Source organism: Phenylobacterium sp., assembly GCF_965284355.1.
In the GTDB taxonomy this organism is placed as follows: Bacteria; Pseudomonadota; Alphaproteobacteria; order Caulobacterales; family Caulobacteraceae; genus Phenylobacterium.
On sequence record NZ_OZ260078.1, the window covers coordinates 3,483,382 to 3,536,810 of the forward strand.

The window sequence follows — 53,429 nt, forward strand, 5'->3', positions numbered from 1 at the left end:
ATCACGATACCGAGTGGGGCGTGCCCGAGTATGACTCTCGGGCGCTGTGGGAAAAGCTGGTGCTGGACGGGTTCCAGGCGGGACTGGCGTGGATCACGATCCTGCGGAAACGCGACGCCTTCCGCGCGGCTTTCGACAACTTCGACCCTGAGAAAGTGGCGCGCTATGGCGAGGCCGACCGGGCGCGGCTGATGGCCGACGCCGGCATCGTGCGATCGAACGCGAAGATCGACGCGGCGATCGAAAGCGCGAAGATCTATCTGCAGATGAAGGCGCGCGGCGAGGACTTCTCGGAGTTCTGCTGGGGCTTCGTGGGCGGCAAGCCGGTGCAGAACAGCTGGACGTCGAAGTCGCACGTGCCGGCCCAGACCGACCTCGCCGTCGAGGTCTCCAAAGCGCTGAAGGCGAAGGGGTTCAAGTTCGTGGGCCCGGTGATCGTCTACGCCTGGATGCAGGCCACAGGCCTGGTCAACGACCACCTGACCTGCTGCGAGCGGCACGATGCGGTGAAGAGGCTGGCCCGATGAGGGCCGCGCTGACTATCGCCGTCGCGCTGGCCCTCGCGGGATGCGAGCACATGTACGGCGGAATGGATCGGGGTCGATTGGTATCGACAGCCGTCCACTATGCAGAGGCCCGGCAACTCCAGGTTCAGGATCCTTCGTCGGCGGTGATTCTCGATGGCGGCGACACATGGGACGTGAACCTGGATCCGCCATGCGACACCTGCGTCGGCGGTCCCATCATCGTTTGGATCAGCAAGATCACCGGCCGGGCGACCGGCCTCCTGGTAATGCAGTAGTGCCCCGCGGGCCCACCTTATCCCTGGAACGCGCCTTCGTCGGCGGTCCTGTCTGCGGCGTCGATGAGGCCGGACGCGGCCCGTGGGCCGGGCCGGTGTCGGCCGGGGCGGTGATCCTGTCCGACAACCCGCGCAAGGTTCCCAAGGGCCTGGACGACTCCAAGAAGCTGACCGCCAAGGCGCGCGAAGAGCTGGAGCTCGAGATCAAGGACCGCGCCGTGGCCTGGGGCGTGGGCTTCGCCACCGTGGAGGAAATCCACGAGCTCAACATCCTGCACGCCACGGGGCTGGCCATGTGCCGGGCGATCGAGGCGCTGTCGGTCCAGCCGGCCTTCGCCCTGGTGGACGGCAACTACCCCTTCAAGCTGCCCTGCGAGGTGAAGACGGTAGTTGGCGGCGACGGCAAGTCGAAGTCGATCGCCGCGGCCTCGATCCTGGCCAAGGTGGCCCGCGACCGCCTGATGGTCGAGATGGATGCGCGCTACCCGGGCTACGGCTTCGCCCGCCACAAGGGCTACAACGCTCCGAGCCACCTCGAAGCCCTGGTCAACATGGGTCCCTGCGAAATCCACCGCCGCGCCTGGCGGCCGGTGAAGCTGGTCCTGGCGGGCATCGACCCCCGACAGGTCGAGCCCGAGCAGGGCGAGCTGGCGCTGTGATTGACCGAATGAATCAAGATTGACCCTGGCGAGCGTCCGCCGCCGCATGGGCGGATGACCGCTGATCACGATCTGGTCCATGCGCTGCGCCTACAGGCCGAGGTCTGCCGCGAGTTTGGTTCGGCCTTCAACGGCGCGATGCTGGCGCATATGGCAGCCGACCTCGAGGCGGGGGGACCCGTGGCGGAGCTGCTGGCGCCCTGGCGGGGCGTCTCTCGCCAGAAGATACTCCACGACGCGGCGCCCCTCCGACTGGTGAATGCCTTCACCCATCTGGCGATGGGCGAGGAGACTCCGGAACTGGCGCGGGCCTACCCGCGCGACGGCGCGCCCGGCGATCCGGCGACAGCTTGGCGCCTGGCGCGCGCGCTGGTTCCCGAGCATCGCGCCGCCCTGACGGCTTTCATGGCGCACGAGCCGCAGACGAACGAGGTGCGACGCTCGGGCGTGCTGCTCGGCGGCTTCCTGACGGTGGCGCAGGCGACGGGCCTGCCGCTGCGCACCTTCGAGCTCGGAGCGAGCGCAGGGCTGAATCTGCTCTGGGATCGATTCCGCTACCGTCTGGGGGAGGCCTCCTGGGGCGATCCCGCCGCCGCCGTGGTTATCCCGGTCGATTGGAGCGGACCTCTGCCGCCCCTGGACATCCAGCCCCGCGTGATCGCACGCGCGGCTTGCGACCGGCGGCCGACGGACCTGGCTGACCTTGCCCAGCGCCGTCGCCTGCTGGCCTGCGTTTGGCCCGACCAGTTCGATAGACTGGCCCGCAGCCGCGCCGCCATCGATCTTGCGCTGGCCGAAGGCGTCGTGATCGAGTCTGCGGACGCCCTGGATTGGGTGCGGACGCGCGTGCGTCTCCAGGACGGCGCGGCGACAGTGCTCTACCACTCGATCTTCTGGCAGTACCCGCCCCAACCGACGCGTGACGGACTGGAGCTGGCTATCGCGGAGCTCGCGGCCCAGGCGACCGTCCGCTCGCCCTTCGCCTGGCTGCGCATGGAGCCGCCCGCCGACAACCTGGCGATGGTCCGCCTGGACCTGACGATCTGGCCTGGCGGCGAAAGCCGACGGCTGGCCGAGGTCCACCCGCATGGCGCCTGGGTTCGATGGTTGTGACACGGCAGGCCGATTGACGCCTTAAGACCTCATTCACCATGGCCGGTAACGGCCCCTTCACCATGTTGGGCCCAGGATTCTAAGGTGTTTTGTGGATTTCAGGGGTAAGCCGCCATGGCGCTGCCGGTCGACGCCATTCTCAGAGGTGACTGTATCGAGGAGCTGAAGAAGCTTCCCGACCGCTCGGTCGACCTTGTCTTCGCCGATCCCCCGTACAACCTGCAGCTGGGCGGCGATCTGCTGCGGCCCGACAACTCCAAGGTCGACGCCGTCGACGACCACTGGGACCAGTTCGAGAGCTTCGCCGCCTACGACGCCTTCACCAAGGCCTGGATGGCCGAGTGCCAGCGGATACTGAAGGACGACGGCGCGCTGTGGGTGATCGGCAGCTACCACAACATCTTCCGCGTGGGCTCGGTGCTGCAGGACCTGGGCTTCTGGATCCTGAACGACATCGTCTGGCGCAAGTCGAACCCGATGCCGAACTTCAAGGGCACGCGCTTCACCAACGCGCACGAGACCCTGATCTGGGCGGCCAAGAGCCGGGGCGGACGGCGCTACACCTTCAACTACGACGCCATGAAGATGGCCAACGACGAGCTGCAGATGCGCTCGGACTGGACGCTGCCGTTGTGCACGGGCGAAGAGCGCCTGAAGGACGCCAACGGCGACAAGGCCCACCCGACCCAGAAGCCCGAGGCCCTGCTGCACCGCCTGATCATGGCGTCCACCCGGCCCGGCGACGTGATCCTCGACCCCTTCTTCGGCACCGGCACGACCGGAGCTGTGGCCCGCCGGCTGGGCCGCAAGTTCATCGGCATCGAGCGCGAGGAGAGCTACGCGAAGATCGCGGAGGCGCGCATCGCCAAGGTCGTGCCGGCCACCGCCGAAGAGATGGTGGTGACCACCTCGAAGAAGGCCGAGCCGCGCGTGCCGTTCGGCCAACTGGTGGAAGCCGGCCTCGTGCGGCCGGGCGACATCCTCTACTGCTCGCGCGGACAGAACGCGGCCCGCGTGCGCGCCGACGGCAGCCTGGTGGTGGGGGAAGTCTCGGGCTCGATCCACAAGGTGGGCGCGATGGTCCAGTCAGCCCCGGCCTGCAACGGCTGGACCTACTGGCACTACAAGACGGAAAAGGGCCTGGCCCCCATCGACGTGCTGCGCGCCCGGGTGCGGGCGGCGATGCCGGCCTAGGCGCACGGCCCCGACGCCCCCTCCACCACTTCGTGGTCCCCCTCCCCCGCAAGCGGGTGAGGAACTGGGGGCGATCGATCCGTCAGTTCCTCCCCCATGCCAATGGGGGAGGGGGACCGCGAAGCGGTGGAGGGGGCGCTGATCGCCACGATCGCTCGCCGATTGGGGCTCGACGGCATACCGCGTCTTCGGCCACCCTGGACGTCAAACAAGCGTTCGGGGGTGACGGCATGAACTGGCGGCGGCGATGAATCCGCGCGTGTTCGTGCTCACCATGTGCACGTTCGCCTTCGGCTCGGCGGCGTTCATCTTCGCCGGGATGCTGGAGCCGATGGCCGCCGACCTTGGCGTCTCCACGGCGGTCGCCGGACAGCTTCAGACCGCCTATGTGCTGACCTCGGCGGTCCTTGGGCCGGTGGTCGCCTGGCTCATGGGACGGATGGATCGCCGGATCGTGGTGATCCTCGGGCTGGTGATCGGCCTGGTGCTGCACCTGGCCTGCGCGATCGCGCCCAACTTCGAGACCCTGCTGGTGGCGCGCGCCCTGGCCGGCGTGGCGGGCGCCATGTCGGGCCCGGCGGCCAGCGTGGCGGCGGCCTCCCTGGTGCCGCCCGAGCGGCGCGGCTCGGCGCTGGCTCTCGTGTCGGGCGGCATGACCCTGGCCTTCGTGGTCGGCATCCCGATCGGCAGCGTGGCCGGGGCGATGTTCGGCTGGCGAGCCACCTTCGTGGTGGCGGCGATCCTGGCGGCGGTGGCGCTGACGGCCGTGGCGCTCTTCCTGCCCAGCGTTCCGGCGCCGGCCAAGCGCGAGGGGGGTAACCTCGACCTCTCGGCCATCTGGCCGCTGTACCTGACCAGCTTCCTGACCTTCGCGGCCAACATGACGCTGAACCTCTACATCGCCCCCATCGTGCGGGTGGGCACGGGGATCACGGGCGCCGGCGTCGCGGTGTTCCAGTCGATGATCGGCTTCGGGGCGGCGATGGGGCTTTGGCTGGGCGGGCGAGCCGCCGACCGGGGCGCGGGCAAGGCCTGGGTGCTGCAGTGTATCGCCCTGCAGTCCGTGGCCATGACGCTGCACTTCTCGGCCACGCACGGCGTGCTTCCGCACGGTCTCGCCGTGGACGGGCTGGTTCTCGCGGCGGTGTTCCTGGCGGCCACGGCGCTGTTCTCGATCTCGCCGGTCACCCAGTCGCGGCTGATCCAGATGACCGGCGGGGCGCCGGTCGCGCTGGCCCTGAACGGCTCGGTGTTCGCCATGGGCCAGGCCCTGGGCTCGACCATGGGCGGCGCGGCCCTGGCGGCCTTCGGCGTGCCCGCGATCCCGGCGACCGCGCTCGCGGCCTCGCTGGTGGCGCTTGTGACCCTCAGCTTCGTCTTCCCGCGCAACCCAAAGCCGGCCTGAGCCTTCAGAGCAGCGTCGCCAGCCCGGCCCGCGCCGCCTTCAGGAACACGCTGGGCAGGGCGTCGAGGTCGCGGCGGGGACTCCAGATCACGCCGTGGCCATCTCCTTCGGCCCGTAGCAGGCGCAGCGTCAGGGTGAAGTGCGTGAAGCCGTGCTCCACCTCGCCCACGGCCCGCCAGTCGGCGGCTACGGGGGCGTGCCGGATCGCCTCGTCGTCGGTCCACCGCTCGGCCCGCCAGTCGGTCGTGGGCAGCGCCAGCATGCCGCCCAGCAGGCCCTTGGGCGGGCGGCGCACCAGGGCGACCTGGTCGCCGCGGGTCAGCACATAGGCCACGCCGTGCCGATGAGGGCGGACCGCCTTGGGCGTCTTGCGCGGGTAGGACTCGGGCGCACCGGTCGCTAGGCCTGCGCAATGCGCCGAGATCGGGCAGCGGTCGCAGAGCGGCGCCTTCGGTCGGCAAACCGTCGCACCCAGGTCCATCAAGGCCTGCGCCCAGTCGCCGGGCCGCTGGTCGCGGACCAGGCCGGCCGCCAGCCGCTTCAGCTCGGGCTTGGCGTCGGGTAGCGGCGTCTCCACCGCGAACAGCCGCGACATCACCCGCTCGACATTGCCGTCGACGACGTTGGTGGGAAGATCGAAGGCGATCGCGCCCACCGCCGCCGCCGTATAGGGCCCGAGACCGGGCAGGGCGCGTAGGCCTTTCTCCGTGTCCGGGAAGACGCCGCCGTGGCGACCAGCCACCGCCCGGGCGCAGGCCAGAAGGTTGCGGGCGCGGGCGTAGTAGCCGAGCCCCGCCCAGGCGGCCATCACCTCGCCATCGGGCGCCGCGGCGAGATCCGAGACCGTCGGCCAGAGGGACAGGAACTTCAGGAAGTAGGGCGCGGCGTGCGGCACGGTGGTCTGCTGCAGCATCACCTCGGACAGCCAGACGCGATAGGGGTCGGCGCGCACACCTACGGCATGATCCGCGGGCCCAACGCGCCAGGGCAGGTCGCGGGCGTTGGCGTCATACCAGGCGAGAAGCTGGGCGCGTAGGGTGTCGTGCGTCACCGCACCCGCCTACCACCCGTCGCCCCGTCGCGGTAGGGTGGCCCGTGTCCCGCCGTCGACCCCTGCCGACCCTCGAGGAAGCCCGCCTGATCCTCGCGACCAAGCGGACGAGGCCGCAGCATCGCCCGCCGCCGCCGGCCGGCCGCGGGCTGGGCCGTTTCGTGAAGGAGCTGGACGCCAAGTACGGCCAGGGCGCGGGCGCGCTGACGGCCCGCTGGCGCGAGGTGGTGGGCGAGGAGATCGCGCGCCGGACCGAGCCGGTGAAGTTGGTGCGGGGCCGCAACGGGGCGCCTTCGTCGCTGGAGATCCGTGTGGCGGGGCCCGCCGCGGCGATCATCCAGCACAAGGCCCATGAGATCCTGGCGCGGGTGAACCTGTTCCTGGGCGCAGAGGCGGTTCAGAAGTTGCGCATCGTGCAGGGCCCGCCGCTGCAGCGGGTCGAGCCGCCGGCCCCGACGCGCCGCCGATCCATGCCGCTGGACGCGGCTCTGGAGGCCCAGCTAAGGGACGGTCTCGCCGAAGCCCCCGACGGCAAGCTCAAGGACGCGCTGCTGGCGCTGGGGCGCGGCGTTCTGAAACGCCATGGCCAAGGTTGACACACAACCGCCGCGGTCGCATCGGCATGTGCCCGCCGCCTCTCTCGGAGAGGGAGTCTCGCAGGGGGCGGGAATCGCGCTTTAATCCTTTGTTCAGAACCTCCGGAAGGTCCTCGATGTCGAATCTCAGCCGTCGCCTCCTGATGGTCGCCGCCGTTGCCGGCGCGGCCCTGACGCTGGCCAGCTGCAACCAGGGCGGCGGCGCCGGCGGCGCTTCGCCCGACGCCATGACCATGGGCAGGGCCGATGCGCCCGTGCACATGGAGGAATACGCCTCCACCACCTGCAGCCATTGCGGCCGCTTCGCCGTCGATGTCTTCCCGGCGTTCAAGGCCAAGTACATCGACACGGGCAAGGTGAAGTACACCTTCCATGAGTTCCTCACCCCTCCCGAAGCGATCGCCGCCGCCGGCTTCCTGACCGCCCGCTGCGCCGGCAAGGACAAGTACTTCAGCGTCATCGACGCCCTCTTCCACAGCCAGGAGGAGATGTTCCGCACGGGCGATGCGCGCGGCACGCTGCTGAAGGTGGCGCAGTCTGCTGGCATGACCGAGGCCCAGTTCAACGCCTGCGTTTCCGACGAGAAGGCCGCCACCGCCCTGAACGCCCGCGTCGAGAAGGCGATCAAGTCGGCCAACATCAGTTCCACGCCCACCTTCATCTTCAATGGCAAGAAGGTGAAAGAGGGCGAGATGACCATGGAAGAGCTCGACGCCGCCGTGGCCGCTGCGTCCAAGAAATGACCCGGCTGACCCGACGCGACGCGATTGCGGGCGCCGCCGCCGGCGCAGCGCTCGTCGTCGCGCCTGGGGCGGGGGCGGCTATCAAGGCTGCGCCCGGCGACATGAACCTGGGCAAGCCCACCGCGCCGGTGCACGTGGTCGAGTACCTCTCGCTCACCTGCCCGCATTGCGCGCACTTCCATGACGAGGTCTTCCCGGCGTTCAAGGCCAAGTACATCGACACGGGCCAAGTCTACTTCACGATCCGCGAACTGCTGACGGCTCCGGCCAATGTGGCGGCGGCCGGCTTCCTGATGGCGCGCTGCAACGGCGGGACGCGCTACTTCCAGGTCGTCGACCAGGTGTTCAAGAGCCAGTCGCGCTGGAAGCCCGGTGCGCCGATCAAGCCGATCTTCCTCGAGATCGCCCAGGCCAACGGCATCACCGAGCCGCAGTTCGAGGCCTGCCTCGTGGATGAGAAGGCCTCGGCCGCGCTGGAGGCCCGCCTCGAGTATGCCACCAAGGTCGACAAGGTCAGCGGCACGCCCGCGTTCTTCATCAACGGCGTGCCGATCTCCACCCCGGGAACACCGACCCTGCCCCAATTGGACGCCGCCATCGCCCAGGCGTTGAAAGCCGCTCCTGCGGGCAAGACGGGCGGGAGGCGCTAGCCGGCCGTGCACTTCCAGCGCCTCAGGCTCGCGGGCTTCAAGTCCTTCGTCGATCCGACCGAGTTCCGGATCGAACCTGGACTCACGGGCATCGTCGGGCCGAACGGCTGCGGGAAATCAAACCTGCTCGAGGCGCTGCGCTGGGTGATGGGCGCCAACTCCGCCAAGGCGATGCGCGCGGGCGGCATGGACGACGTGATCTTCGCCGGATCGGGCAACCGGCCTGGGCGCAACCACGCGGAGGTCTCGCTCACCATCGACAACGCCGACCGCCGCGCGCCGGCGGCATTCAACGACCACCCGGTGATCGAGGTGGTCCGGCGCATCGATCGCGGGGCCGGCTCGACCTACAAGATCAACGGCCGCGAGGTCCGCGCCCGCGACGTCCAGTTGCTGTTCGCCGACGCCTCGACCGGTTCGAACTCGCCGGCCCTGGTCCGCCAGGGCCAGATCTCCGAGCTGATCGCCGCCAAGCCGCAGAACCGCCGGTTGATCCTGGAAGAGGCGGCGGGCGTCTCGGGCCTGCACTCGCGTCGGCACGAGGCCGAACTGCGGCTACGCGCCGCCGAGACCAACCTCACCCGCCTGGACGACGTGGCCCAGGAGCTGGAAGCCAATCTCGGCCGGTTGAAGCGCGAGGCGCGCCAGGCTGAGCGCTACAGGAAGCTGTCGGCCGAGATCCGCGCGCTGCAGGGCGCGGTGCTGGTCGCCAAGTGGAACGAGGCGAAGGCCGCGGCCGAGCGCCTGCGCGCCGAGGCCAACGCCGCGATCCGGGCGGTCGAAGAGACGGCGCGCGCCGCCGCGGCGGCCACCACGCGGGCGGCCGAGGCCGAGGCGGCCTTGAAGCCGCTGCGCGAGGCCGAGACCGTCGCCGCCGCCATCCTGCACAAGCTCGCCATCGACAAGGACCGCCTCGACCGCGAGGAAGAGGCCTACGCCGCCGAACTCGCCCGGCTGACCGGCGACGTCGAGCGGATCGACGCCGACCGCGCCCGCGAGGCCCACATCACCGAGGACGCCGAGGTCGCCCTGAAGCGCCTGGCCGACGACCTCGAGGCGCTGCAGGGCCAGATCGCCGCGGCGCCCGAGCGGGGACCGGAACTGGAAGCCGCCGCCCGCGCCGCCGAGGCCGCCCGCGCCGCCGCCGACGCCGAGGTCGAGCGTCTGGCCGGCGAGCTGGCGGCGCAAGAAGCCCAGCGTCGCGCCGCACAGGCCCGGGTCGAAGAGGCCCAGACCCGCGTCGCCCGCACTCGCCGCGCGCTGGACCAGGCCAAGCACGAGCGCGAGGCCCTAGGCCCGGCGCTGAACCCGCAGGCCCACGCCGCCAGGGCCGCCCTGGACGAGGCCGAGGCCGCGCTGGCCGCCGCCCGTGCGGCGCTTGACGCCGCCGAAGACGAACGGACCAAGGCCACCGAGGCCGAGGTCGCTGCCCGTGAGATCGCGCGCAAACAGGAAGAGCAGCTGGGTCGCCTGACCGCCGAGGCGCGCGCGCTGGCCGGACTGGTGGCCCAGGCCAAGCGGGGCGGTTTCGCTCCGGCCCTGGATTCGGTCGCGCCCGACCGGGGCTACGAAGCCGCCCTGGCCGCCGCGTTTGGCGACGACCTGGACGCGTCGCTCGACCCGGCGGCGCCGGCGCACTGGGGCGGCCGGGAGGCGCCGGCGCCCAAGTGGCCGGATGGCGTGACCCCGCTGGGCGGGCTGGTGAAGGTTCCGGGCGCCCTGGCCGCGCGGCTGGCCTATGTCGGGCTGGTGGACCGCGCCGACGGCGACCGGCTTCAGACGCAGCTGACTCCCGGGGCTCGCCTGGTGTCCAAGGAGGGCGACCTGTGGCGCTGGGACGGTTTCACGGCGCGGGCCGAGGCGCCGAAGCCGGCCGCGATCCGGCTGGAACAGAAGACCCGCCTGGCCGAGGTTGAAACCGAGATCGAGGGCCTGGAGCCCAAGGCGAAGAGCGCCCGCGAGGCCGCCACCGCCGCGATGGCCCGCGTCCGCGCCGCCGACGAGACCCTGCGCGCCGCCCGGCGCGAGCCGCCGGCGCTGGAGCAGCGCGCGGCCCAGGCCCGCACCGCGCTGGAGCGGCTCGACCGCGAGGCCGCCCTCAAGGAGGCCCGCGCGGCGTCTCTGGACGACCTGATCGGTCGGTTCGAGACCGAGCTCGCCGAGCATGAGGGCCAGCTGGCGGCGGTGATGGCGGAGGCGGTTGGCGAGACCCAGGGCGGCGACCTGGCCGAACGCCTGTCCGCCGCGCGCGCCGCCGCCGGGCCCGCGCGCGAGGCCGCCGCCCAGGCGCGCTCGGCCTATGAAATGGAGATCCGTGAACGCGACGGCCGCGCCCGCCGGCTCGAGACCCTGGCCCGCGAGCACGAGGATTGGACGCGCCGCGCCGGCGCCGCGCTGAAGCGTGTGAGCCAACTGGACGACGCCCGAGCCAAGGCCCACGCCGCGCTGGCCGCCGCCCAGGACGCGCCGTCCACCCTGGAGACCCGCAAGGTCGCGCTGCTGGACGAGCTCGCCGCCGCCGAGGCCCGCCGCGCCAAGACCTCCGACGCCCTGGCCGCCGCCGAGCGCGAGCGGGCCGACGCCGACCGCGGCCTGCGCGCCACCGAGGCCGCGGCGTCCGAAGCCCGCGAGCTGCGGGCCAGTTTCGCAGCCCACTCCGAGGCGGCCGCCCAGCGTCTCCAGGAGGTCTCGGCCAACATCCGCGAGGCCGCCCGGGTCGAGCCCGAAGCGTTGGCGAAGCAGCTCGCCGACGAGGCCGTGGCGATTCCCGCCGACGCCGACGGCATGGAGGCCCACCTCTTCAACCTGGAGCGCCAGCGCGAGGGAATCGGCCCGGTGAATCTGCGCGCCGAGGAAGAGGCCGGGGAGCTGGCCGGACGCCTCGAAGCGATGAATGTCGAGCGCACCGACCTGTCCGGCGCCATCGCGCGCCTGCGCCAGGGTATCGACGAACTGAACCACGAGGGCCGCGAGCGGCTGACCGCCGCGTTCGGCGTCATCAACGAGCACTTCAAGACGCTGTTCGAGACCCTGTTCCAGGGCGGCCAGGCCGAACTGCGGCTGGTCGAATCGGACGATCCCCTCGAGGCCGGTCTCGAGATCTACGCGTGCCCGCCCGGCAAGCGCATGGCCACCATGAGCCTGATGAGCGGCGGCGAGCAGGCGCTGACCGCCTCGGCGCTGATCTTCGCGGTCTTCCTGGCCCAGCCGGCTCCCATCTGCGTGCTGGACGAAGTGGACGCCCCTCTCGACGACGCCAACGTCGACCGCTTCTGCAACATGGTTGACGAGATGTGCCGCCGCACCGAGACCCGCTTCATCGTCATCACCCACAACCCGGTGACCATGGCGCGGACCGACCGGCTGTTCGGCGTCACCATGGCCGAGCGCGGTGTCTCGCAACTTGTGTCGGTGGATCTGCGGCAAGCCGAGGCTATGGCGGCTCAATAGGTCGCGACGCCTCGCCGCTTTTGGCGGCATCTTATCGTAAGGTCAGTTTTATGAATTAAAACAATCGGATAGACCGTGCGTGCACAGCCTTGACGCTTGCACCCACCGCCTATAGGTTCCGCCGCGATCAAGCCGGGGCGGGCTAACGCTTCCCCGAAACCCGTATTGCACGTTGATGGCTCCTGATAACGACGCGCGCGAAGAGGCGATCAAGCGCCTCGATGAACGAGCGGCCGCTCTAGGGGCCCGGACCCAGCGTCCGACGACGTCGCATGCCGGTGAGCAGGCTGTAAGCCAAGCGTACCGCATCATTGCCGAATTGATCGGCGGTGTGCTGGTGGGGTTGGCTGCGGGGTTCATCGTGGATCGGGTGCTCAACACCACGCCGTGGGGGTTGATCGGGGGAGTCCTTCTTGGATTTGCCCTGTCGATCTGGATGGCGCGGAGAACGGCCAACCGCCTCATGGCGCTGGCGAAGCAGGGATCGGAACCGCTACCGTCGGTTCCGTTCGACGACGACGAGGAGCCTTAGGGCCGATGGCCGATCCGATCCATCAGTTCCAGATCGAAAAGCTCGTCGACTTCGGCGTCGTGAACCTTCCGCTGTTCGGGCGCTCCGAACTGGCGTTCACCAATTCGCATCTGGCCATGACCATCGCGTTCGCGGGCGTGGTGGGCTTTATGACGCTGGCCACCTCGCGCATGCAGGTCGTCCCGGGTCGCCTTCAGTCCGTGGGCGAGACCCTGTTCGGGATGATCGACAATCTGTCGGAATCCATCATCGGACACGAAGGTCGCAAGTTCTTCCCGTTCGTGTTTACCCTGTTCATGTTCATCCTGGCGATGAACGTGCTGGGCCTGATGCTCACCTTCACGGTGACGTCGCAGTTGGCGGTCACGGCGACCCTGGGCCTGATGACTATCGCTCTGGTGATCGGCATCGGCTTCCTTCGCCATGGCCTCGGCTTCTTCAAGCTCTTCGTGCCGTCAGGCGTACCGATCGTGCTGCTGCCGGTCATCGTGCTGATCGAGTTTGTCTCGTTCCTGCTGCGTCCGGTCACGTTGGCCCTTCGTCTCTTCGGCAACATGCTGGGCGGCCACGTCGCCCTGAAGGTCTTCGCCGGGTTTGTTGTCACGCTCGGCGCGCTTGCCGCCGGTGGTGGCCTGGGCTTCCTCGGCATCCCTGGCGCGGCGCTGGCGCTCAGCATGGTGGTCGCCCTGACGGCGCTGGAATGCCTGGTGGCGTTCCTGCAGGCTTTCGTCTTCGCGGTGCTGACCTGCATCTACCTCAACGACGTGGTCAACCTCGGCCACGGTCACTGATCCGCCCTTCAAACTCACTCTAGGACGAGAACACATCCATGGAACTCGATGCGGCTAAGCAAATCGGCGCCGGCCTTGCGACCCTCGGCATGATTGGCGCCGGTATCGGCGTCGGCAACATCTTCGGCAACTTCCTGTCGGGCGCTCTGCGCAACCCGTCGGCGGCGGCCAGCCAGATCGGCAACCTCTTCGTCGGCGCCGCGCTGGCCGAAGCGCTCGGCATTCTGGCGTTCGTGCTGGGCATCCTGCTGAAGTACGGCTGATCCACCGAGACGCCGGCGCGGGCCTCGCCCGCGCATACTTCTGACTTCGGAGCCCTCGAATGGCCGTAGAATCCGATTCCGCGACCCACGTGGTCGCTCCAGACGCCAATGCGGCCCACGCGGCCGGTGAGGCTCATGGGGCCGCCACCGGAGCGGAACACAGCGCGGGTCTGCCGCAGTTCCAGTTCGAACACTGGGCCGGGCAGATCGCGTACCTGTTGATCCTGTTCGTCGCGCTCTACGTGTTGATGTCCAAGGTCTTTGCGCCCCGCATGCGCCGCGTGCTGGACGAGCGGACCGCGACGATCCAGGGCGCCATCACCAGCGCCAAGGCCGTGCAGGCCGAGGCCGACGCCCAGGCCTCCGCCGCCAGGCGCGGCCTGGACGACGCCCGCGCCGAGGCCCGCCGTCTGGCGACCGAAGCCGTGGCGAAGGCCGCCGCCGAGACCGCCGCCCGCAAGGCCGAACTGGATTCCCAGTTGTCGGCCAAGCAGGCGGAGGCGGACGCCCGCATTCGGGCCGCTCGCGACGCTGCAATGGAACAGCTGACTACGGTCGCCACCGAGGCGGCCGAAGCCATGCTCGAGAAACTGACCGGCTTCCCCCCTCCGCGCGACATGATCGCCGGCGCGGTGAAGAGCCAGGGGTAAACGATGCCTGCGTTTTTTGAAGCCGAGCTTTGGAATCTGGCCAACCCGGAACTCTGGGTCGGCGTAGGCCTGGTCATCTTCCTCCTCATCCTGATGATGGCTGGCGCCTTCCGCATGGCCGCGGCGTCCCTCGATTCCAAGGCTGACAAGATCCGCGCCGACCTCGACGAGGCCGCGCGTATCCGTGCCGAGGCTGAAGCCCTGCTGGCCGACATCCAGCGTCAGAGCGCCGAGGCCGAGGCGCAGTCCAAGGCGGTCATGGAAGCCGCTGTGGATCAGGCGCGTCGCGTCGCGGAAGACGCCCGGGCCAAGCTTGAAGAAGAACTTGCGTTGCGCACGCGGCTGGCCGAGCGGCGGATTGAGGCCGCCGAGGCTGAGGCGGCGGCCCAGGTCCGCACCGCGGCTATCGACCTTGCCGCTCGCGCAACCGAACACGTGCTGGCCCAAAGGCTGGCCAGCGCCAAGTCGGATCCGCTGATCGACTCGGCGATCGCCCAACTCGCGGGGAAACTGCAATAGCCTGAAGAGAGTCCGGTTCAGACCGACGGTTCTGAACCGGGCGGGTCGACCTGTTTGATGTGCCACGTGGTTCCGGGGCGGACCCGGTGTCCCTTTCGTTCAGGCACGCTATCGAGATCGGGTCGTCGCGTACTCCTGCACCCGGAGATGGCGACCCAAAGGTCGGACGCGCGGCGTTGGGGAATGTCCGCGCGTCAGTGACCTGTCCACGGACCCCACAATCGCCTGATCATCCGCGGCGCTCGACCTGGGGAAGATGCGCCACTCCGGACTGTTCCCGGCCGTTGTGGGGTTCGTGGACGTTTCCCCGTTTGTGCCATGACCCATCCGCCGTCACGCCGCAGGGGACACCCTGCCTGATCCCGCGTGGCATTGTCCTGGCGCGCCCTTCTGGACGCGGCGGCGACGAACCACGCTGCCTCGCCAAGGAGCGAAGCCGGTGAGAATCAAGCAGGACCGGCGTGAACCGGGGTCCGTCGCGCGGATGGCTACCGGCGGCGGAACGAGCGGCGGACGTTCTTCACGAACCGGATGCGGCGCGGCAGCAGGATCCGCTCCACCCGCAGGGTCTGGTGATAGAAGATCGGCATGAACTCGGGGTCGCGGCGCAGCAGGCGGCGGATCGGCGACAGCATCCGGGGATGCGCCCGATGCAGCTTCACGAACTGGCGGCGCGCCTTGAACGAGTTGCGCAGGACGATCATCAGGCCGACCACGATCACGGGGATCCCACCGGGACCCGGCAGGGGCGCGATCAGGACGCCGGCGGCGATGATGGCGAACCCAAGCAGCACCATGCCCGTCCGCTTGATGCGGATGGCAACTTCGCGCGCGAAGTCGTCCGTGGCGCGGTAGACGCGCAAAGAGGGCATGGCGAAAGACACTTGGATAGTCCTGGGGGGCGTGCGGCAGAGCGGGGAGGTCCCGCCGTCACAAACCCCATATGCGTACGTAGCCGGGAATCGTAAAGACGCCGTGCCGTTAAATTTTGCTCACGCGCTGGTATTCGCCCGCTGATGGCAAAGGCGCCACACCTGCGCGGCCCATGCGCCACGCGATCGTCACACGGCCGTCGTCAAAGTACCGCGCTTTCGAAGCTTGGCCGTACGAGCCGGCGTCGGTTTCCTATTGATTCGCCGGGAATTCCGGGCGCCAGGTGAGCTTGGGCTTGCGGGCCGCCAGGGTCTCATCCAGCCGGCGCAGCGGGGCCAGGTGCGGCGCGTTCTTGAACCGCTCCACGTCGCCAAGCTTGGCCGTTGCGGCCAAAGACCGCAGCGCGTGGCAGAAGCGATCCAGCTCGCGCTTGGACTCGGTCTCGGTCGGCTCGATCAGCATCGCGCCATGCACGACCAGCGGGAAGTACATGGTCATCGGGTGGAAGCCCTCGTCGATCATCGCCTTGGCGAAGTCGAGCGTGGTGACCCCCGTACCGTCCAACCAGCTGTCGTCGAACAGGGCTTCGTGCATGCACGGACCGTCGGGGAAGGCCGGCGTCATGACGTCCGACAGGCTGGCCTTGATATAGTTGGCGTTCAGCACCGCGTCCTCGGCGACCTGGCGCAGGCCGTCCGCGCCGTGGCTGCGCATGTAGGCGTAGGCGCGGACGAACATGCCCATCTGGCCGTGGAAGGCGCTCATGCGGCCGAAGGCGCTGGCGGCCTCGTCCACGGCCTCCTCGACCAGGCGCAGGCCGTCGGGTCCGGAGACCACCCAGGGGGCCGGCGCGAAGGCCGCCAGGGCCTGCGACAGGACCACCGGCCCCGCACCCGGCCCGCCGCCGCCGTGGGGCGTGGAGAAGGTCTTGTGCAGGTTGATGTGCATCGCGTCGACGCCCAGGTCGCCCGGCCGCACGCGGCCGACGATGGCGTTGAAGTTGGCCCCGTCGCAGTAGAAATACGCGCCGGCGGCGTGGGTCAGGCGGCTGATGTCCAGGATGTCCCGCTCGAACAGGCCGCAGGTGTTGGGGTTCGTGACCATGATCGCGGCGACGTGGTCGCCGAGCTTGGCCTCGAGGTCGGCCAGGTCGACGCGGCCGTCGGGGGTCTGGGCGATTTCTGTTACGTTATAACCTACGAAGGCGGCGGTGGCGGGGTTGGTGCCGTGGGCCGAGGTGGGGACCAGGACGGTGCGGCGGTGGCCCTGGCCGGCGGCCTCGTGGGCGGCCTTGATGCAGAGCAGGCCGCAGAGCTCGCCGTGGGCGCCGGCCTTGGGCGACAGAGCGACGGCAGGCATGCCGGTCAGCGTCTTCAGCCAGTGCGAGAGGCGGTCCATCAGCTCGAGCGCGCCCTGCGTCGCGCCGACCGGCGCCAGCGGGTGGAGATCCGCAAAGCCGGCCAGGCGGGCGGCTTTTTCGTTGAGGCGCGGGTTGTGCTTCATGGTGCACGAGCCCAGCGGATAGAGCGCCAGGTCGATCGCGTGGTTCTTCTGGGAGAGGCGCACGTAGTGGCGCATCGTCTCGGGCTCGGAGAGGCCGGGGAGCTCGAGGCCCGCGCGGGTCAGGCCGGCTAGGTCCGAGGCGTCGGCTTCAGGCTCGGGCAGGTCGACGCCGGTCTTCGTCCAGCCGTCGAGTTCGAAGATCAGCGGCTCGTCCTGGAGCAGGCCCCGGCCGCCGGTCAGCGACTGGAAGCCCGCGCTCTCCGCGGAGCCTTCGGGGCGGGTGGGGCGGCCAACGTTCTGCATGGTCATGATCAGGCGGCCTTCAGCGCGGCCGCGAGCGCGGCGATGTCTTCGGAGGTGGTGGTTTCGGTCGCGGCCAGCAGCAGGACGTCGTCCAGGCCGGCGTGCGGATCGAGGCGCGAGTAGGGGACCCCGGCGACGATGCCCTGGCCCAGCAGGTCGTCGACCAGCGCGGCGGCCGAGCCCTTCACGCGGACGGCGATCTCGTTGAAGAACCGGGGCGTCAGCACCTCGATCCCCGCGCCCTCGACGGCGGCCTTCAGCTCGCGCGCCTTGGCGTGGTTGATCCGCGCCAGCTGCTGCAGCCCCACGCCGCCCATCAGGGTCATGTGGATCGTGAAGGCCAGGGCGCAGAGGCCCGAGTTGGTGCAGATGTTGGACGTCGCCTTCTCGCGGCGGATGTGCTGCTCGCGGGTGGACAGGGTCAGCACGTAGCCGCGGCGGCCGTCGGCGTCGACGGTCTCGCCGCAGAGGCGGCCGGGCATCTGGCGGACCAGCTTTTCCTTAGCTGCGAAGAGGCCGACGTACGGGCCGCCGTAGTTCAGGGCGTTGCCGATCGACTGGCCCTCGGCCACGGCGATGTCGGCGCCCATCTCGCCCGGCGAGCGCAGCAGGCCGAACGACACGGCCTCGGTCGTCACCACGATCAGCAGGGCGCCCTTGGCGTGGGCGGCCTCGGCGATCTTCGAGACGTCGGTGACGACGCCGAAGACGTTGGGGGTCTGGACGACGACGCAGGCGGTCTGGTCGTCGATGGCGTCGATGACGGCGGCCTCGGCGTCGATGGCCGCGGGCAGCCGCACGATCTCCATGCCCTCGGCATGCGCGATGGTCTGGGTGGTGGCGGCGTAGTGCGGGTGCAGCCCGCCCGACAGGATCGCCTTGCCGCGCCGGTTGACGCGCTTGGCCATCAGCACGGCTTCCGAGCAGGCGGTCGAGCCGTCGTACATGGAGGCGTTGGCCACATCCATGCCGGTGAGCGCGGCCACCTGGGTCTGGAACTCGAACAGCACCTGCAGCGTGCCCTGGGCGATTTCGGGCTGGTAGGGCGTGTAGCTGGTGAGGAACTCCGACCGCTGGATGATGTGGTCGACGGTGGCCGGCACGTGGTGCTTGTAGGCGCCCGCCCCGCAGAAGAACGGCCCGGCGCCGGCCGGCCGGTTCATCGCCGCCAGGGCGCTGAGCTCGCGCTCGACTTCGAGTTCGCCGGCATGCGGCTGCAGGTCGACGGGGCCGGCCAGCCGCGCGGCCTGCGGCACGTCGACGAACAGGCCGTCGATGTCGGGCGCGCCGATGACGGCCAGCATCTCGGCGCGGTCGGATGGGGTGAGGGGCAGGTATCGCATGGAGCTATCCGGCTAGGTCGAATGCGCCGTAGGCGCTGTAATTTGGAACCACGAAATACACGAAATACACAAAAGGGTCGGAGGCGTGCTGAGTGCTTTCGTGTATTTCGTGGTTCGATTTTCTTGCGCTGCGCGCGGCTTACTGTGTGGCCAGGAAGGCGTCGTAGGCGGCGCGGTCCATGAGGGCTTCGTATTCGGCGGGGTCGGAGAGCTTCACCTTGGCGAACCAGCCGGCGTCTTCGGCCGAGGCGTTGACGGTCTCGGGGGCCGCGGCCAGTTCGGGGTTGGCTTCGATGACTTCGCCCGAGATCGGGGCGTAGACATCCGAAGCCGCCTTGACGCTCTCGACCACGGCGAAGGCGTCGCCGGCCTTCACGGTCTTGCCCACCTCGGGGGTCTCGACGAACACCACGTCGCCCAGCTGCTCGGCGGCGTGGGCGGTGATGCCGACGGTGGCCACATCGCCCTGCAGGACGACCCACTCGTGATCTTTCGTGAAGCGCATTTGGGATTCTCCTAGAGAGTCTGGGGTGCGCCGCAGGCGCTGTCTTTTTTGACCACGAACCACACGAACGACACGAACGGGTCGTGCCCGCTGCAGCGTCGCGAACCCTGGCGCCACTGTTCGTGTGGTTCGTGTGGTTCGTGGTTCAATTTTGTCGGCGCTGACGCGCCAGGAGTGCTCATCGCCTAGACCTTGCGCACGTAGCGGTGGGGGACGAAGGGGGAGGCGACGACTTCGGCGGATTGGGGTTTGCCGCGGACGATGACTTTCAGCTTCGTGCCGACCGCCTTGAAGGCCGGGGGCACGAAGGCCAGCGCGATGCCGGCCTTGAGGCAGGGGGAGTGGCCGCCCGAGGTGACCACGCCGATGACGGTTCCGGCCTCGTCGGCCACTTCGGCGCCCTCGCGGGCCGGGGCGCCTTCCAGAACGCGCAGGCAGACTTTCGTGCGGGTGGTCCCCTCGGCCAGTTCCTTGACGATGCGCGCGGCGCCCGGGAAGTCGCGCTGTTCGCGGCGGTTCTTGTTGATGGCGAAGGTGAGCCCCGCCTCGACCGGGCTGACGGTCTCGTCCAGGTCGTGGCCGTAGAGCGGCAGGCCCGCCTCCAGGCGGAGTGAGTCGCGGGCGCCCAGGCCGATCGGCTTCACGCGGGGGTCTTCCAGCAGCAGGTTCCAGACGCGGACCGCCTCGGACGCGGGGACCGAGATCTCGTAGCCGTCCTCGCCGGTGTAGCCCGAGCGCGAGATGATGAGGTCGGTCCCGAAGCCCGGCATGGCGCGGATGTCCATGAACACCATGTCGGCGGCGGCGGGCACGTGGGCCTGGACGACGGCGGCGGCCTCGGGGCCCTGGATCGCCATCAGGGCGCGGTCTTCCAGGCGCACGATCTCGACCTGGCCGGCCAGCTCGTCGTCGATGACCTTGAAGTCGTTGTCCTTGCAGGCGCCGTTGACCACCACGAACAGGCCGTCGGTCACGCTGCCGTCGGGGGCGGTGGGGCGGCCGGCCATCAGGTCGTCTATGATGCCGCCCTTGGCGTTCAGCAGGACGGAGTACTTCTGCTTGCCGGGCTTCAGGCCGATGTAGTCGCCGGGGACCATTTCCTCGAAGGCCGACAGCGGCGAGACGCCCTTCAGGCGCGCCTGGCCCATGTGGCTGACGTCGAACAGCCCGGCGTGCTCGCGGGTCCACAGATGCTCGGCCATCACGCCCATCGGGTACTGGACGGGCATGGTGTAGCCGGCGAACGGGACCATGCGGGCGCCCAGCGCGATGTGGGCGTCGGTCAGGGGGGTGGTCTTCAGGGCGGTATCGGAAGTGGACAAGCGGGCGACCTCGGCTGACGATCCGGCGAGCGGCGGAACGGGTGTTCCGACGTCGCGCGCCCCCGCTGTCCTTTGGGCCTGAGAGATTTCGGACGCGCCGTTGGTTGGCGGCGTCCCCTGCTCCTTCGGCGCCCCGCTAGGCCGTGCGGCGTCGCGAGAACTTTCCAGCGTTCATCAGCCCGTCGCGGTCCTTTTGCCTGAGCGTTTCCGGGGCGGTTGCGCCTTCGGCTCCCTGCTTTGGCCGGTAGGCCGAGGCAGAGTCTCTCCCGCGAGAGTTGGAGGGGTTGTGCGGGAGGGGGTGTGGGGAGTCAACGGGGGAGGTGGGGGGTGGGGGGTGATTGCTCCCGGATGCTGGATAAGTCCTATCCTGGGGCCGAAGTCTGGGTCGGCAAGCGACCCCCATAGCGGACCTCCGACCGGCGCACCCCTATCTCCGTCATCCCGGACGCAGCGCTCGCTAGAGCGCGGAGATCCGGGACCCAGCCGCTCGGCGGCGCGGCTGCGCACTGACCTCTGCTGGGCCTCTCTCGTCCGGCCTGCAGCGTCGAGTGGCGGGGGAATGCGGTGACAGGAGCACAATTCCCCGTCCAGGCGCCCTTCCGAAGTCTGGTGACAGGTGCTCCTGTCACCGGTTTTCCCCGGTTTTCCTGCCCGATCCGGGCAGCCGGGCGCGTCAGGCGGCGCGACGCCCCTGGCTGCGGCCGTCAGGGAGACGGAACCGCGCCACCAGCCGGTCCAGGCCGTGGGCCTGGTCCTTCAGCGCCTCGGCGGCGGCGGAGGTCTCCTCCACCATGGCCGCGTTCTGCTGGGTCATCTGGTCCATCTGGCTGACCGCGGCGTTGACGGCCTCCAGGCCGCTGGCCTGTTCCCGCGCCGAGGCGGTGATCTCGGAGACCAGGCGATGCACGTCGGCGATGCGATCGAGGATGGCGGCCAGGGCCTCGCCCGTGCGTCCCACATGCTGGACGCCCGCCCCGACCTCGGAGCCCGATGTGGCGATCAGGGTCTTGATCTGCCTGGCGGCCTCCGCGGAGCGCTGGGCGAGGCCCCGCACTTCCGAGGCGACCACGGCGAAGCCCTTGCCCGCCTCGCCCGCACGGGCGGCTTCGACGCCGGCGTTGAGCGCGAGCAGGTTGGTCTGGAAGGCGATCTCGTCGATCACGCCGATGATCTGGTTGATCTGGGCGGACGAGGCCTCGATCCGGGCCATGGCCGCCACCGCGGCCTCGACCACGGACTTCGAGTCTTCGGCGACCGCGCGGGCGTCCGCGGCTACGGCGCCGGCCTTGCCCGCGCCCTCCGAGGCGTGCCGCACGGTGGCGGTGATCTGGTCGAGGGCCGCGGCCGTCTCTTCCAGGCGGCCAGCCTGGCTTTCCGTGCGGCGGGACAGTTCGTTGGCGGCGCCGCTGATGTCGGCGGCGCTGTGGCGCAGGCGCCCGGCGGCCTCAACCATCTCGCCCAGGGTCTCGGTCAGGGTGTCGGTGGCCAGGTTGAAGTCCTGGCGCAAGGGCTCGTATTCGCTGGGGAACGGCGTATGCGCCCGCAAGGTGAGATCGCCCGCGGCCAGGCCCGCCAGGCCTTCGCCCAGGGTGCGGACCACCCGCTCCTGCTCCTCGCCGCTGGTGCGCAGGGCCTCGGCCCGCGCCCGCTCGGCCTCGGCCTCGGCGTCAGCCTGGGCGCGCTCGGCCTGCAGGCGGGCGTTGGCGGCCAGCTGGTGACGGAAGCCTTCCAAGGCCTCGGCGATCTCGCTGACCTCGTCCCCGGCGCCGCCACCAGGGACCGGCTCGTCAAAGCGGCCTTCGCCCAGGTCCCGCACAGCGGCCACCAGACGGGCCAAGGGTCGACGGATGACCCGCGTGGAGGTGAAGGCCAGAGCTCCCAGCACCGCAGCCAGCAGGACCAGGCCGCCAACGAACAGGGCCAGGGCCAGGCGACGGGCCGGCGCGGCCACGGCGCCGTGCGAGACATCGGCCACCAGGACCCAGCTCGCGCCATCGGCGTTCAGGCGCACCGGCAGCACAAACCGCTCGGCCGCGCCGCCGTCCATCTTCACGCCCCGGATCCGCCCAGGCTGGCCCTTCTCCAGGGCCGCCTTGATCACGTCCATGCCGGGGTCGGCATAGGTCTTCATGCGCAGCTTGGCGTCGGGGTGCGACAGCCAGACGCCGGACGGCGAGACCAGCATGACCCTGCCCTTGCCTAGGGGATGAATGGCGTCGAGGCGCGCGGCCAGCTCGTTGAGCCCGATGTCCAGGCCAGCGACGCCGATCGTCCGCCCGCCGGCCAGGATCGGATAGGTCACGGAGGTCATGAGCACGGGCTTGCCGTCGATGTCGTCCGTGTAGGGCTCGAGCACGGCGCCGCGCCCGCTGCGGAACGAGGTCACATAGTAGGGCTCCTGCACATCGCTGTCAGAGCCGCTCTGGAAGGTCAGGCCGGACTTGCCGCGCACCCAATAGGCGTCAAAGCGGCCGGTCTCGGTGCCGGCCAGATCGTCGCGGCCTGCGGCCTCGGCGTCAGAGCCCAAGGTCTCGCGCGGTTCCAGGATGGTCCAAGCGCCCAGGACCACCGGCTCGGCGGTGGCGGCGGGCTTCAGCAGCTCCAGCAGGGCAGGCCGGCTGTGGGCGCCGGCCGCCTTCGCCGCCGCCATCGACCCGGCCAGGGCGCGGGTGGAAGCGTCCACGGCGGCGAGTTCGCCGCTGATCTCGCGAGCCGCCTCCTGGGCGATCGCCTGGGCGTAGAGCTCCGACAGGCGGGTCATCTCCCGCCCGGTGCTCCAGGTCAGCACGGCGGCGCCGGCCAGCACCAGAAGGCTGATGGACAGCCCGGCTGCGAGCATGAGCTTGCCCGCCACCTTCAATCGACGCGACATGACTATCGACACGCTGCTAGGTCCCCCTGGACCGCATCTGAAAGTCGAATGCTGAAAAAATACTCAATGAATGTTCGCCGAACGCGAGCACGCGCCGTTCGCGCCGCCTACCAAGCCAACAATCCCGGCGAACCCGTGAGCAAGCCTGTGCACGCTGATCCGCTGGGGCCGCACCGAATCGCCGCTGCTGTAGCCAAGGCTCAGGCCAAGGCTGACCAGCCCGCCGCACGCTCACTCTACGACACGACATTCAACGACTGATCCGAGCCCCCGCAACTGCGCACCAGCGCGACGCGGCCCCAATCTCACAAGGACCCCACATGACTAAGGCCACGGGAATACGGTGACAGGCGGGAATACGGTGACAGGAGCACCATTCCCGTTCTGGCGATGGCGCCACGGTTTCAGCGAGGCTGCTCGTACTTGCCTGCGTCAGTGAAGTACCCGCAGTTCATCATTCCGAAGGCTTGCCAAATTTGAATACGAGGGTTCAGGGGACAAGGGTTCAGGCGACTAGAGGGTTCAGGGGACACGATACCTATCCCCGATGCCCGGCGCGGCGGCCCTTCCGAGCCCGAAGTCCATGGCGGCCAGTTTGCCTTGGGGCCGAGCCGTATCCGCCGACACGGCCCGCAGGGCCGCCGCGGGGCGCGCGCGCGGCGCGCGCGCCTTGACACGGCTCAGCCCCAAGGCTCGCATTCGACCATAGATTTAAGGGCGGGTGGCATCCCTGGGGGGTGCCGTCGCCGGCGACGTGTCGGAGTCAAATCGCCTCGCGCGGCGGATGCGGCCCAGCGGGTCGAGGACCTTGGCGCGCTGGCCGGGCGTGCCGACGTAGCTGGCGCGGGACGTGCGGCCCCGGCGGTCGGTGACCGTCACGACAAAGCCCCGCAACGTGCTCTTGCCCGCGTATCGGGCGGTCAACTGCTGGAAGTCGGAGACGTGGGCGCCCTGGCGCTCACAGAGATCGGGCAGCGCTTCGGCGTAGAGCCGGATGGCCTGGGCCAGGTACGCCGAGGGCTTCGCGCCGGTCGCGGCTCCCGTGAGGAAGTCGACCTCGATGTAGCCGTTCGGGCTTGCGGCGGCCTCGCCGAACACGTCCATCTCGTACATGCCGATCATCATGCCGATCCCGCTGGCCAGGGAGTCGGCGATGTTATGGGCGATGGAGGCGAGGACGGCGTGCTTCACGGCGGTGAGGCTAGCGCGGCCTTGGCGGGGGCTCAATTCTGGGCGTGAGGTTCGCCCCCTCCATCACCCGCTCTTCGGCCTGCGGCGCGATGGTCTGATGGTTGGCATATGCTGCGGCCTATGCTATTCATCCGCGATGACGATCCATCGCCACGTTCGACTGTTCCGGAACGGCCGCAACCAGGCGGTTCGGATTCCGCGGGAGTTCGAGCTGCAGGGCGACGAGGCGATCATGCATCGGGACGGCGACCGGCTGATCATCGAGCCGGCGCCGAGGCGGTCGTTGCTGGCCGTGCTGGCGGAGCTGTCCCCCATCGACGAGGACTTCGGCGAGATCGACGATCCGGCGCCGGCGCCGGTCGATCTCTGATGCGGCATCTGCTGGACACCAACATCCTCTCCGACCTCGTGCGCAACCCGCAGGGTGGGATCGCCCAGCGCATCGCCGAACTGGGCGAAGATGCGGTCAGCACCAGCGTGATCGTGGCGGCGGAACTGCGGTACGGCGCCGCGAAGAAGGGTTCGGAGCGATTGACGGCGCAGGTCGAGCGCGTGCTGGGGGCGCTGGAGATCCTGCCGTTCGAGGAGCCGGCCGACCGCGCCTATGGCGATCTGCGCGTGGAACTCGAGGCCGCGGGGGCGCCGATCGGCGGCAACGATATGCTGATCGCCGCCCAGGCCAGGGCCGGCGGCTTCGTCGTGGTGACCGACAACGAGCGGGAGTTCACGAGGGTCGCTGGGTTGAAGGTCGTGAACTGGCTTCGGTAGGGGCGGCAGGCTGAGGGGCGGGATTGATCCCCGTCAAGGCCCTCGCCGCGGGCCTGTCGGACGCTGGGGTTCGAACCCTGGACGCGAGCACGCCGCTGACCCCCGCATCTCGCACGATCGCACGGATCGCTGGGCCGTCGGCTGTCGTGCTGGCGGCGACGGAGGCGTTCAACATGCCGATCTTCGCCGCGCAGACGGCGCCGGTGGTCTATCTGAACGGGACGCTGCTGTTCGTGGCGGGCGTGGCCATCGTGCAGGCGCACAACCGGTGGCGGTGGGGCTGGCCGTTGCTGGTGACGCTGAGCGGGTGGGGGATCCTGGCGGTGGGGCTGGTGCGGATGATCGCGCCGGGCGCGCCGCAGGCTGTTGAGGGGCCGGTTACGGACGCGGTGTTTGTCGGGCTGTTGGCGCTGGGGGCGGGGCTTTCGGTGCTGGGGTATCGGCGGGGTGGGGGCGTGTGAGGGGGCTCGTCCTGCTGGCGCGGCGCCTGGTCGTGACTTCCCCACCCTGGCGGCTCGCGCCGCCTGTCCCTCCCCACGAGGGGGAGGGAGGGGCGGTGCAACCTCTGCCGGTGGGTGGCGTTCTGCGGTCGGAGGCTCGACACATGACCGCAATCACGAACGCCGCCCGCGCTGTCGGGCTCCTGTCGCTGGTGCTCTTCGACATCGTGCGGCCCAGCCGGCCGGAGTATCGGCTGCCGGCGCGTTGGTTGGGGTGAGGGCTGGGGCGCGGGAGGCTCGGCCTGTTGGCGCGGCGCCTGGTCGTGACTTCCCCACCCTGACCGCTGCGCGGTCTGTCCCTCCCCATAAAGGGGAGGGAAGGCTCAGTCGGCGTTGTCGTCGGCGGGGCGGGCGAAGCAGGACTGGCCGGCGCGGGTGAGGGCGGCGCAGGCGCGGGCGGCTTCGCCGGCGGTCTGGAAGCCGGCGAGCAGGGCGGTGTAGTGCGGCTGGTCGCCCTCGACCTGGGTGGTCCGGGTGACGGCGGTGAGACGGCGGCCGGCGGGGTCGAGCGCCTTACGGGCGGCCTTGGCCGCGCGCTGGGCGCCGTCTTCCGAGGGGCCCTGGGCCAGCTGGACGACGAAGCCTGACGTGGGGATGGCGGCGGCGGCGGGAACGGTGGGCTCGGCGCCCGGCTGCCACGGGAAGCAGTCGTGGCCGGCCTTGCGCAGGGTGTTGCAGGCGCTCTGGGCGGCGGCGAGGTCGGGGAAGCCGGCGAGGCGGCTGGTGTAGCGCGGGCCGGCGGGCATGGCGGTGACTTCGGTGGTGTCGGCGAGGCCCTGGGCCAGGGGACCCAGGGTCTTGCGGGCGGCCACGAGGGCGCGCTGGGCGCCCTCCTGCGACGAGCCGCGGGCCAGCTGGAGGGCATAGCCGCGGGCCGGGAGGACGGGCGGCGGCAGCTGGGCCAGGGCGAGCGCGGCGCGCTGGCCGGTGTTTCGCAGGGCCCAGACGAAGGTGGAATCGCAGGCGGCGGCGAGCAGGCGGGCGGCGGGCTGATCGGGGGCGGGCTTGGTCCAGTCGGCGCCGGTGCGCTCGGAGGTGGGGGCGCCCTTGCGGTTGCGGCCGGGATAGGTGGCGGCGCGGATCTCGCGCAGGCGGCCGGCGGCGCAGTCGAACAGGATGTGGGCGTCCCAGGACTGGAAGCCGCGCGACGCGCCCCAGTCGGCGGCCAGCGGCTCGGCGCGGACCAGGGCGATCACCTCGCCGGCGGGGGTGCGGGCGCCCAGGGGCTCCAGGCTGTAGACGTGCTCGGGGCCGGGGATGACCACCTGGGCGGCCGGGATGTCGGTGTTGGCGGCGAGCCAGGCGGGAAGGTCGGCGGGCGCGGCCAGGGCTGGGGCGGCGGCCAGGACGAACGCGAGGGCCACGGCTCCGATACGGGGGGCTGGCTTGACCATGGGGCGAGGGTAGCGGTGTCGTGCTTAATCCCGCCCTAACCCTGGCCCGCCACGGCCCAGCTTTCGCCGCACGGATCAGGGATCAGGGGCGGGCAGGGGAGAAGCGATGATGCGGAACGTTAGGGCGATCGTCGCCGCGGCGGCGCTGGTGTGGGCGGCGGGCCCGGCCAGCGCGCAGCGGCTGGAGGATCCGGAAGCCAACATCGTGGCCGAGCTGGTGGTGCAGGCCAAGGAGCCGGGGCCGGCCTGGTGGAAGGTCTCGGACGCGGACTCCACCGTCTACATCCTGGGCATCGGCGAGGACCGGCTGCCGCCGGGCGTGACCTGGGACCGGCGGTTCGTCGACCGGCGGCTGAAGGGCGCGAACAGCCTGATCGTGGGCACACGGGTGGGGCTGCGCGGCGGGTTCGGGGATATCCCGGCGCTGCTGCGGCTGCGCAAGCAGATGCGCTCGAAGACGCCGCTGGAGGCGACCCTGCCCGAGCCGCTGCGGGCCCGCTTCGTGGCCCAGCGCACGCGGATCGGCCAGCCGGCCAGCAAGTACGCGAACTGGAAGCCGTTCCTGGCCGGGCTGCAGCTGTTGGGCGACGCCCAGGAGGGCCAGAAGGGCGCGACGGTGGTGGACACGGTGATCAAGACCGCCAAGCGCGAGAAGGCCAAGGTGGTCCAGCCGGCCAACTACAAGGCCGTGCCGGTGCTGCAGCAGGCGATGGCGACGCTGACCCCGCAGATGCACGAGCAGTGCCTGGACCTGGCGCTGCGCGACGCCGAGGCGCCGGCGGGCCGGTCGCGGGCGGCGGCGCAGGCCTGGGCGCGGGGCGACGTGGCAGGCGCCCTGACCGAGCCGCGCAGCTTCGAGAAGTGCCTGCTGCTGCTGGGCGGCGGCCCCGACCTTTGGCGGCGCGTGGTGAAGGACAACGCCACCGCCATCGCGACGGCGCTGCAGAAGCCCGGCCACTCGGTGGCCATCGTCAGCCTGCGCCCGCTGCTGGCCGAGGGCGGCGTGATCCAGCAGCTGGAGGCGCGGGGGCTCGAGGTGGAGGGCGGCGGCCGGTGAGCGCCGATGAACCCCTGCTCGAGCTCACGTTCGAGGCCGAGGTGATCCACTGGCGGGGGCCGTCGCCGTACTTCTTCGCGCCGTTGACAGTAGACGCTGCAGCCGAGGTCCGGGCGCTGTCGCGGGCGGTGAGCTATGGCTGGGGCGTGATCCCGGTGGAGGCCGAGGTGGGGGGCGTGGCCTTCACGACCTCGCTGTTCCCCAGGGACGACGGCTATCTGCTGCCGCTGAAGGATGCGGTGCGGAAGAAAGCGAACGTGACGGCGGGCGATACGATCCGGGTGGCGATGACGCTGCGCGCGCCGCGAGTCCGCTAGATCAGCATCGCGTCCTGCGAGGACTCGTCGGGCGGCGCCGTGGGCTGAGGCTCGCTTTCGGACGGCGCGCGGAATCGCCCGCGCAGCAGGCGGGTGATGCGACGCGACAGCTGCTGCTCGGTGTAGGGCTTGGTGAGATAGTCCCACGCGCCCAGGACCACGGCGCGGCGCACGTCGCGCTCGGCGTGGCGGGCCGTGAGCACCAGGATCGGCAGGCCGTTGAGGGTAGGCATGCCCTGGATCACCTTCAGCACCTCGAAGCCGTCCATTCCAGGCAGGCTCAGGTCGAGGATGAGAGCGTGGATCAGGAAGTTCGACAGGCGAGTGATCGCCTCGGGCCCATCGCGGGCCGTAATCACCCCGTGGCCCGCCGCCTTCAGCTGGTCGCGGACCAGCTCGCGCATGCTGGGGTCGTCCTCGACGACGAGGATGGTCTTGCCGGACATGTGCTGGAGATTGCTGATTCCCGCGCGGTGGTCGTGGCCGCGCCTACCTGAATTGAGCGCGACGCCAGGTTGAGCGACCTAGCGGCCCACCAGGGCCACGGCCCGCTTGGCGGCGGCGTCGTAGTAGAACAGGGCCTGCTCGGCGAACTGCTTCTCGTCGCCCGCCTTCGTGACTCGCAGGTAGGTGGCGTAGTGGCCGTAGGCGTTGCGGCAATGGCTGTCGCGGTCGTTGATCGCGGGGCTGTAGCGGAAGGTCGTGTAGTTCTCGAGCGTGTAGCCGGCGCAGGCGGCCTTTGGGGTCAGCCAGTCGAGGCGGCCGTGCTCGCGCATCAGCCGTTCGGCGACGTTCTTGTCGGGGTCGTTGGAGACGGGCGCCGGCGCGTCGAGCTTGCCGTAGACGCCGTCGCGGACCTGCTTTTCCAGGTCGTCGGCCGACTTCACCATGCTGGCGTAGGCGTCGGGCGGGAGGGTGGCCTTCAGCTTCTCGGCGTTGGCGCGCATCGCCCGGGCCGAGTCCAGCATCTGCTGGGCGGCGCTCTGGGCAAGGGCGGCCGTGGGGGCGGCGGCAAGAGCGGCGATGAGGGCGAGGTGCAGGGCGCGCATCGTAGGGGTCGGCTCCGGGCAGGGTCGTGAACCGACATGTACGGGATGAAGCCGGATTCGGACGAGGCCGCGTGGCGCGGGAGAACCACGAAATACACGAAACGGCGGGCCGCCTCGGGACGCCGCGGAGCGGCGCGCACCCTTCTGAGAACCACGGAAAACACGGAAGGGCACGGAAACGCGGCTTCACCTTCCGTGCTTTCCGTGGCCTTCCGTGGTTCCCTACCGACTGCAGACCGGTCGCCCGCTGCGCGGGCCGGGGTACGCTTTCGGGGTTCAAAGAAGACCACCCAGGGAGGACGGCATGGCGGGGTTCACACGGCGCGGTGTGATCGGTGCGGGCGCGGCGGCCATCGCGGCGCCCGCCATTCCGGGCGTGGCCTGGGCGCAGACGCGGAAGCTGTCGGCCAACGACCGGGTGAACATCGCGGTGATCGGGGCGGGCGGGCAGGGCGCGTCCAACATGGCGCAGCTGACGGGCGAGAACATCGTGGCCGCCTGCGACGTCGACTTCGACCGGGTGAACCGGCAGATGCTGGACAAGCATTTCCGGCCCAACCCCTTGAGGGTTCCGCTGCAGGCCGCCTACGACAAGGCGACCCGGTACTCGGACTACCGCCGGATGTTCGACGCCCAGAAGGACATCGACGCGGTGGTGATCGCCACGCCCGACCACCACCACGCGGTGGCGGCGCGGATGGCGATGGAGCGTGGCCTGCACGTCTATGTGCAGAAGCCCCTGACCTACACGGTCGAGGAGGGGCGCAAGCTTCTGGCGCTCAGCAAGGCCAATCCCGGACTGGTGACCCAGATGGGCAACCAGGGCCACTCGGGCGACGATGGCCGGCGGGTGGTCGAGCTGATCCGCGGCAGGGTGATCGGCAAGGTCTCGGAGGTCCATGTGTGGACCAACCGGCCCGTGTGGCCACAGGGCGTGCCGCGGCCGGCGGCGATGGCGGTTCCGGACGGGATGGACTGGGGCAGCTGGCTGGGGCCGGCGAACGTGGACTGGGGCTATCACCCGGACTACGCCCACTTCAACTGGCGCGGCTGGATCCCGTTCGGGTGCGGGGCGCTGGGTGACATGGGCGCTCACCTGATCGACTTCCCGTTCTGGGCGCTGGAGCCCGGCCTGCCGACGCGGGTGGAGACGCGCAACTCCAAGTGGGCCGGCAACGCGAGTCTCTGGGACGTGAAGCGGCCGGCCGAACTCACCAGCTTCCCGCTGGCCTGCATCACCCACTACGAGTTCGGGAAGGCGCCCAAGCACGTGACGGGGGGCGGGCCGCTCCGGATGACCTGGTACGACGGCGGGCTCTTGCCGCCGACGCCGGAGGGCTTCCCCGCCAATGTGCCGATCAGCGGCGACGGCGGGGTGCTGTTCATCGGGACCAGGGGCATGCTGCTGCACGAGACCTACGGCGAGAAGCCGGTGCTGATCGGCGAGGGCCTGGAGGAGAAGGCCAAGAAGATCCCCACGTCGCTGCCGCGCATCAAAGGCGGCCTGCGCGGCCACGAGCAGAACTGGGTGCGCGCGATCCGCGGCGAGGAGGCCGTCTCGTGCCCGTTCGACTACGCCGTGCCGCTGAACGAGACGATGATCCTGGGCATCGTGGCGCTGAAGGCCGGAACGCCGATCGAGTACGACGGCGTGGCGGGGCGTGTGACCAACAACGCGGACGCCAACCAGTACCTGGGGCGGACGTATCGGAAGGGGTGGGAGCTGTAGGGGCGAGGCGGGGCGGGGAGGGCGTGTGTTCCTGGAGGACGGGGGCCGATGTCCGCTTCCGGCGGTGACGGTGGTGACCGCAGCCGCCCAACGCCGTCATCCCGGGCGGAGCGCTCGTGAGAGCGTGGAGACCCGGGACCCAGCCGCACCGTCGGCGACACCGGAACCCGTCGCCGGAAAGATCGCGCCAATCTGGGTTCTGGGCCTCGACCAGTTCCAGCTTCCAGGCTCTCCGCCAGCGCTTGATCTGCTCTCCCGCCGGATCGCCTCGAGCCTGACGGCATGGACCTCGCACCAGATGAGGGTCTTGCAGCCGTAGGTCTTGGAGAAGCCTTCGAAGGTCCCGTGCTTGTGCTGTCGGACGCGGGCGACAAGGGCGCCGGTCACGCCGGTGTAGAGCGTTCCGTTCCGGCGTTCGCCAGGATGTAGACGGCGATGAAGGGGGGCTGGCCGACCAGAAGCGGGGCATTTGCGTCTGCTGGGTCCCGGGTCTCCGCGCTCTTGCGAGCGCTGCGCCCGGGATGACGGAGGGGGAGTGGGGGACGACTGGAAGAAGGCGCCCTACATATGCAGCGCCGCCGGTCACCTGGGGAAGCACGCGACAGGCCTGATGACCAAGATGCGATCGAAGTCGGATCTGCCGGCCAAGACCTGCGTCGCCTGCGGGCGGCCGTTCACCTGGCGCAAGAAGTGGGCGCGAGACTGGGCGAACGTGAAGTACTGCTCTGACCGTTGTCGGAGCGCCGGGGCGGCGCCTTCGACGCCGCGTGAGGGATAAGGGTCGGAGCGGCCGGGGCCCGGGTCTCCGCGCTCTTGCGAGCGCTGCGCCCGGGATGACGGAGGGTCAGGCCTCGCGGGCCAGGGCCGCGACCGGGATGTCGACGACGGGCAGGCGTTCGAACTCGGGCCTGGCAAACAGATAGCCCTGGATGTAGCGCACGCCGAGTGCGCGCAGAGCTTCGAGTTCGCCTTCGGTCTCGATCCCTTCCGCGATGACTGTGACGCCCAGGGCGGCGCACATCTTGACCACGGCATCGATAATGATCTGGCGCGGCAGGCTGCGGTCCAGGTTCCGCACGAGTTCCATGTCCAGCTTGATGATGTCGGGCTGAAACTGCGCCAACAGACCGAGCCCGGCGTGGCCGGCTCCGAAATCGTCCAGCGCGGTGCCGAACCCCATTCGCCGGTAGCTGTCGACGATCTTCGCGACATGGGCCGGATTGGCCATTTCCTCGTTCTCGGTGAACTCGAAGATCAGCCGATCCGTCGGGAAGTCGATCGCCGCCGCGGTCTTCAGGGTCAGCTGGATACAGGCCCTCGGCTCGTAGACCGCGTTGGGCAGGAAGTTGATCGACAGCTTCGCCGGGGTCTGCAGCAGACCCGCGGCGGCGGCGGTCCGGATGGCTTTGACCCGGCATTGCTGATCGAACGCATACCGGTTGGCCGATGTCACCTGCCCGAGCACGCTGGCGGCCGACTGGCCCTGCGGTCCGCGTACGAGCGCTTCATAGGCGAAGGGCTTGGACGTGGTGAGGTCCATGATCGGCTGGAACGCCATCGAGAACGTGAAGTCCAGGTCTTTGCCGTCCCGACACCCTTCGCAGGCAGAACGAGGATCGGTCATCTTAAGCCTCGAGGTTCAACTGGTGGTCCGCGAGGTTAGTCTGCAGCCGTGAAAGACCCATTAGCGATGTTGCTGAGCCGCCTCGGCCTGGCCGGCGCGGCCCTGCGACATTCTCGCGCGGGAGGCGCTGTGTTTGGATGCGAGGGGACACGATACCTATCCCCCTTGCACAGCGCCTGAACCGCCGATCACCTCGGATGCCTGATGGCCAAGATGCGATCCAAGTCAGACCTCCCGACCAAGCTCTGCGTCGCCTGCGGTCGGCCGTTCACCTGGCGCAAGACGTGGGCGCGGGACTGGGACAACGTGAAGTACTGTTCGGATCGCTGTCGCACCGTCGGGGCGCCGCCTCCAACGCCGCGCCCGGGATGACGGAGAAGGTGAAGTTCGGCAGACCGTGGCGAGATGGACGCTTGCCGGCGCGCGCGGGGGAGCCATGACGGACGAGACTCGGCGAGACTCCCTGATCACGGCGGGCGCGATCGGACTGATCGCTTACGTCCTGGCCGACGTGACCCATCACATGTTCGGGCACGGGGCGGCCTGCCTGGCGCTGGGCGGGCAGCTCCAGTCGGTGAGCTCGATCCGTGTCGTCTGTTCGGTCACCGGGGCGCCGGTCGATCTGGCCGGGCCGGCGGCCAACCTGGTCATCGGCGTCGGGGCGTGGCTCTGGGCTCTCGCGGCGCGCCGCCCGCGCCTCCGGCTGTTCCTGCTGCTCTGCGCGGCCTTCAATCTGCTGTGGCTCGAGGGGCAGCTCGTCTTCAGCGCGGCCGCGCGCCAGGACGATTGGGACCAGTTGATCCTGGCGCTGACGCCGCGGGAGACATGGCGCTGGGTGCTCACCGCCATCGGCGCCGCGGCCTATGTTGGGACGGTTCACGCGCTGGCGATGTCGCTGCGCGGCTTCGCGGCGCCAGACCCGGCCCGCTTGAAGCGCCTGATGCTGGTGGCCTACGCGGCGGGCGGCGTCGCGGCGCTGGCCACGGGTCTTCGCGATCCCGGCGGCCTGCAAGCCGTCCTTCGTCAGGCAGGCCCGCAAGCCTTGCTCCTGCCCCTGGGCCTCCTGTTCATACGGGCTCGGGCGACGGGGCCGGCGGCGGACGCCATACTCTTCAGCGCGGGATGGCTGTCGGCCGCCGCTCTGGCGCTGGCGGCCTCAGTGGTCTGGCTGGGGCCGGTCTGAGCTGAGATCATCGGATCCCGAGGCCCTTCACGGCTCGCAATCCGGCCACCGCAGATGTTCTGACCTTCCCCGCGCACCCCGGACTCCACGGCCCGGCGCAAACCGGCTACGCAAGGCGCATGCTTCGCGTGTTCCTGTTCTCCGTCCTGGCCGCCGTTGTGGTGGTGATCGTGGCCTATGGCACCGTGGCGGTGGCCGCGGAGGTCATCAGCCGGACGTACAAGCCGCGGGGCGAGTATGTGGACATCGGCGGGCGGAAGCTGCGGCTGGTCTGCGAGGGGCCGCAAGGCGCGCGGCCGGTGATCTGGCTGGAGGCCGGGGCGTTCAGCGGGGCGGCGGACTTCGCGGCGATCCAGCAGAAGCTGACGGCCAAGGGGCATCGCAGCTGCGCCTACGACCGGGCGGGCATGGGCTATTCCGACAAGGGGCCGAAGCCGCGGGACGGCGATGCGATCGTGGGCGACCTGAAGGCGCTGATGGCGGCGTCGGGCGAGCCCGGGCCGTACGTGCTGGTGGGCCACTCGATGGCGGGGCTGTACCTGCGCCAGTTCGCGGCGCAGAACCCGGACCAGGTGGTGGGGCTGGTGCTGCTGGACGCGGTGACGCCCGAGATGATCCAGCAGCGGCAGGCCGGCCAGTTCGCCAAGCGCATGCGCGACATCTCGCACCTGGGGGCCATCGCCGGCACCATCGGCCTGACCAAGCCCTTCTACTGGTGGGGCGACCGCATCGGCCTGCCGCCGCAGGGCAAGGCCGAGAAGCGCAGGGGCGTGATCTCGGGCCGCCAGAGCCGGGCGGCCTATGTGGAGGTGCAGTCGTGGAGCGCGGCGGCCCTGCAGGCCGCGGCGGCGGGGCCGCTGAAGCCCGAGTGGCCGGTGGCGGTGATCACCGCGGGGCCCGATCGGCCCAGCCCGTGGACCGTGGTGCGGCAGGCGCCGGCCAAGGGCTCGCAGTACGGGATGATCGAGGCGATCCCCGGGGCCGACCACCGCACGATGCTGGGCCTGAAGTACGGCGACCGGGCGGTGGCGGGCGTGGAGCACGTGCTGTCGTCGGCGGCGAAGGCGAAGGCTGTTCCCCCTACGCCTTGAGCGTCATGGCCGGGCTTGCGCCGGCCACCCAGAAGCACCGGGGTTCGTGGGATCGCGGTGGCGCTGCTTTGAGCAGCCTTGAATCGCCTGCGTATCTGGGTGGCCGGGACAGGCCCGGCCATGACGTTCCAGATGTGGGGGTTGAAGAGGGTAGGGGTCAGGCCTTGGACCAGGCTTCCCAGATGAGCTGGCCGCCGACCAGGATCATGAGGACGTAGATCAGGGTGTAGAAGCGGCCAGGATCGATGCGGCGGACCAGCCAGACGCCGGCGAAGGTCGAGGCGATGGCGACCGGCAGGAGGGCGGCGGCGGTCATCAGGTTTTGCGCCGTGAACTGGCCCAGCGCCCAATAGGCCGGGACCTTGATCCAGTTGATCGTCGCGAAATAGATCGCGGTGGTGCCCACCAGGCTGGCGGGCGGCAGGGCCTTGGGCAGCACCCACATCTGGAACGGCGGCTGGCCGGCGTGGGCGATCTGGCTGGTGAAGCCCGAGGCGGCGCCCAGGCCGAAGCCCAGGGCGGTGTCGGCGGCGGGCGGGAGGTTGCGCGGGCTCGCGCCGGCCGCTGGGCGGGACAGCCACAGCCGGTAGGCCGCGAACAGGATCGAGATCGCCCCCAGCACCGCCAGGATCGTGGTGGCCGAGACCTGGGCCGCCAAAAGGTAGCCGGCCAGGATGCCCAGCGCCGCGCCCGGCAGCATGACCAGGAGCGTGCGCCGGTCCCAGGTCTTGCGGAACGCCCAGACGCCGACGACGTCCTGCACGATCAGGATCGGCAGCAGGATGGCGGCGGCCTGCACGGGCGAGATCGCCAGCGCCAGCAGCGGCATCGCCACGGCGCCCACGCCCGAGAACCCGCCCTTGGCCAGGCCCATCAGGATCACGGCGGGGATGGCGAGCGCGTAGAAGACCGGGTCGAGGATCATGGCGGCGGCGATGATTGCCGGGGCAATGGGGGCGCCCTAGTCGTCGAAGCCCACGAAGACCGTGGCCTCCTGGACCGACTTGCGCTCGGAGACCACGGCGTTGGCCGGGAAGGTCTCGTCGGGCCAGCCCAGGGCGATGCTCTTCATGATCACCTGATCGTCGGCGACGCCGGCGTGCTCGCGCACCACGGGCGACTGCATGATGCCCTGGCTGTTGATGACGGCGCCCAGGCCGCGCGACCAGGCGGCGTTGACGAGGGCGGTCGCCACCGCGCCGCAGTCGAAGGGCGCGTCGTCCATGCCCTCCAGCTCCTTGTCGAAGGTCACGATGATGCAGACCGGGGCGTCGAACTGGCGGAAGCCGCGCAGCACCCAGTCCTGGCGGGCGTCCTTGTCGTCGCGGGCGATGCCCATGGCGCCGAACAGCTGCTTGGCGACGCCGATCTGGCGTTCGCGGTGCTTGCCCTCGAAGCCCTTCGTGCCGATGCGGAACTCACGCGATTGCGGCACGCCGGCGAGGTTGCGTTCGGTGTTGCCGGCGCGGATGCGGTCCAGCGGCTCGCCGGTGATGACGTAGAAGTTCCAGGGCTGGACGTTCATCGACGACGGCGCGCGCATGGCGAGCGCGATGATCTCTTCGATCAGCTCGCGGGGCACGGGATCGGGCTTGTAGCCGCGGATGCTGCGCCGGCCGCGGATGACGTCGTCGAATTCCATGGATCCCCCGGTGGTGTTCTTGCTGTGTCGTGGCGTGGTAGCCGCATTGCCGGGCGCGGTCGACCGTGCCGCAGCGTCTACATCCGCTCGGGCGTCTCGATCCCCAGGAGGTCCAGGGCCAGTTCAAGCTGGCGCAGGGTGGCGCTGGCCAGGGTGAGGCGGCTGGCGCGGGTCGCGGGTTCCGACTGCATGATCGGGCAGGCGGCGTAGAACTTCGAGAAGGCCTGGCTGAGGCGATAGGCGTGCTCGGCCAGGGTGTTAGGGGCCTTCTTGTCGTAGGCTTCGCCCAGCGCGGTCTCGAAGGCGTCGAGCGTCAGGACCAGGTCGCGCTCGGCGGGCTCGGAGATGGTGACGGGGCCCGCGGCGTGGCCTTCTTCGGCGGCGCGGCGCAGCAGGCTCTTCACGCGGACGGCCTGGTAGAGCAGGTACGGGCCGGTCTTGCCCTCGAAGCTGGAGAAGCGGTCGAGGTCGAAGACGTAGTCGGTGCCGCGGAAGTTCTGCAGGTCGGCGAACTTGAGCGCCGCGACGGCGACCTTTCCGGCAATGGCCTCGAACTCGCCCTCCGGCAGGCTCTCGCCCAGGCCCGCCTCGTGCAGGCGCTCGCGGGCCTTGCCGCGGGTCATCTCGATCAGGTCCTTCAGCTTCAGGACGCCGCCTTCGCGGGTCTTGAAGGGCGTGCGGTCGGGCCCGTTCATGGTGCCGAAGCCCACGTGCTCCAGCTGGCCCGGCTGGGCGTAGCCGGCCAGGTAGGCGGCGCGGAACACGGTCTCGAAGTGGTCGGCCTGGCGGCGGTCGACGCAGTAGATCACGTAGTGCGGATCGAACTCACGCTTCCGGTCCAGGATCGTGGCGAGGTCGGTGGTGCCGTACATCGCCGAACCCTCGGACGAGACCACCAGCAGCGGGTCGGGGCTGGGCACGACGACGACGCTGCCGTCGGGCAGCTTCTTCTTCTTGGTCTCGTTCGGGCCGGCCACGCGGACGATCTGGGCGCCCTGGTCCAGCTCGAGCAGGCCCTTGGCGCGGAGCTCCTCGACCATGGGCTGGACGAGGTCCTCGACGTCGCTCTCGCCCTTCCACCAGTCGAAGTCGACGCCCAGGGCGTGGAAGTCGCGTTCCAGCGCCTCGCGGGTCACATCGCGGAAGCGTTCCCAGAGGGCGTAGTAGCCGGCCTTCTTCGACTGCAGTTCGGCGGTGAGGCGGCGCGCGCGGTTGCGGAAGTCGACGTCGGTCTTCGCGCGGGCGGCGGCGGCCGGGTAGAGGTCGCCCAGGTCGTCCAGGCCCAGGGTGGCCAGCACGGCCAGCCGCTCGCGGTCGGCCTCGGTGACCTGGCCCTTGGCGTTCAGGTCCTCGACGAGGGCGGCGATGTCGGGGTGCGAGTCGCTGACCGCGGCGATGAGCAGGCCCATCTGGAAGCCCCAGTCGCCGAAGTGGGCGTCGCCGATCACCTCATCGCCGCGGAAGCGGTAGAGGCGCTTCAGGCTCTCGCCGATGATCGAGGCGCGCAGGTGCCCGACGTGCATCTCCTTGGCGACGTTGGGGCCGCCGTAGTCGACGATCACGCGGCGCGGACCCATCACTTTCTCGGCGCCGGCGCGCGGGTCGGCGGCGATGGCGTCGGCGCGGGCGAAGAGGGCGGCGTCGGCGATCTTCAGGTTCAGGAAACCGGGGCCGGCGATCTCGACCGACGAGAGGCGCGCATCGCCCTTCAGCCGCTCGGCGACGGCGGTGGCGATCTCGCGCGGGTTCTTGCCCAGGCGCTTGGCGGCGGCCAGGGCGCCGTTCGACTGGAAGTCGGCCAGGTCGGGCCGGTCGGAGGCCGTCACGCGGGCCAGTTCGGCGGGCACGCCTTCGGCGGCGAAGGCGGCTTCCACCGCCTCGCCCAGCACCGTCTTGAGATCGCTCATGGGTTGGTCGTGGCGCTCGCCTGGCCGACGTTGAGGCGGAAGCGCTTACCTTCGCGGTTGAAGGCGGCCATCTGCGGCGTGACGTCGAAGCCGACCAGGACCTCGAAGTTCGAGCCCGAGGTGGTGATCGAGGCGCGCGGGATGGTGATCGAGCCGATGTTCTCGGTGGCGTAGACGCGGTCGACGCCTTCGGGGAAGGTCACCGGGATCTCGAACCACTCCTTGGCCAACACCGTGCGGTTCCGGTCGGTGACGGCCACCCAGTACTTGAAGGTCTTCTGGCGGCCGGCCGACTGCGGGCCCTTGCCCAGCTCGAACAGGATTTCCATCGTCACGTCGATGGGCTGGGCGTCCTTGTACGAGCAGCCGGCCGAAATGCCCTGGATCTCGCCCGACCAGGCGACGTTGGCGCTGGCCTCGCGGCCTTCCTTGAACTCGACATAGCGGGCCGCGTCGTAGAGCGACTTCACGAACGGGCAGGGGCCGGCGTTGCGCAGGGCCGGCAGCGGCGCCTGGACGTCGCCCCACTCTTCCTTCTGCCGGCGCTTCTTGGCGGCTTCTTCCTGCTGCTTGCGCTGCTCGGCCTCGGGGTCGCGGCGACCGCTCTGGGCGTAGCTGGCCGAAGGGACGGCGGTCAGGGCCGCCATCACGGCGGCGGCGAGGAGCATCTGGCGGCGCATGGAGGGCGTCCAATAGGTAGGGCCGCGCAGGGGGCGCGGTGTCACCGGTTCAGTACAGCGTGATGATTGCGGCGGCAACGCGACGGTTGGCGGCGGGGGCTTACCGCCGCTTGAGGCCGGGGGTTCTCGTGTGATTGAAGTCGTCCCAGGCGACGAGGTAGCGGCGCGCCTCGCCACCCAGTTGAGAATCGACAATCGAGAAGTCGAAGCCGCTGTGATGCGCGGCCTTCCAGATTTCCTCGAGAAGGCCCGTGGCGACAGCGTTGGCTATGCTGTGGTCTGAGTTCCGAAGCAGCCGCTCGATCTCGGCGAAGAGGCGCTTGAGGTCCTTGTCGGCGACGGGGCTGCGTTTCGATGCGATCGCGCGGCCGATCTCACGGAAGGCTGAGCCGATCCACAGTCTGGTTGGCAGACCATCGAAGCTCCACTCCGTCATCCGAGCTTGTGTCTGAGGCGACAGAGCGGCCAAGCGGCCGGCGGCCTTCAAGCCTCGCAGAGCTTCAGCATCATCCATTCGCCGAAGCATGGCCTACGGGACAGGTGACAGCCAAGCTCCGATGAGCGGCCCTTCCGAGCCTTAAGTCCATGGCTGCCAGTTTGCCTGTGGACCAATCGATCTCAAGGACGAGCCCGCAGGGCTCGCCGCAGCGCGGCCGGCCAGAGGCCGGTCCTTGACATCGATTGGCCCACAGGCTCGCAATCGACCATGGATTTCAGGGCGGATTGCATCCCGGGGGGATGTTTGCCCTGGACGGGGAGCTGGCGAGACTGATGCGCAATCCATTCGTCGCGTGGTTGGCGCGGCTTGGGCTCGGGCCGGTCCCGGCGGCCAATCGGGCTGGCGCGGCGGAGGCGGCGGACTGGCCTGAGCACCTCGCCAGCGAAGTACTTCCCGGCCTGAGAGTGGACCGTCAACTGGGCTCTTACGAGACGCGTGCGCATTGGCAAGGCGTCGAGATCGACGTTTCGATCGATGCTGACGAGGACGTCGCCGCAGCGCTGCACACAGCCCATCAGCTCTGGGCCGATCAAGGGTCGTGGCAGGCCCGAATCCTCGCGCGGGCTGTCGCCGACCTCCTCCTGACATACAACGAGAGCTGGCAGGATGAGGAGGACGGCGCCGACCTGACGGCCGATGCGTTCGCCGCGCGGCTCACGATCGAGTCGATCAGCGCGGGCGCCGATGGCGAGTTCACTTTCTACTTCGCGGACGGAGACATGTTCTCCGGGCACACGGTCTTCGTGCGCGGCAGTCTTCAGGATGGTCCCCGCAAGGCGAACCTGGGCGGATAGGCGGCGCTATCGCCGGTGGAGCTAAGCGAGATGCTGGCGAACGAGGCGGGCGCCGAGCCGGACGCCGCCGAAGCTGAGCAGAGTCAGAGCGACGGCTTAGCTTCCCTGCAGCGCTTCGTGGGAGGTCATCGTATCGAAGGATATGACCCCGCCCGGCCAGGCGTTGGCGGCGCGCCAGAGCAGGAGGGCCGGAAACGCTGCGCTCAACGCGATAATCATCGAGCCGTTCAGCAGACCAGCCCAGGCTTCGTCGTTCCTCATTAGGCGGCACAGTAGCGCTCCATCCCATGTGGCAACAACCTCAGGATGGACTATGCGTGGCCACACTTCGGTCCCGAAGACTCCGCCTCGTGTCCGGCGGGGGGGAGCGGCGATGTCGCAGCGCAGGATAGCCGGGAGGAACGTGCGTCCGGTCGCGCTGGGCGCGTCGGTCGTCTTCCATGGGGTGCTGCTAGAGCGTGACCGCTTCAGCATGGAGCGTATCCGGAGTTGACGAGGTAGTTGGCGCACTCGGCGGCTGAGAAGTGGTCGAGGAGGAGGCCGATGCGTCGCCAGGTGGCTTCGACGGTGCGCTCGGCGGCTTTGCGCAGGAGGGTCTTCAGCTTGGCGAAGACCTGTTCGATGGGGTTCAGGTCGGGGCTGTAGGGCGGCAGGAAAATCAGGTGCGCGCCGGCGCGCCGGATGGCCTGGCGGACGGCCTTGCCCTTGTGGCTGCCGAGGTTGTCCATGATCACCACATCGCCGGGGGCGAGCGTCGGGACGAGGACCTGTTCGACGTAGGCCCGGAACCACTCGCCGTTGATCGGCCCATCCAGGACGAAGGGCGCGTCGATCCGATCGCATCGCAGTGCGGCCAGGAAGGTCAGGGTCTTCCAGTGGCCGTGAGGAACCTTGCCGACCAGCCGCTGGCCACGCGCGCAGCGGCCGTGGGTGCGGGTCATGTTGGTCTTCGCCCAAGTCTCGTCGATGAAGACCAGGCGGCGCGGATCAAGCCGGCCCTGATGGCGTCGCCAGCGGTCCCGCTTCCTGGCCACGTCCGGTCGGTCCTGCTCGATGGCGTGCAGGCTTTTTTTTGAAGGTCACGCCCTGGCGCAGGTAGAAACGCCACACCGCGTCGTAGCTCACAACCACGCCGCGGTCGGCGAGCTCGGCCTGGATCGCCCGGAGCGTCAGGTCCGGCTGCTCCGCGATCCGCGCCAGCAGCCAGTCCCGCTCGCCCGCCAGCACCAGCGGCCGATGACCGCCCATCCGCCGCGCTGCGGCGCTGCCTTCGCTCCGCAGACGCTGCGACCAGCGCACCGCCGTCGCCACCCCGACCCCGAACCGCTCCGCCGCCTCACGGCACGTCCCGCCCGCCACCACGAAGCGCGCCACTCGATCCCGCAGATCAAGCGAGTAGGGTCGACCCATGCGAGCTGGCCTCCCATCCAGCCCACATCTTGAATCATGATCCGCCCAAACCCGGAATCCCGATTCAGCTAAGCGCGGTCACGCTCTAGGAGCTGTGGACTCTTAGGATTCACGCTGGGTCCGAAGCGTGATTCAAGACTGCTTTTTGGAGGCGGTCTTGGGTGTGATGGATCGACTGGTGCTGAGCGATGAGCAGTGGGAGCGGATCGCGCCGCTGATCATCGGGCGGCCGGATCAGAAGGGCTCGACGGGTCGGGACAACCGGATGTTCGTCGAGGGCGTGCTCTGGATCGTCAGGACGGGTTCGCCCTGGCGTGACCTGCACGAGGTGTTCGGGGACTGGAACACGGTCTTTCGGCGCTTCAGCCGCTGGAGCGCCAAAGGGGTCTGGTGGCGCATCTTCGAGGCGCTCTCGGACGATCCGGACTTCGAGTACCTGATCGTCGACTCGACCATCGTGCGCGCCCACCAGCATGCGGCGGGCGCGAAAAAGGGGGGTCTGAAGATCAGGCCCTTGGCCGCTCCCGCGGCGGCCTGAGCACCAAGATCCACATGGCGGTCAGAGGCCTGGGCTGTCCTGTCCGGTTCAGCCTCACCGCCGGCCATCGTGGCGACGCACCCCAGGCCGAACCCTTGATCGAAGGCTTGGCCGCCGACGTAGTGATGGCCGATACCGCCTACGACTCAGATCGCCTGCGCCAGAAGATCGCTGAGAAGGGCGCGATCGCCGTCATACCGAACAACCCATCCCGCGCGATCAAGCACCCCCTCGACGCCCAGCTCTATGCTCAGCGCCACCTGGTCGAGTGCTGCTTCTCAAGGCTCAAGCAGTTCCGCCGCGTCGCCACCCGCTTCGAGAAGACCGCCCGCAACTACCTCGCCATCGTCACCCTCGCCGCCATCGTCTTGTGGCTACGATAAGTGTCCACAGGACCTAGAGCTGGCGCGGTTCCTGGCGCAGACGCCGATCCATGCCGAGGCCCCGGTGATGCAGGTGACGCTCGTGTCACCGCCGGAGCGGTCGGTTCCGAAGCCAGCGCCCAGGCGCAAGATCACCCGTGAGCGCCGCGTGGAGACCACGACCGCCCGGGCGACGCCGGCGGTCCCGGACCTGCCCGTCGCGCCGCGGATCGCGCCGCCGGGGGACGGGGGGTTGGCCGGTCAGGCGCAGCGGGCGTTGCAGGGGTTGGGCGGGTGCGAGCGGGCGGGGCTGAGTCGTGAGGACCGCGAGCGGTGCGAGACGCGGCGGTGGGCCAGCGCTGGCGCTCCGGCAAAGCGGCTGAACCTGGATCCGTCGGGGCGCTATGTCGAAGACGCCGAGCCGTTCCTGTCGCGGCGACCCAAGAAGGGCTGCCGCGTGCGGGCCACGGGTGACACGAACGCGATGGGCGACTCCGGCAACGCGCGGGCCGGCTTTACCTGTGTGGTTCCGTTCTAGCCTTACCTCCACCTCCCGCTGCTTCGCGGGGGAGGTAAGGGGTGGCGATAGACCGCCCCGCGCACTAGGTTCCGCGCCATGCCTGTGCGTCCGCCTCTCACCGTCCTGCTGGCCAGTCCGCGCGGCTTCTGCGCCGGGGTGGACCGGGCGATCCAGATCGTGGAGCGGGCGATCGGGAAGTATGGGGCGCCGGTCTATGTGCGCCATGAGATCGTGCACAACCGCCATGTGGTGGACCGGCTGAAGGCGCTGGGCGCGGTGTTCGTCGAGGAACTGGACGAGTGCCCGACGGATCGGCCGGTGGTGTTCTCGGCGCACGGGGTGCCCAAGGCGGTGCCGGCCGAGGCGAAGGCGCGGCAGATGCTGTACCTGGACGCCACCTGTCCGCTGGTCTCGAAGGTGCACGTGGAGGCGCAGCGCCACTTCGACGCCGGCCGCGAGATCGTGCTGATCGGCCATGGCGGCCATCCCGAGGTGGTGGGCACCATGGGGCAGCTGCCGGACGGCGCCGTGCGGCTGATCGAGACGGTGGAGGACGTGGCCACGTTCGAGCCGAAGGACGCCGCCAACGTCGCGTTCGTGACCCAGACCACATTGTCGGTGGACGACACGGCCGAGATCGTGGCGGCGCTGCAGGCCCGGTTCCCCGGGATCGCCGCGCCGCACAAGGAAGACATCTGCTACGCCACCACCAACCGCCAGGAGGCGGTGAAGACGGTGGCCGAGCGGGCCGAGGTCTTGCTGGTGATCGGCAGCGCCAATTCGTCGAACTCGGTGCGGTTGGCCGAGGTGGGCCGCCGTGCGGGCGCGCGGAGCTACCTGATCGAGGACGCCAGCGTGCTGGAGCTGCGCTGGCTGACCGGCGTGACGACCGTGGGCGTCACGGCCGGCGCCTCGGCGCCCGAGGTGCTGGTGCAGGGCGTGATCGACAAGATCGCCGGCGCCTTCGGGGTGACGGTCGAGGATGTGGACACGGCCCGCGAGACCGTGACGTTCAAGCTGCCGCGGGCGGTGGCTTAAGGGGCTATCGGTGCTGTGGTGGCCGCAGCGTTCTTGTCTCCAGCCAAGCTGACAGATCGTCGATGCCGACCTCGCCTTTTGCGACGCCCAGCATGATGGCCGTGGCGTCGTCTGGCGTTGCGGTCAATACGATGCCGTTGTCCGCCAGGAACTGACCGAGAGCGATAAACGCCATGCGCTTGTTGCCATCCAAAAACGGATGATTGGAGGCGATGCCTACGGCGTATGTCGCCGCCAGTTCCAGGACGCTGGATACCTGCTCATAGAGGTAGCGATTGGTCGGTCGGGCGAGGGCAGATTCAAGCAGCCCTTCGTCACGAAGGCCCACAGCGCCTCCGGACGCGGCCACAACGTCTTCGTAGAGCGCGAGCATCAGCGCTTTATCCAACCAGACCGGCGCGGACATGGTTGCTACTTCGCGAGATCCTGGAAGGTCTTGTCGTAGCGGTCGAGGAACGCGCGACCGCGCGCGCGACGAGCCTCGAAGGACATGTCGAGCTGGCCAATCGTCAACTGACCGTCGCCGCTTACCTCGAAGCCAACTTGTTTCCCGGCGGTCGCACCGAGCAACTCCTGAGCCTCGGGACTCAAGAGGATGGCGAGGCCCTTCTCAGTTTCCTCGATCTTCAGGACGATCATCTTCAGCCTCCGCTCGCGAAAGCTAGCACGACCTCGAGTCGGTCCCTAGGGGGCGAGCGTCTGCTCGCCTGGCGCCAGATGGCTCTCGTCGTCTCAGCGGAGGAACAGGCGGCCACTAACCCGCAGCGTGAGCGCCCCCTGGGGTTGACCGGCTGGGCGACGTGACGCACTCCCCCGCCATGGCGGTCTACACCGACATCACCGACGACGAGCTCGCGGCCCTGCTGGCCGATTTCGAGCTGGGCGAGGCGTTGTCGTTCAAGGGGATCGCCGAGGGGGTCTCGAACTCGAACTTCCTGCTGGAGACGCAGGCCGGCCGCTTCATCCTGACGGTGTACGAGGCGCGGACGAACCCCGACGACCTGCCGTTCTTCCTCGAACTGATGCGGTGGCTGGCCCGGCACGGCTATCCGTCGGCCGAGCCGATGGCCGACCGCGAGGGGCGGCTGATCAAGCATGTGCGGGGCAAGCCCTGCGCGATCACCGGATTCCTGAACGGGCTGTCGGTGCGCCGCCCGACGGCGGCCCACTGCCGCGAGGCGGGTGAGGGGCTGGCGGGGCTGCACCTCGCGGGGCAAGGGTTCCCGATGACCCGTGAGAACGACCTGGGGCAGGCGGCCTGGGCCGGGATGTTCGACGGTCTGGAGGGCGCGGCCGAGGGGTTGAAGCCGGGGCTGTCCAAGACGATCGCCGACGACCTGGCGCATTTGGCCAGCCGCTGGCCCAAGGGCCTGCCGACCGGCGTCTGTCATGCCGACTTCTTCCCGGACAATGTGTTCTTCACGGGCGGGGCGTTTTCGGGCGCGATCGACTTCTATTTTGCCTGCACCGAGGCCTTCGCCTACGACGTGGCGGTGGCGCTGAACGCCTGGTGCTTCGAGCCCGACGGCAGCTTCAACATCACCTCGGCGCGGCAGCTGGTGGCGGGGTACGAGAGCCTCCGGCCCCTGTCGCAGGCGGAGCGGTCGGCGCTGCCGATCCTGGCGCACGGGGCGGCGATGCGGTTCTTCCTGTCGCGGCTGCAGGACTGGGGCTCCACGCCCGCAGGCGCGCTGGTGAAGCCCAAGGATCCGCTGGAGTACGAGCGCAAGCTGGCGGTTCACCGCAGCTCGCCCGACCTGGTGCTGTTCGGCACGCCGGCCGTATGACCCCGGGCGTCACGATCTACACGGACGGCGCATGCTCGGGGAATCCGGGGCCGGGCGGCTGGGGCGCGATCCTGATGCACGGGACGACCGAGAAGGAGCTCTCGGGCGGTGAGCTGGCGACCACCAACAATCGCATGGAGCTGATGGCGGCGATCCAGGGTCTGGGGGCGCTGAAGAAGCCGTGCAAGGTCGAGCTCTTCACCGACAGCCAGTACGTCCAGAAGGGCATCCACGAGTGGATCCACTCGTGGAAGCGCCGTGGCTGGAGAACCGCCGACGGCAAGCCCGTGAAGAACGATGACTTGTGGCGACGCCTTGACGAAGCCCGGTCGCGTCACGACGTGACATGGCGGTGGGTGAAGGGCCATGCGGGCCACGAGCTGAACGAGCGGGCGGATGCGCTGGCTCGGAAAGGCTTGCGGGAAACCGTCGAGGCGGCATCGGGCTGACCATTCAACTTTGAACGTTCAAAGTTGAAAGATTAGGCTTCTCCTGCCTGAGTCGGAGGAGCTGGGCCTATGGCCGTCGTCATCGAGGAACATCCGGAAGTCCAGGTCTTCGACGAGATCAGCCTGATCGAGCACGGGGTGCGCACGGCGATCTCGCGAGCGCTGCCGGTGGGTCTGAGCTATCCCCAGTACGAAGTGCTGAACCTGATCGCGCGGCGGGGCGACGATCTCACCCCCGCGGCGATCGCGGACGCGCTGCGCATGACGCCGGGGGCGATCACCAACACCCTGCAGCGGCTGGAGGGCGCACAGCTGGTCTCGGTGGAGCCGTGTGCGGCCGACCGGCGCAAGAAGCGCGTGCGAATGACCGACAAGGGCCGCGAGGCCTACAACCGCTCGATGGCCGCCATCCGGCCCAAGGTGGAGAAGCTGCGCGAGGGCTTCACGCAGAAGGAATTTCGCGAGGCGCTGCCGTTCCTGCGCGCGCTGCGCGTCTGGATGAGCGAGATCAAGTAGCCGGCGCGAGGCCTATTCGGCGAGCGGGGCGTAGCCGATGTAGCCGCGCTCGACCATGCGGCGCAGGCCATCGTAGGCGGTGGCGAGCTCGTCGTAGGTGGTTCGCAGGTGGGTGAGGGCCGAGACCTGCTCGCGGGTGGGCGCGGCGCCGGATTCGCTGATGGACAACGCCGCCACCACCCATCGCGTGCGGGCCAGCGCCGCGGCGGTCGCGAGCTTCTGCACTTGCTCGCCCTCGATGGCGCCGACGGCGCCCGAGAGCAGCTTCTTGTTGGCGGCGTAAGCGGCGTAGTCGATCTGCTCGAGATGACCGCGCAGCTGGCGCTGCGCCTTGGGATCGACGTCGTCGTCAGGCTCGAAGTGGTCGCTGGAGGCGCGGCGCGTTCCGATCAGCTTGCCCATGGGAAGTCCTCTGCGGGCGAGCAGCTTCGCGCAAAACAGCTAACATTCCATTCCTGTGGGCCGTCGTAGCCTTCAGTCGGCCCGGGTCCGGCCGGACTCACTCCCGGCGGCGCGTGGTCCTAGAGGCCTTTTGCCTTGGCCAGGTTGGGTTTTGGGATCGGGTGTTCGAAGGCGCCGCCCATCTTGGCCTTCTCGGACGCGGTGTCGGCCCAGGCGCTGACGAAGGCGGTCGGCGTCGGCGCGGCGGGATCCCCGACGGCGAGCGTCCAGGCGCGGCCGTCGAGCGCCTTGGTCAGCGCCGCGCGCAGGTCCAGGTCGTCGGTCGGCGGGTCGGCCGGGGGCTTCAGCAAGGCGTGCAGGACCAGCGCGTCGGGCCGGGCCGCGACGACCGCCAGCGGCGCGCCCGCCGGGACATCCTTCAACACGGACAGAAACCCGGCCAGCGCCATGCGGGCGCGCGTGGTGCGGCGGTCGCCGCCGGCGCGGCCGACCGGCTCGGCGTCGGCCCGCACGAACGCCCACCCGCCGTTCCGGTGGACGGCGTCGTGGCTGGCGGCGATCCAGATGCGGGTGGCGGCCACCTAGTCCTTCTGCTCGGCGTAGATCTTGACCAGGCGATAGCTGAACTCGCGGGCCTCCATCAGCGACGAAACGCCAATGCGCTCGTTCAGGCCGTGCAGGCGGCCCAGGTCAGGGTCGTAGAAGAGGCCCGAGACGCCGTAAGTGGGGATGCCCACCGCGATCAGCGCCGGGGCGTCGGTGCCGCCGGCCTGCAGCACCGGCACGACCGGCACGCCGGGCCACATCGCCTGCGACACCTTCTCGATGGGGCCCACCACGGCGGGCGTCAGCGGCGGGGCGGCCTTGGGGTCGACGCGGTCGACGTCCACGTTAGAGCCGACGGTGACCTTCGCGTCGCCGACGACCCTGGTCAGGGTGTCGCGTACCTGGGCGGGGCCCTCTCCCGGGAAGATGCGGCAGTTGACGGTGACCGTCGCGCGCTGGGGCAGGGCGTTCTGGGCGTGGCCGCCCTGGATCATGGTCGGGATGCAGGTGGTGCCGAGGATGGCGTTGTTGTTGGCGTCGCGGCTGAGGACGGCGCGGGCGGCCTTGTCGTTCGGGTTGGCCACGATCGCGGTCATGGCCGCGCCCTGCTCGCCGCCCACGATCGGCGCCATGCGGGTGAAGAAGGCCCTGGTGGTGTCGTTCATCTGGACCGGGAACTCATAGGCCTGGATGCGGCCGATCGCCTTGGCGAGCTCGTAGATCGCGTTGTCCGGCACGGGGCGCGAGGAGTGTCCGCCGGGGTTGGTGGCTTCGATCTTGAAGCTGAACGAGCTCTTCTCGCCGGCCTGGATGGTGTGGGCGATACGCTTGCCCTGGGCGTCGAGATTGCCGCCCGCGCCCTCGTTCAGGGCGAACGCGGCGTCGATCAGATCGCGCTTGTTCTGGGCCAGCCAGCGGGCGCCGTTCACGTGGCCGCCGCCTTCCTCGCCGCAAGTGAGCGCCACCTTGATGGTGCGGCGCGGCGTGTAGCCCTCGCGCTTGAAGCGGATGATCAGGTCGGTCCAGATCGAGGCCTGGGCTTTGTCGTCGCTGGCGCCGCGGGCGTAGAAGTAGCCGTTCTCCTCGACCAGTTTGAACGGGTCGCGCTCCCAGTCCTCGCGCTTGGCCTCGACCACGTCGATGTGGGCCAGCAGCAGGACGGCCTTGGCCTTGGGGTCCTTGCCGGGCAGCACGGCCACGAGGCCGCCGTCCTTAGGCCGGCCCTCGGGCGTGAAGACGGTCAGCTGGCTGTCGGCGAAGCCCGCGGCCTTCAGCCGGTCGGCCATGCGCTGGGCCGCCAGGGTGCAGTCACCGGCCGAGAAGGTGGTGTTGGTCTCGACCAGCTCTTTGTAGAGCGCGCGGAACTGGGCCTCGCCGGTGTCCTTGGGGGCCTTCTGGGCCAGCACAGGCGTGGCCACGAGCGACAGCGCGGTCAGCGCCGATACAAACCTGAACATCGATAACTCCCCCGACGAAGGCGCGGACTATTCCACCGCGCCGCGCCGTCGGGCAAGGCAGGCGTTAAAGCTAGCCCGCCGCAGCGGCCGCGAAGACCTCCTGGGAGAGCCGGCCGCTCATGCCTTCGGTGGAGGTGTTGGTCATCAGGACCACGCTCTTCCCGCCGGCGGGATCGACGAACCAGCTGTGGCCGTAGACGCCGCCCCACATCCAGGCGCCGGCCGGGAGCGGCGAGCCCGACGCGGCCGGGTCCAGCATCACCGCGCCGCCGAAGCCGAAGCCCCAGCCGGGGCCGCTGGTGACGATGGCGTGGCTGCCGGTCTGGTTGGTCATCATCGCGCTGGCGGTCTCGGGCCCGACCACGCCGCCGCCGCCGGTGCGGATGGCTTCCAGGAAGGTGAGGAAGTCGGGCGCCGAGCAGACCATCCCCGCGCCGCCGGACGGGAATGAGCCCGGCGTGAAGATGCGGTCCGGCGCGAACTTGATGCCCGAGAGTTCGGCGAAGGGGACGGTGTGGGTCGCGCCCATCGGCTGTGGCGGCGGGCCGTCGGCGTAGGGGCGGGCCAGCCGCGCCTTGTCCGAGACGCTGAAGCCGGTGTCGGCGAGGCCCAGTTTGTCGGTGACGCGTTCGCGGACCACCTCGGGCAGCGACTTGCCGGTGGCCTGCTCGACGGCGGCGCCCAGGACGTCCATGCCGACGGAGTAGAGCCACGCGACGCCGGGCGGGAAGAACAGGCCGGCCTCGGTGATGCGCTTCAACTCCTCCGGGAAGCCCAGGCCCGGCTGGTCCATGCCGTCGGACACGCCCAGCTGCAGGTAGGGGCCGTCGACGGGCTGCATGAAGCCGTACGACAGGCCGGCGGTGTGGGTGATCAGGTGGCGAAGGGTGATGGTCAGCGGCTCACCCTGCCAGCGGGGCTGGAACTCGGGCAGGTAGCGGATGACGGGGTCGTCCAGGCCCACGACGCCGGCCTCGACCAGCGCCAGCACGGCGGCGGTGACCAGCGGCTTGGTTAGCGAGGAGGCGCGGAAGATCGCGTCGCGCTGCATCGGCCGGCCGGTCTCGAGATCGGCATGGCCGGCGGCGCGGGCGTAGGCCAGCTCGCCGTCCTTGGCCACGAGCAGCACCGCGCCCGCCACGCGACCTTCGCTGAGCGCCGCATCGACGATGGGATCCAGCGCGGCGGCGAGCGCAGAATCGGGACGTTCCTTGATCTCGGCCATGACGATGATCCCCCTTTGGTGTTTTCGTTGTGTGCAAAGCTAGCCCCGCGACGCGGCGTCATTCAAACCGATCCTGCGTCCGGGCGTTAGTGGGCCTGGGAGGCATTCGATGACCGATCTGCTGCATGTGGTGTGTCCGCACTGCGACGCCCGGAACCGCCTGCCGGCCGCAAGGCTGAGCGAAGCGGCGAAGTGCGGGCGCTGCCAGAAGGCGTTGTTTACCGGCGCGCCGCTGGCGCTGGACCAGGCGCGGTTCGACAAGCACCTGGCCGGCAGCGACCTGCCGCTGATCGTGGACTTCTGGGCCGAGTGGTGCGGGCCCTGCCGGGCCATGGCGCCGATCTTCGCCCGCGCGGCGGCGGAACTGGAGCCGCGGGCGCGGTTCATCAAGGTGGACGTCGATGCGAACCCGGCGCTGCAGCAGCGCTACCGCATCCAGGGCATCCCGGCGCTGCTGTGCCTCGTCGGCGGCAAGGTGGCCGCGCAGCAGGCGGGGCTGAGCGACGCGGGCGTCTTTCGCCAGTGGGTCGACCGCTTCGCGCCTGCGATCACCTAGGCGTTGCCCTCCCTAGGGTAGCCGCCGGATAATGACGGAGCGGAAACCTGGGTGGGAGTGCGGGCGTGCGGGACGGAATCGAGCAGGGAACCTGGGAAAGCCACAGGCCGAAGCTGACCTACCCCTTCGATCATGCGCCCAAGGCGGGCGAGGCCGTCGACATCGCGCCCGGTGTGAAGTGGCTGCGGATGCCGTTGGGCGGGGCGCTGCAATGGATCAACGTGTGGGCGATCGAGGACGGCGACGGCTATGCGATCGTGGACACCGGCATCGGCGGCATGGAGACGCGCAACGCGTGGCGCGCGGCGCTGAAGGGACCGCTCGGCGGCAAGCGGGTGACCCGGGTGTTCGTAACACACATGCACCCCGACCACATCGGCATGTCCGGCTACCTCACCCGCAAGTTCGACGCGCGCCTGTGGATCACGCGGCTGGAATACATCACCTGCCGCTCGCTGGCGGCCGACACGGGGCGTGAGGCCCCGCAGGACGCGATCGCCTTTTTCCGCGGCGCGGGCTGGGACGAGGAGGCGCTGGAGAACTACCGCGCCAAGTTCGGCGGCTTCGGTCGCGGGCTTTATGCGCTGCCCGACAGCTTCCACCGGCTGAACGACGGCGACGAGGTGAAGATCGGCGCGCACGTCTGGCGCGTGGTGGTGGGCTCGGGCCACAGCCCGGAGCATGCCTGCCTCTACTGCCCGGACCTGAAGCTGCTGATCTCGGGCGACCAGGTGCTGCCGAAGATCTCGTCGAACGTCTCGGTGTTCCCCACCGAGCCCGACGGCGACCCGCTGACCGACTGGCTGACCTCGCTGAAGCGGATCAAGACCCAGGTGCCCGACGACGTGCTGGTGCTGCCGGCCCACAACGACCCGTTCCACGGGCTACATGCGCGGCTGGACCACCTCGTGAACGGCCACGAGCGGGGGCTGGAGCGGCTGCACAAGCTGCTGGCCGAGCCCAAGCGGGTGGTGGACGTGTTCGGCGTGCTTTTCCGGCGCAAGATCGACGAGTACCTGCTGGGCCTGGCGACCGGCGAGAGCCTGGCCCACCTCAACTGCCTGATCGCCCGCGGCCAGGCGGTGCGCGAGCGCGACCCGAACGGCGTCGACTGGTACCGCGCGGCGGCGTGAGCCTGCCAGGTTCGAAAAGTGGACGGTCGCGGGGGCCGGAATTGGTTCTGCCCCTTGCGCCCATAGGCCACTAGCTTACGTCGTATCGCCAAAGCTTGTTTGAAAGGCTCGAGGGAGGGCCCGACACCCCATGACCGAACATGTGCTGATCGAGACGGCGAAGGGCGTGCTGACGCTCACGCTCAACCGCCCCGACAAGAAGAACGCCCTGAGCCCCGAGATGTACGAAGCGCTGGGCGACGCCATCGACGGCGCCGCGGACGACCCGGAAGTGCGCTGCATCCTGATCCAGGCCAACGGCGACATGTTCACGTCGGGCAACGATCTGGCGACGTTCGCGGCGGTGAACGCGGGCGACAACTCGCGCAATGAGCGGCGCGGGGCCAGCGCGCTGATCCAGGCGCTGGGCCGGGCGAAGACGCCGGTGGTGGCGGCCGTGAACGGCCGCGCGGTGGGCGTGGGCACGACCATGCTGATGCACTGCGACCTGGTGTTCTTGGCCGAGGACGCGCTGCTGACCACCCCGTTCGTGAACCTGGCCCTGGTGCCCGAGGCGGCCTCGTCGATCACCCTGCCGGCCCGGATCGGGCATGCGCGGGCCTTCTCGATGTTCGTGCTGGGCGAGCCGGTCGACGCGAAGAAGGCCGAGGCCTGGGGCATCGCCAACGCCGTGGTGCCGCTGTCGGAGCTGCGGGCGACGGCGCGGAAGGCGGCCGAGGCCGTGGCGTCCAAGCCGCCCTCGGCGGTGGCCATCACCAAGGCGCTGATGCGCGAGTCGGAGCGCTACCTGGCGCGGATGCAGGATGAGGGCGTTCACTTCAGCGCCCAGTTGAAGACGGCCGAGGCGGCCGAAGCGTTTGCGGCCTTCCGCGAAAAGCGGGCGCCCGATTTCTCGAAGGTGAGCTGAGATGACCGACCGCATCACA

61 protein-coding genes, 1 pseudogene and 1 riboswitch (2 of these 63 only partly in view) are annotated in these 53,429 nt (G+C 69.7%); of the genes and pseudogenes, 37 read left to right on the top strand and 25 right to left on the bottom strand.

Annotated elements, in window-relative coordinates:
* From ACQ66R_RS17155 to ACQ66R_RS17180, 6 genes are all read left to right on the top strand, one after another.
* On the top strand, nt 1-527 hold the 3' portion of the coding sequence (locus tag ACQ66R_RS17155) for a DNA-3-methyladenine glycosylase I (RefSeq protein WP_430423906.1). 70 nt of this gene lie to the left of the window's left edge; 527 of the gene's 597 nt are visible here — the last part of the coding sequence; the start codon falls outside the window, past its left edge; its stop codon occupies nt 525-527.
* Complete coding sequence (locus ACQ66R_RS17160) at nt 524-802, top strand: hypothetical protein (RefSeq protein WP_430423907.1); 279 nt, start codon at nt 524-526, stop codon at nt 800-802. The genes ACQ66R_RS17155 and ACQ66R_RS17160 overlap by 4 nt, the downstream gene beginning before the upstream one ends.
* A complete protein-coding gene (locus ACQ66R_RS17165; RefSeq protein WP_430423908.1) occupies nt 802-1,461 on the top strand; it encodes a ribonuclease HII in 660 nt (219 codons plus the stop codon). Before ACQ66R_RS17160 ends, ACQ66R_RS17165 begins: the two co-directional genes overlap by 1 nt.
* 54 nt (nt 1,462-1,515) lie before the next feature.
* Complete coding sequence (locus ACQ66R_RS17170; protein WP_430423909.1) at nt 1,516-2,574, top strand: DUF2332 domain-containing protein; 1,059 nt, start codon at nt 1,516-1,518, stop codon at nt 2,572-2,574.
* A gap of 114 nt (nt 2,575-2,688) precedes the next feature.
* Entirely contained in the window at nt 2,689-3,768 is a 1,080-nt protein-coding gene (locus ACQ66R_RS17175) for a site-specific DNA-methyltransferase (protein ID WP_430423910.1), read from the top strand.
* A 247-nt stretch (nt 3,769-4,015) separates the two neighbouring features.
* Nucleotides 4,016-5,173 carry an MFS transporter gene (locus ACQ66R_RS17180; protein ID WP_430423911.1) on the top strand — a complete coding sequence of 386 codons (1,158 nt, stop codon included), beginning with the start codon at nt 4,016-4,018 and terminating at the stop codon, nt 5,171-5,173.
* 4 nt (nt 5,174-5,177) lie between these two features.
* Here ACQ66R_RS17180 and mutY read toward each other — a convergent pair whose 3' ends face one another.
* Nucleotides 5,178-6,224: an A/G-specific adenine glycosylase gene (gene mutY, locus ACQ66R_RS17185; protein WP_430423912.1), complete on the bottom strand. Its 1,047-nt coding sequence runs from the start codon at nt 6,222-6,224 to the stop codon at nt 5,178-5,180.
* Between the two features lie 44 nt (nt 6,225-6,268).
* Between mutY and ACQ66R_RS17190 the strand changes: the two genes are divergently transcribed.
* The 9 genes from ACQ66R_RS17190 to ACQ66R_RS17230 all read left to right on the top strand — a co-directional run bounded on the left by ACQ66R_RS17190 (nt 6,269) and on the right by ACQ66R_RS17230 (nt 14,418).
* On the top strand, nt 6,269-6,820 hold the full coding sequence (locus ACQ66R_RS17190) for a DUF721 domain-containing protein (RefSeq protein ID WP_430423913.1): 552 nt from the start codon (nt 6,269-6,271) through the stop codon (nt 6,818-6,820).
* A gap of 116 nt (nt 6,821-6,936) precedes the next feature.
* A complete protein-coding gene (locus ACQ66R_RS17195; protein WP_430423914.1) occupies nt 6,937-7,563 on the top strand; it encodes a DsbA family protein in 627 nt (208 codons plus the stop codon).
* Complete coding sequence (locus ACQ66R_RS17200) at nt 7,560-8,213, top strand: DsbA family protein (RefSeq protein ID WP_430423915.1); 654 nt, start codon at nt 7,560-7,562, stop codon at nt 8,211-8,213. Before ACQ66R_RS17195 ends, ACQ66R_RS17200 begins: the two co-directional genes overlap by 4 nt.
* Nucleotides 8,214-8,219: 6 nt before the next feature.
* Nucleotides 8,220-11,663, top strand: coding sequence for a chromosome segregation protein SMC (gene smc, locus ACQ66R_RS17205; protein WP_430423916.1), 3,444 nt, complete (start codon nt 8,220-8,222; stop codon nt 11,661-11,663).
* A gap of 175 nt (nt 11,664-11,838) precedes the next feature.
* Complete coding sequence (locus ACQ66R_RS17210; RefSeq protein ID WP_430423917.1) at nt 11,839-12,195, top strand: AtpZ/AtpI family protein; 357 nt, start codon at nt 11,839-11,841, stop codon at nt 12,193-12,195.
* Between the two features lie 5 nt (nt 12,196-12,200).
* Nucleotides 12,201-12,986: a F0F1 ATP synthase subunit A gene (locus ACQ66R_RS17215; protein ID WP_430423918.1), complete on the top strand. Its 786-nt coding sequence runs from the start codon at nt 12,201-12,203 to the stop codon at nt 12,984-12,986.
* A gap of 38 nt (nt 12,987-13,024) precedes the next feature.
* The gene (locus tag ACQ66R_RS17220) at nt 13,025-13,249 is read left to right on the top strand and encodes a F0F1 ATP synthase subunit C (RefSeq protein WP_430423919.1); all 225 of its coding nucleotides are present in this window, start codon (nt 13,025-13,027) and stop codon (nt 13,247-13,249) included.
* Between the two features lie 59 nt (nt 13,250-13,308).
* Nucleotides 13,309-13,899, top strand: a complete 591-nt coding sequence (locus ACQ66R_RS17225) for a hypothetical protein (RefSeq protein ID WP_430423920.1) — start codon at nt 13,309-13,311, stop codon at nt 13,897-13,899.
* 3 nt (nt 13,900-13,902) lie between these two features.
* Complete coding sequence (locus tag ACQ66R_RS17230; RefSeq protein ID WP_430423921.1) at nt 13,903-14,418, top strand: ATP F0F1 synthase subunit B; 516 nt, start codon at nt 13,903-13,905, stop codon at nt 14,416-14,418.
* 488 nt (nt 14,419-14,906) lie between these two features.
* Here ACQ66R_RS17230 and ACQ66R_RS17235 read toward each other — a convergent pair whose 3' ends face one another.
* The 6 genes from ACQ66R_RS17235 to ACQ66R_RS17260 form a co-directional block, all read right to left on the bottom strand.
* Nucleotides 14,907-15,290, bottom strand: coding sequence for a hypothetical protein (locus ACQ66R_RS17235; protein ID WP_430423922.1), 384 nt, complete (start codon nt 15,288-15,290; stop codon nt 14,907-14,909).
* Between the two features lie 253 nt (nt 15,291-15,543).
* On the bottom strand, nt 15,544-17,103 hold the full coding sequence (gcvPB, locus tag ACQ66R_RS17240; RefSeq protein ID WP_430423923.1) for an aminomethyl-transferring glycine dehydrogenase subunit GcvPB: 1,560 nt from the start codon (nt 17,101-17,103) through the stop codon (nt 15,544-15,546).
* A 2-nt stretch (nt 17,104-17,105) separates the two neighbouring features.
* Entirely contained in the window at nt 17,106-18,440 is a 1,335-nt protein-coding gene (gcvPA, locus tag ACQ66R_RS17245; RefSeq protein ID WP_430423924.1) for an aminomethyl-transferring glycine dehydrogenase subunit GcvPA, read from the bottom strand.
* 139 nt (nt 18,441-18,579) lie between these two features.
* Nucleotides 18,580-18,945: a glycine cleavage system protein GcvH gene (gene gcvH, locus ACQ66R_RS17250; RefSeq protein ID WP_430423925.1), complete on the bottom strand. Its 366-nt coding sequence runs from the start codon at nt 18,943-18,945 to the stop codon at nt 18,580-18,582.
* 185 nt (nt 18,946-19,130) lie between these two features.
* Nucleotides 19,131-20,267, bottom strand: coding sequence for a glycine cleavage system aminomethyltransferase GcvT (gene gcvT, locus ACQ66R_RS17255; protein WP_430423926.1), 1,137 nt, complete (start codon nt 20,265-20,267; stop codon nt 19,131-19,133).
* A 175-nt stretch (nt 20,268-20,442) separates the two neighbouring features.
* Nucleotides 20,443-20,546: riboswitch (glycine riboswitch) on the bottom strand.
* Nucleotides 20,547-20,940: 394 nt separating this feature from the next.
* Complete coding sequence (locus tag ACQ66R_RS17260) at nt 20,941-23,139, bottom strand: methyl-accepting chemotaxis protein (RefSeq protein WP_430423927.1); 2,199 nt, start codon at nt 23,137-23,139, stop codon at nt 20,941-20,943.
* A 48-nt stretch (nt 23,140-23,187) separates the two neighbouring features.
* Between ACQ66R_RS17260 and ACQ66R_RS17265 the strand changes: the two genes are divergently transcribed.
* Nucleotides 23,188-23,400, top strand: coding sequence for a hypothetical protein (locus tag ACQ66R_RS17265; RefSeq protein WP_430423928.1), 213 nt, complete (start codon nt 23,188-23,190; stop codon nt 23,398-23,400).
* A 450-nt stretch (nt 23,401-23,850) separates the two neighbouring features.
* Here ACQ66R_RS17265 and ACQ66R_RS17270 read toward each other — a convergent pair whose 3' ends face one another.
* Nucleotides 23,851-24,330 carry a hypothetical protein gene (locus ACQ66R_RS17270; RefSeq protein WP_430423929.1) on the bottom strand — a complete coding sequence of 160 codons (480 nt, stop codon included), beginning with the start codon at nt 24,328-24,330 and terminating at the stop codon, nt 23,851-23,853.
* A 136-nt stretch (nt 24,331-24,466) separates the two neighbouring features.
* Between ACQ66R_RS17270 and ACQ66R_RS17275 the strand changes: the two genes are divergently transcribed.
* Genes ACQ66R_RS17275 through ACQ66R_RS17285 form a run of 3 tightly spaced genes read left to right on the top strand, consistent with a single transcriptional unit; the run spans nt 24,467 to nt 25,559 of the window.
* Nucleotides 24,467-24,700, top strand: coding sequence for an antitoxin (locus tag ACQ66R_RS17275; RefSeq protein WP_430423930.1), 234 nt, complete (start codon nt 24,467-24,469; stop codon nt 24,698-24,700).
* Complete coding sequence (locus tag ACQ66R_RS17280; protein ID WP_430423931.1) at nt 24,700-25,098, top strand: type II toxin-antitoxin system VapC family toxin; 399 nt, start codon at nt 24,700-24,702, stop codon at nt 25,096-25,098. Before ACQ66R_RS17275 ends, ACQ66R_RS17280 begins: the two co-directional genes overlap by 1 nt.
* A 23-nt stretch (nt 25,099-25,121) precedes the next feature.
* Nucleotides 25,122-25,559, top strand: coding sequence for a hypothetical protein (locus tag ACQ66R_RS17285; RefSeq protein ID WP_430423932.1), 438 nt, complete (start codon nt 25,122-25,124; stop codon nt 25,557-25,559).
* Between the two features lie 362 nt (nt 25,560-25,921).
* Here ACQ66R_RS17285 and ACQ66R_RS17290 read toward each other — a convergent pair whose 3' ends face one another.
* Nucleotides 25,922-26,962: an SPOR domain-containing protein gene (locus ACQ66R_RS17290; protein WP_430423933.1), complete on the bottom strand. Its 1,041-nt coding sequence runs from the start codon at nt 26,960-26,962 to the stop codon at nt 25,922-25,924.
* A 136-nt stretch (nt 26,963-27,098) separates the two neighbouring features.
* On the opposite strand from ACQ66R_RS17290, the gene ACQ66R_RS17295 reads away from it, so the two are divergent.
* Nucleotides 27,099-28,049 carry a TraB/GumN family protein gene (locus tag ACQ66R_RS17295; RefSeq protein ID WP_430423934.1) on the top strand — a complete coding sequence of 317 codons (951 nt, stop codon included), beginning with the start codon at nt 27,099-27,101 and terminating at the stop codon, nt 28,047-28,049.
* Nucleotides 28,046-28,366, top strand: coding sequence for a DUF1905 domain-containing protein (locus tag ACQ66R_RS17300; RefSeq protein ID WP_430423935.1), 321 nt, complete (start codon nt 28,046-28,048; stop codon nt 28,364-28,366). The genes ACQ66R_RS17295 and ACQ66R_RS17300 overlap by 4 nt, the downstream gene beginning before the upstream one ends.
* Here the strand turns inward: ACQ66R_RS17300 and ACQ66R_RS17305 are convergent.
* Complete coding sequence (locus ACQ66R_RS17305; RefSeq protein WP_430423936.1) at nt 28,363-28,812, bottom strand: response regulator; 450 nt, start codon at nt 28,810-28,812, stop codon at nt 28,363-28,365. The two genes, ACQ66R_RS17300 and ACQ66R_RS17305, sit on opposite strands and share 4 nt — an antisense overlap.
* Nucleotides 28,813-28,890: 78 nt before the next feature.
* Nucleotides 28,891-29,415: a hypothetical protein gene (locus ACQ66R_RS17310; RefSeq protein WP_430423937.1), complete on the bottom strand. Its 525-nt coding sequence runs from the start codon at nt 29,413-29,415 to the stop codon at nt 28,891-28,893.
* A 304-nt stretch (nt 29,416-29,719) separates the two neighbouring features.
* Between ACQ66R_RS17310 and ACQ66R_RS17315 the strand changes: the two genes are divergently transcribed.
* Nucleotides 29,720-31,144: a Gfo/Idh/MocA family protein gene (locus ACQ66R_RS17315; RefSeq protein ID WP_430423938.1), complete on the top strand. Its 1,425-nt coding sequence runs from the start codon at nt 29,720-29,722 to the stop codon at nt 31,142-31,144.
* A gap of 96 nt (nt 31,145-31,240) precedes the next feature.
* Here ACQ66R_RS17315 and ACQ66R_RS17320 read toward each other — a convergent pair whose 3' ends face one another.
* A complete protein-coding gene (locus ACQ66R_RS17320; protein WP_430423939.1) occupies nt 31,241-31,531 on the bottom strand; it encodes a hypothetical protein in 291 nt (96 codons plus the stop codon).
* A gap of 232 nt (nt 31,532-31,763) precedes the next feature.
* Between ACQ66R_RS17320 and ACQ66R_RS17325 the strand changes: the two genes are divergently transcribed.
* Entirely contained in the window at nt 31,764-31,922 is a 159-nt protein-coding gene (locus ACQ66R_RS17325) for a DUF2256 domain-containing protein (RefSeq protein ID WP_430426334.1), read from the top strand.
* A 66-nt stretch (nt 31,923-31,988) separates the two neighbouring features.
* On the opposite strand, the gene ACQ66R_RS17330 is transcribed toward ACQ66R_RS17325, so the two are convergent.
* A complete protein-coding gene (locus ACQ66R_RS17330) occupies nt 31,989-32,768 on the bottom strand; it encodes an EAL domain-containing protein (RefSeq protein ID WP_430423940.1) in 780 nt (259 codons plus the stop codon).
* A gap of 213 nt (nt 32,769-32,981) precedes the next feature.
* Here ACQ66R_RS17330 and ACQ66R_RS17335 point away from each other — a divergent pair, with 213 nt between their 5' ends.
* The 3 genes from ACQ66R_RS17335 (at nt 32,982) to ACQ66R_RS17345 (ending at nt 35,042) form a co-directional block, all read left to right on the top strand.
* On the top strand, nt 32,982-33,140 hold the full coding sequence (locus tag ACQ66R_RS17335; protein ID WP_430426336.1) for a DUF2256 domain-containing protein: 159 nt from the start codon (nt 32,982-32,984) through the stop codon (nt 33,138-33,140).
* A gap of 64 nt (nt 33,141-33,204) precedes the next feature.
* Nucleotides 33,205-33,951: a hypothetical protein gene (locus tag ACQ66R_RS17340; RefSeq protein WP_430423941.1), complete on the top strand. Its 747-nt coding sequence runs from the start codon at nt 33,205-33,207 to the stop codon at nt 33,949-33,951.
* Between the two features lie 119 nt (nt 33,952-34,070).
* Nucleotides 34,071-35,042 (top strand): alpha/beta fold hydrolase, encoded by a 972-nt coding sequence (locus ACQ66R_RS17345; protein ID WP_430423942.1) that lies wholly within the window; start codon nt 34,071-34,073, stop codon nt 35,040-35,042.
* A gap of 157 nt (nt 35,043-35,199) precedes the next feature.
* Here ACQ66R_RS17345 and ACQ66R_RS17350 read toward each other — a convergent pair whose 3' ends face one another.
* From ACQ66R_RS17350 to ACQ66R_RS17370, 5 genes are all read right to left on the bottom strand, one after another.
* The gene (locus ACQ66R_RS17350) at nt 35,200-35,967 is read right to left on the bottom strand and encodes a sulfite exporter TauE/SafE family protein (protein WP_430423943.1); all 768 of its coding nucleotides are present in this window, start codon (nt 35,965-35,967) and stop codon (nt 35,200-35,202) included.
* 36 nt (nt 35,968-36,003) lie between these two features.
* Nucleotides 36,004-36,684, bottom strand: coding sequence for a nitroreductase (locus tag ACQ66R_RS17355; protein WP_430423944.1), 681 nt, complete (start codon nt 36,682-36,684; stop codon nt 36,004-36,006).
* 77 nt (nt 36,685-36,761) lie between these two features.
* Nucleotides 36,762-38,591, bottom strand: a complete 1,830-nt coding sequence (gene argS, locus ACQ66R_RS17360; RefSeq protein ID WP_430423945.1) for an arginine--tRNA ligase — start codon at nt 38,589-38,591, stop codon at nt 36,762-36,764.
* Complete coding sequence (locus tag ACQ66R_RS17365; RefSeq protein WP_430423946.1) at nt 38,588-39,271, bottom strand: Tat pathway signal sequence domain protein; 684 nt, start codon at nt 39,269-39,271, stop codon at nt 38,588-38,590. Before ACQ66R_RS17365 ends, argS begins: the two co-directional genes overlap by 4 nt.
* Before the next feature lie 100 nt (nt 39,272-39,371).
* Nucleotides 39,372-39,785, bottom strand: a complete 414-nt coding sequence (locus tag ACQ66R_RS17370; protein ID WP_430423947.1) for a DUF7674 family protein — start codon at nt 39,783-39,785, stop codon at nt 39,372-39,374.
* A 257-nt stretch (nt 39,786-40,042) separates the two neighbouring features.
* Between ACQ66R_RS17370 and ACQ66R_RS17375 the strand changes: the two genes are divergently transcribed.
* Entirely contained in the window at nt 40,043-40,564 is a 522-nt protein-coding gene (locus ACQ66R_RS17375; protein ID WP_430423948.1) for a DUF2262 domain-containing protein, read from the top strand.
* A 467-nt stretch (nt 40,565-41,031) separates the two neighbouring features.
* Here ACQ66R_RS17375 and ACQ66R_RS17380 read toward each other — a convergent pair.
* A protein-coding gene (locus ACQ66R_RS17380) for an IS630 family transposase (protein WP_430419033.1) occupies nt 41,032-41,974 on the bottom strand; the annotation gives its coding sequence in 2 pieces (ribosomal slippage) (nt 41,032-41,637 and nt 41,639-41,974; 942 coding nt in all).
* 166 nt (nt 41,975-42,140) lie between these two features.
* Between ACQ66R_RS17380 and ACQ66R_RS17385 the strand changes: the two are divergent.
* From ACQ66R_RS17385 to ispH, 3 genes and pseudogenes are all read left to right on the top strand, one after another.
* Nucleotides 42,141-42,895: pseudogene (locus ACQ66R_RS17385) on the top strand (IS5 family transposase).
* A 148-nt stretch (nt 42,896-43,043) separates the two neighbouring features.
* The gene (locus ACQ66R_RS17390; RefSeq protein WP_430423949.1) at nt 43,044-43,412 is read left to right on the top strand and encodes a hypothetical protein; all 369 of its coding nucleotides are present in this window, start codon (nt 43,044-43,046) and stop codon (nt 43,410-43,412) included.
* A 78-nt stretch (nt 43,413-43,490) separates the two neighbouring features.
* Entirely contained in the window at nt 43,491-44,432 is a 942-nt protein-coding gene (gene ispH, locus ACQ66R_RS17395) for a 4-hydroxy-3-methylbut-2-enyl diphosphate reductase (protein WP_430423950.1), read from the top strand.
* A gap of 4 nt (nt 44,433-44,436) precedes the next feature.
* Here ispH and ACQ66R_RS17400 read toward each other — a convergent pair whose 3' ends face one another.
* Together ACQ66R_RS17400 and ACQ66R_RS17405 are read right to left on the bottom strand one after the other, a co-directional pair.
* A complete protein-coding gene (locus tag ACQ66R_RS17400) occupies nt 44,437-44,838 on the bottom strand; it encodes a type II toxin-antitoxin system death-on-curing family toxin (RefSeq protein WP_430423951.1) in 402 nt (133 codons plus the stop codon).
* Nucleotides 44,839-44,843: 5 nt separating this feature from the next.
* Nucleotides 44,844-45,071 (bottom strand): hypothetical protein, encoded by a 228-nt coding sequence (locus ACQ66R_RS17405; RefSeq protein ID WP_293364537.1) that lies wholly within the window; start codon nt 45,069-45,071, stop codon nt 44,844-44,846.
* 179 nt (nt 45,072-45,250) lie between these two features.
* Between ACQ66R_RS17405 and thrB the strand changes: the two genes are divergently transcribed.
* The 3 genes from thrB to ACQ66R_RS17420 all read left to right on the top strand — a co-directional run bounded on the left by thrB (nt 45,251) and on the right by ACQ66R_RS17420 (nt 47,184).
* On the top strand, nt 45,251-46,219 hold the full coding sequence (gene thrB, locus ACQ66R_RS17410) for a homoserine kinase (protein WP_430426338.1): 969 nt from the start codon (nt 45,251-45,253) through the stop codon (nt 46,217-46,219).
* Nucleotides 46,216-46,668 (top strand): ribonuclease HI, encoded by a 453-nt coding sequence (gene rnhA / locus ACQ66R_RS17415; RefSeq protein WP_430423952.1) that lies wholly within the window; start codon nt 46,216-46,218, stop codon nt 46,666-46,668. Before thrB ends, rnhA begins: the two co-directional genes overlap by 4 nt.
* Before the next feature lie 69 nt (nt 46,669-46,737).
* Nucleotides 46,738-47,184, top strand: a complete 447-nt coding sequence (locus ACQ66R_RS17420) for a MarR family winged helix-turn-helix transcriptional regulator (RefSeq protein WP_430423953.1) — start codon at nt 46,738-46,740, stop codon at nt 47,182-47,184.
* A gap of 12 nt (nt 47,185-47,196) precedes the next feature.
* On the opposite strand, the gene ACQ66R_RS17425 is transcribed toward ACQ66R_RS17420, so the two are convergent.
* From ACQ66R_RS17425 to ACQ66R_RS17440, 4 genes are all read right to left on the bottom strand, one after another.
* A complete protein-coding gene (locus ACQ66R_RS17425; RefSeq protein WP_430423954.1) occupies nt 47,197-47,586 on the bottom strand; it encodes a hypothetical protein in 390 nt (129 codons plus the stop codon).
* Between the two features lie 119 nt (nt 47,587-47,705).
* The gene (locus tag ACQ66R_RS17430) at nt 47,706-48,167 is read right to left on the bottom strand and encodes a hypothetical protein (protein ID WP_430423955.1); all 462 of its coding nucleotides are present in this window, start codon (nt 48,165-48,167) and stop codon (nt 47,706-47,708) included.
* A complete protein-coding gene (locus tag ACQ66R_RS17435; RefSeq protein WP_430423956.1) occupies nt 48,168-49,589 on the bottom strand; it encodes a M20/M25/M40 family metallo-hydrolase in 1,422 nt (473 codons plus the stop codon).
* A 70-nt stretch (nt 49,590-49,659) separates the two neighbouring features.
* Nucleotides 49,660-50,814: a serine hydrolase domain-containing protein gene (locus tag ACQ66R_RS17440; RefSeq protein WP_430423957.1), complete on the bottom strand. Its 1,155-nt coding sequence runs from the start codon at nt 50,812-50,814 to the stop codon at nt 49,660-49,662.
* A gap of 109 nt (nt 50,815-50,923) precedes the next feature.
* Between ACQ66R_RS17440 and trxC the strand changes: the two genes are divergently transcribed.
* The 4 genes from trxC to ACQ66R_RS17460 form a co-directional block, all read left to right on the top strand.
* Entirely contained in the window at nt 50,924-51,370 is a 447-nt protein-coding gene (trxC, locus tag ACQ66R_RS17445) for a thioredoxin TrxC (RefSeq protein ID WP_430423958.1), read from the top strand.
* A gap of 65 nt (nt 51,371-51,435) precedes the next feature.
* Nucleotides 51,436-52,503, top strand: coding sequence for an MBL fold metallo-hydrolase (locus tag ACQ66R_RS17450; RefSeq protein WP_430423959.1), 1,068 nt, complete (start codon nt 51,436-51,438; stop codon nt 52,501-52,503).
* A gap of 130 nt (nt 52,504-52,633) precedes the next feature.
* Nucleotides 52,634-53,410 (top strand): enoyl-CoA hydratase-related protein, encoded by a 777-nt coding sequence (locus tag ACQ66R_RS17455; RefSeq protein ID WP_430423960.1) that lies wholly within the window; start codon nt 52,634-52,636, stop codon nt 53,408-53,410.
* Between the two features lies 1 nt (nt 53,411).
* On the top strand, nt 53,412-53,429 hold the beginning of the coding sequence (locus ACQ66R_RS17460) for an oxidoreductase (RefSeq protein WP_430423961.1). It continues 948 nt past the right edge of the window; the window shows 18 of its 966 coding nt (coding positions 1-18); its start codon is at nt 53,412-53,414; its stop codon lies off the right edge, out of view.

Excerpts from the sequence above, each read along its gene's own strand:
- ACQ66R_RS17210 (WP_430423917.1), top strand. The coding sequence starts at position 11,839 with ATGGCTCCTGATAACGACGCGCGCGAAGAGGCGATCAAGCGCCTCGAT.
- ACQ66R_RS17425 (WP_430423954.1), bottom strand. The coding sequence starts at position 47,586 with ATGGGCAAGCTGATCGGAACGCGCCGCGCCTCCAGCGACCACTTCGAG.
- ACQ66R_RS17310 (WP_430423937.1), bottom strand. The coding sequence starts at position 29,415 with ATGCGCGCCCTGCACCTCGCCCTCATCGCCGCTCTTGCCGCCGCCCCC.
- ACQ66R_RS17280 (WP_430423931.1), top strand. The coding sequence starts at position 24,700 with ATGCGGCATCTGCTGGACACCAACATCCTCTCCGACCTCGTGCGCAAC.
- ACQ66R_RS17265 (WP_430423928.1), top strand. The coding sequence starts at position 23,188 with ATGCTGAAAAAATACTCAATGAATGTTCGCCGAACGCGAGCACGCGCC.
- ACQ66R_RS17405 (WP_293364537.1), bottom strand. The coding sequence starts at position 45,071 with ATGATCGTCCTGAAGATCGAGGAAACTGAGAAGGGCCTCGCCATCCTC.
- ACQ66R_RS17200 (WP_430423915.1), top strand. The coding sequence starts at position 7,560 with ATGACCCGGCTGACCCGACGCGACGCGATTGCGGGCGCCGCCGCCGGC.
- ACQ66R_RS17350 (WP_430423943.1), bottom strand. The coding sequence starts at position 35,967 with ATGATCCTCGACCCGGTCTTCTACGCGCTCGCCATCCCCGCCGTGATC.
- ACQ66R_RS17420 (WP_430423953.1), top strand. The coding sequence starts at position 46,738 with ATGGCCGTCGTCATCGAGGAACATCCGGAAGTCCAGGTCTTCGACGAG.
- ACQ66R_RS17315 (WP_430423938.1), top strand. The coding sequence starts at position 29,720 with ATGGCGGGGTTCACACGGCGCGGTGTGATCGGTGCGGGCGCGGCGGCC.
- rnhA (WP_430423952.1), top strand. The coding sequence starts at position 46,216 with ATGACCCCGGGCGTCACGATCTACACGGACGGCGCATGCTCGGGGAAT.
- ACQ66R_RS17305 (WP_430423936.1), bottom strand. The coding sequence starts at position 28,812 with ATGTCCGGCAAGACCATCCTCGTCGTCGAGGACGACCCCAGCATGCGC.
- ACQ66R_RS17260 (WP_430423927.1), bottom strand. The coding sequence starts at position 23,139 with ATGTCGCGTCGATTGAAGGTGGCGGGCAAGCTCATGCTCGCAGCCGGG.
- ACQ66R_RS17295 (WP_430423934.1), top strand. The coding sequence starts at position 27,099 with ATGATGCGGAACGTTAGGGCGATCGTCGCCGCGGCGGCGCTGGTGTGG.
- ACQ66R_RS17400 (WP_430423951.1), bottom strand. The coding sequence starts at position 44,838 with ATGTCCGCGCCGGTCTGGTTGGATAAAGCGCTGATGCTCGCGCTCTAC.
- ACQ66R_RS17175 (WP_430423910.1), top strand. The coding sequence starts at position 2,689 with ATGGCGCTGCCGGTCGACGCCATTCTCAGAGGTGACTGTATCGAGGAG.
- ACQ66R_RS17220 (WP_430423919.1), top strand. The coding sequence starts at position 13,025 with ATGGAACTCGATGCGGCTAAGCAAATCGGCGCCGGCCTTGCGACCCTC.
- ACQ66R_RS17195 (WP_430423914.1), top strand. The coding sequence starts at position 6,937 with ATGTCGAATCTCAGCCGTCGCCTCCTGATGGTCGCCGCCGTTGCCGGC.
- argS (WP_430423945.1), bottom strand. The coding sequence starts at position 38,591 with ATGAGCGATCTCAAGACGGTGCTGGGCGAGGCGGTGGAAGCCGCCTTC.
- ACQ66R_RS17275 (WP_430423930.1), top strand. The coding sequence starts at position 24,467 with ATGACGATCCATCGCCACGTTCGACTGTTCCGGAACGGCCGCAACCAG.
- ACQ66R_RS17345 (WP_430423942.1), top strand. The coding sequence starts at position 34,071 with ATGCTTCGCGTGTTCCTGTTCTCCGTCCTGGCCGCCGTTGTGGTGGTG.
- ACQ66R_RS17215 (WP_430423918.1), top strand. The coding sequence starts at position 12,201 with ATGGCCGATCCGATCCATCAGTTCCAGATCGAAAAGCTCGTCGACTTC.
- ispH (WP_430423950.1), top strand. The coding sequence starts at position 43,491 with ATGCCTGTGCGTCCGCCTCTCACCGTCCTGCTGGCCAGTCCGCGCGGC.
- ACQ66R_RS17225 (WP_430423920.1), top strand. The coding sequence starts at position 13,309 with ATGGCCGTAGAATCCGATTCCGCGACCCACGTGGTCGCTCCAGACGCC.
- trxC (WP_430423958.1), top strand. The coding sequence starts at position 50,924 with ATGACCGATCTGCTGCATGTGGTGTGTCCGCACTGCGACGCCCGGAAC.
- ACQ66R_RS17235 (WP_430423922.1), bottom strand. The coding sequence starts at position 15,290 with ATGCCCTCTTTGCGCGTCTACCGCGCCACGGACGACTTCGCGCGCGAA.
- ACQ66R_RS17340 (WP_430423941.1), top strand. The coding sequence starts at position 33,205 with ATGACGGACGAGACTCGGCGAGACTCCCTGATCACGGCGGGCGCGATC.
- ACQ66R_RS17230 (WP_430423921.1), top strand. The coding sequence starts at position 13,903 with ATGCCTGCGTTTTTTGAAGCCGAGCTTTGGAATCTGGCCAACCCGGAA.
- gcvPA (WP_430423924.1), bottom strand. The coding sequence starts at position 18,440 with ATGCGATACCTGCCCCTCACCCCATCCGACCGCGCCGAGATGCTGGCC.
- gcvPB (WP_430423923.1), bottom strand. The coding sequence starts at position 17,103 with ATGACCATGCAGAACGTTGGCCGCCCCACCCGCCCCGAAGGCTCCGCG.
- gcvH (WP_430423925.1), bottom strand. The coding sequence starts at position 18,945 with ATGCGCTTCACGAAAGATCACGAGTGGGTCGTCCTGCAGGGCGATGTG.
- ACQ66R_RS17330 (WP_430423940.1), bottom strand. The coding sequence starts at position 32,768 with ATGACCGATCCTCGTTCTGCCTGCGAAGGGTGTCGGGACGGCAAAGAC.
- ACQ66R_RS17365 (WP_430423946.1), bottom strand. The coding sequence starts at position 39,271 with ATGCGCCGCCAGATGCTCCTCGCCGCCGCCGTGATGGCGGCCCTGACC.
- thrB (WP_430426338.1), top strand. The coding sequence starts at position 45,251 with ATGGCGGTCTACACCGACATCACCGACGACGAGCTCGCGGCCCTGCTG.
- ACQ66R_RS17435 (WP_430423956.1), bottom strand. The coding sequence starts at position 49,589 with ATGTTCAGGTTTGTATCGGCGCTGACCGCGCTGTCGCTCGTGGCCACG.
- ACQ66R_RS17180 (WP_430423911.1), top strand. The coding sequence starts at position 4,016 with ATGAATCCGCGCGTGTTCGTGCTCACCATGTGCACGTTCGCCTTCGGC.
- ACQ66R_RS17370 (WP_430423947.1), bottom strand. The coding sequence starts at position 39,785 with ATGGATGATGCTGAAGCTCTGCGAGGCTTGAAGGCCGCCGGCCGCTTG.
- ACQ66R_RS17325 (WP_430426334.1), top strand. The coding sequence starts at position 31,764 with ATGCGATCGAAGTCGGATCTGCCGGCCAAGACCTGCGTCGCCTGCGGG.
- ACQ66R_RS17455 (WP_430423960.1), top strand. The coding sequence starts at position 52,634 with ATGACCGAACATGTGCTGATCGAGACGGCGAAGGGCGTGCTGACGCTC.
- ACQ66R_RS17335 (WP_430426336.1), top strand. The coding sequence starts at position 32,982 with ATGCGATCCAAGTCAGACCTCCCGACCAAGCTCTGCGTCGCCTGCGGT.
- ACQ66R_RS17355 (WP_430423944.1), bottom strand. The coding sequence starts at position 36,684 with ATGGAATTCGACGACGTCATCCGCGGCCGGCGCAGCATCCGCGGCTAC.
- ACQ66R_RS17375 (WP_430423948.1), top strand. The coding sequence starts at position 40,043 with ATGCGCAATCCATTCGTCGCGTGGTTGGCGCGGCTTGGGCTCGGGCCG.
- ACQ66R_RS17440 (WP_430423957.1), bottom strand. The coding sequence starts at position 50,814 with ATGGCCGAGATCAAGGAACGTCCCGATTCTGCGCTCGCCGCCGCGCTG.
- ACQ66R_RS17170 (WP_430423909.1), top strand. The coding sequence starts at position 1,516 with ATGACCGCTGATCACGATCTGGTCCATGCGCTGCGCCTACAGGCCGAG.
- ACQ66R_RS17160 (WP_430423907.1), top strand. The coding sequence starts at position 524 with ATGAGGGCCGCGCTGACTATCGCCGTCGCGCTGGCCCTCGCGGGATGC.